This window comes from Paenibacillus sp. LPE1-1-1.1 (assembly GCF_040676435.1).
GTDB lineage: Bacteria > Bacillota > Bacilli > Paenibacillales > Paenibacillaceae > Pristimantibacillus.
Window position 1 is genome coordinate 401,773 of record NZ_JBEGHY010000001.1, and the last position, 57,671, is coordinate 459,443.

General features: G+C 48.1%; 55 protein-coding genes, 1 tRNA gene, 1 pseudogene and 1 other annotated feature (1 of these 58 running past the window's edge). Of the genes and pseudogenes, 22 read left to right on the forward strand and 35 right to left on the reverse strand.

The genetic code is table 11. The features are described from left to right. Positions 1–335, reverse strand: partial view of a protease gene (locus MRBLPE1_RS02025; RefSeq protein ID WP_364140880.1) — the 5' portion only. The gene continues 196 nt to the left of window position 1, outside the view; only the first 335 of its 531 coding nucleotides appear in the window; its start codon is at positions 333–335; its stop codon lies beyond the left edge, outside the window. Between the two features lie 132 nt (positions 336–467). Continuing rightward, positions 468–1,721 carry a tyrosine--tRNA ligase gene (tyrS, locus tag MRBLPE1_RS02030; protein ID WP_364144438.1) on the reverse strand — a complete coding sequence of 418 codons (1,254 nt, stop codon included), beginning with the start codon at positions 1,719–1,721 and terminating at the stop codon, positions 468–470. 57 nt (positions 1,722–1,778) lie between these two features. Continuing rightward, positions 1,779–2,081, reverse strand: a binding site (T-box leader). 120 nt (positions 2,082–2,201) lie between these two features. Here tyrS and MRBLPE1_RS02035 point away from each other — a divergent pair. Then, the gene (locus MRBLPE1_RS02035; RefSeq protein WP_364140883.1) at positions 2,202–5,261 is read left to right on the forward strand and encodes a transglycosylase domain-containing protein; all 3,060 of its coding nucleotides are present in this window, start codon (positions 2,202–2,204) and stop codon (positions 5,259–5,261) included. 70 nt (positions 5,262–5,331) lie between these two features. Here MRBLPE1_RS02035 and MRBLPE1_RS02040 read toward each other — a convergent pair. Together MRBLPE1_RS02040 and MRBLPE1_RS02045 are read right to left on the reverse strand one after the other, a co-directional pair. Continuing rightward, a pseudogene (locus tag MRBLPE1_RS02040) lies at positions 5,332–6,689 on the reverse strand (IS3 family transposase). A 101-nt stretch (positions 6,690–6,790) separates the two neighbouring features. Continuing rightward, positions 6,791–7,750, reverse strand: coding sequence for an aldo/keto reductase (locus MRBLPE1_RS02045; protein ID WP_364140886.1), 960 nt, complete (start codon positions 7,748–7,750; stop codon positions 6,791–6,793). Positions 7,751–7,973: 223 nt separating this feature from the next. Between MRBLPE1_RS02045 and MRBLPE1_RS02050 the strand changes: the two genes are divergently transcribed. Continuing rightward, positions 7,974–8,357, forward strand: coding sequence for a VOC family protein (locus MRBLPE1_RS02050; protein ID WP_364140888.1), 384 nt, complete (start codon positions 7,974–7,976; stop codon positions 8,355–8,357). A 99-nt stretch (positions 8,358–8,456) separates the two neighbouring features. Here MRBLPE1_RS02050 and acsA read toward each other — a convergent pair whose 3' ends face one another. Continuing rightward, a complete protein-coding gene (gene acsA, locus MRBLPE1_RS02055) occupies positions 8,457–10,181 on the reverse strand; it encodes an acetate--CoA ligase (protein ID WP_364140891.1) in 1,725 nt (574 codons plus the stop codon). 246 nt (positions 10,182–10,427) lie between these two features. On the opposite strand from acsA, the gene MRBLPE1_RS02060 reads away from it, so the two are divergent. Further along, the gene (locus MRBLPE1_RS02060; protein WP_364140894.1) at positions 10,428–11,063 is read left to right on the forward strand and encodes a GNAT family N-acetyltransferase; all 636 of its coding nucleotides are present in this window, start codon (positions 10,428–10,430) and stop codon (positions 11,061–11,063) included. A 50-nt stretch (positions 11,064–11,113) separates the two neighbouring features. Then, the gene (locus MRBLPE1_RS02065) at positions 11,114–12,292 is read left to right on the forward strand and encodes an acetoin utilization protein AcuC (RefSeq protein WP_364140896.1); all 1,179 of its coding nucleotides are present in this window, start codon (positions 11,114–11,116) and stop codon (positions 12,290–12,292) included. A gap of 88 nt (positions 12,293–12,380) precedes the next feature. Here the strand turns inward: MRBLPE1_RS02065 and MRBLPE1_RS02070 are convergent, their stop codons facing one another. From MRBLPE1_RS02070 to MRBLPE1_RS02085, 4 genes are all read right to left on the reverse strand, one after another. Further along, positions 12,381–13,079 (reverse strand): 5'-methylthioadenosine/adenosylhomocysteine nucleosidase, encoded by a 699-nt coding sequence (locus MRBLPE1_RS02070; RefSeq protein WP_364140899.1) that lies wholly within the window; start codon positions 13,077–13,079, stop codon positions 12,381–12,383. A 5-nt stretch (positions 13,080–13,084) separates the two neighbouring features. Then, entirely contained in the window at positions 13,085–14,089 is a 1,005-nt protein-coding gene (gene ccpA, locus MRBLPE1_RS02075) for a catabolite control protein A (RefSeq protein WP_364140901.1), read from the reverse strand. 139 nt (positions 14,090–14,228) lie between these two features. Continuing rightward, a complete protein-coding gene (locus MRBLPE1_RS02080; RefSeq protein WP_364140904.1) occupies positions 14,229–14,606 on the reverse strand; it encodes a hypothetical protein in 378 nt (125 codons plus the stop codon). A gap of 192 nt (positions 14,607–14,798) precedes the next feature. Beyond that, positions 14,799–15,236, reverse strand: coding sequence for a VanZ family protein (locus MRBLPE1_RS02085; RefSeq protein WP_364140907.1), 438 nt, complete (start codon positions 15,234–15,236; stop codon positions 14,799–14,801). Between the two features lie 51 nt (positions 15,237–15,287). Between MRBLPE1_RS02085 and MRBLPE1_RS02090 the strand changes: the two genes are divergently transcribed. Then, positions 15,288–15,818 (forward strand): type 1 glutamine amidotransferase domain-containing protein, encoded by a 531-nt coding sequence (locus tag MRBLPE1_RS02090; protein ID WP_364140909.1) that lies wholly within the window; start codon positions 15,288–15,290, stop codon positions 15,816–15,818. Here the strand turns inward: MRBLPE1_RS02090 and ptsP are convergent. The 6 genes from ptsP to MRBLPE1_RS02120 form a co-directional block, all read right to left on the reverse strand. After that, entirely contained in the window at positions 15,815–17,557 is a 1,743-nt protein-coding gene (gene ptsP / locus MRBLPE1_RS02095) for a phosphoenolpyruvate--protein phosphotransferase (protein ID WP_364140911.1), read from the reverse strand. The two genes, MRBLPE1_RS02090 and ptsP, sit on opposite strands and share 4 nt — an antisense overlap. Next, positions 17,554–19,440, reverse strand: a complete 1,887-nt coding sequence (locus MRBLPE1_RS02100; protein ID WP_364140913.1) for a glucose PTS transporter subunit IIA — start codon at positions 19,438–19,440, stop codon at positions 17,554–17,556. Before MRBLPE1_RS02100 ends, ptsP begins: the two co-directional genes overlap by 4 nt. Positions 19,441–19,640: 200 nt before the next feature. Beyond that, positions 19,641–20,291 (reverse strand): hypothetical protein, encoded by a 651-nt coding sequence (locus tag MRBLPE1_RS02105; protein WP_364140915.1) that lies wholly within the window; start codon positions 20,289–20,291, stop codon positions 19,641–19,643. Positions 20,292–20,414: 123 nt separating this feature from the next. Next, a complete protein-coding gene (locus MRBLPE1_RS02110; RefSeq protein ID WP_364140918.1) occupies positions 20,415–20,849 on the reverse strand; it encodes a CoA-binding protein in 435 nt (144 codons plus the stop codon). 55 nt (positions 20,850–20,904) lie between these two features. Then, positions 20,905–22,200, reverse strand: coding sequence for a 3-phosphoshikimate 1-carboxyvinyltransferase (aroA, locus tag MRBLPE1_RS02115; protein WP_364140921.1), 1,296 nt, complete (start codon positions 22,198–22,200; stop codon positions 20,905–20,907). 75 nt (positions 22,201–22,275) lie between these two features. Next, complete coding sequence (locus MRBLPE1_RS02120; protein ID WP_364140924.1) at positions 22,276–22,800, reverse strand: shikimate kinase; 525 nt, start codon at positions 22,798–22,800, stop codon at positions 22,276–22,278. A 144-nt stretch (positions 22,801–22,944) separates the two neighbouring features. Here MRBLPE1_RS02120 and MRBLPE1_RS02125 point away from each other — a divergent pair, with 144 nt between their 5' ends. Beyond that, the gene (locus MRBLPE1_RS02125; RefSeq protein ID WP_364140926.1) at positions 22,945–23,268 is read left to right on the forward strand and encodes a hypothetical protein; all 324 of its coding nucleotides are present in this window, start codon (positions 22,945–22,947) and stop codon (positions 23,266–23,268) included. 13 nt (positions 23,269–23,281) lie between these two features. Here MRBLPE1_RS02125 and gndA read toward each other — a convergent pair whose 3' ends face one another. The 6 genes from gndA to MRBLPE1_RS02155 all read right to left on the reverse strand — a co-directional run bounded on the left by gndA (position 23,282) and on the right by MRBLPE1_RS02155 (position 31,222). Beyond that, positions 23,282–24,694: an NADP-dependent phosphogluconate dehydrogenase gene (gndA, locus tag MRBLPE1_RS02130; protein WP_364140929.1), complete on the reverse strand. Its 1,413-nt coding sequence runs from the start codon at positions 24,692–24,694 to the stop codon at positions 23,282–23,284. A gap of 283 nt (positions 24,695–24,977) precedes the next feature. After that, a complete protein-coding gene (locus tag MRBLPE1_RS02135) occupies positions 24,978–25,574 on the reverse strand; it encodes a hypothetical protein (RefSeq protein WP_308994679.1) in 597 nt (198 codons plus the stop codon). A gap of 283 nt (positions 25,575–25,857) precedes the next feature. Next, positions 25,858–27,579 (reverse strand): proline--tRNA ligase, encoded by a 1,722-nt coding sequence (locus tag MRBLPE1_RS02140; RefSeq protein WP_364140932.1) that lies wholly within the window; start codon positions 27,577–27,579, stop codon positions 25,858–25,860. Between the two features lie 369 nt (positions 27,580–27,948). Further along, the gene (locus MRBLPE1_RS02145; protein WP_364140935.1) at positions 27,949–29,100 is read right to left on the reverse strand and encodes an ABC transporter permease; all 1,152 of its coding nucleotides are present in this window, start codon (positions 29,098–29,100) and stop codon (positions 27,949–27,951) included. Next, complete coding sequence (locus tag MRBLPE1_RS02150) at positions 29,093–30,265, reverse strand: ABC transporter permease (RefSeq protein WP_364140937.1); 1,173 nt, start codon at positions 30,263–30,265, stop codon at positions 29,093–29,095. The genes MRBLPE1_RS02145 and MRBLPE1_RS02150 overlap by 8 nt, the downstream gene beginning before the upstream one ends. A gap of 12 nt (positions 30,266–30,277) precedes the next feature. Further along, positions 30,278–31,222: an ABC transporter ATP-binding protein gene (locus tag MRBLPE1_RS02155; protein WP_364140940.1), complete on the reverse strand. Its 945-nt coding sequence runs from the start codon at positions 31,220–31,222 to the stop codon at positions 30,278–30,280. A 221-nt stretch (positions 31,223–31,443) separates the two neighbouring features. Here MRBLPE1_RS02155 and MRBLPE1_RS02160 point away from each other — a divergent pair, with 221 nt between their 5' ends. Genes MRBLPE1_RS02160 through MRBLPE1_RS02170 form a run of 3 tightly spaced genes read left to right on the forward strand, consistent with a single transcriptional unit; the run spans position 31,444 to position 33,928 of the window. Further along, positions 31,444–32,574 carry a sensor histidine kinase gene (locus MRBLPE1_RS02160; RefSeq protein ID WP_364140942.1) on the forward strand — a complete coding sequence of 377 codons (1,131 nt, stop codon included), beginning with the start codon at positions 31,444–31,446 and terminating at the stop codon, positions 32,572–32,574. Positions 32,575–32,612: 38 nt separating this feature from the next. Next, positions 32,613–33,251, forward strand: coding sequence for a response regulator transcription factor (locus MRBLPE1_RS02165; RefSeq protein WP_364140944.1), 639 nt, complete (start codon positions 32,613–32,615; stop codon positions 33,249–33,251). Between the two features lie 29 nt (positions 33,252–33,280). After that, positions 33,281–33,928 carry a DUF1054 domain-containing protein gene (locus MRBLPE1_RS02170; protein WP_364140947.1) on the forward strand — a complete coding sequence of 216 codons (648 nt, stop codon included), beginning with the start codon at positions 33,281–33,283 and terminating at the stop codon, positions 33,926–33,928. Positions 33,929–33,996: 68 nt separating this feature from the next. On the opposite strand, the gene MRBLPE1_RS02175 is transcribed toward MRBLPE1_RS02170, so the two are convergent. Beyond that, positions 33,997–37,026 carry an efflux RND transporter permease subunit gene (locus MRBLPE1_RS02175; protein WP_364140949.1) on the reverse strand — a complete coding sequence of 1,010 codons (3,030 nt, stop codon included), beginning with the start codon at positions 37,024–37,026 and terminating at the stop codon, positions 33,997–33,999. 243 nt (positions 37,027–37,269) lie between these two features. Between MRBLPE1_RS02175 and MRBLPE1_RS02180 the strand changes: the two genes are divergently transcribed. The 3 genes from MRBLPE1_RS02180 to MRBLPE1_RS02190 are packed head-to-tail and all read left to right on the forward strand — an operon-like array spanning position 37,270 to position 39,784. After that, positions 37,270–38,040 carry an ABC transporter ATP-binding protein gene (locus tag MRBLPE1_RS02180; protein ID WP_364140951.1) on the forward strand — a complete coding sequence of 257 codons (771 nt, stop codon included), beginning with the start codon at positions 37,270–37,272 and terminating at the stop codon, positions 38,038–38,040. Continuing rightward, complete coding sequence (locus MRBLPE1_RS02185) at positions 38,037–39,056, forward strand: ABC transporter permease (protein ID WP_364140953.1); 1,020 nt, start codon at positions 38,037–38,039, stop codon at positions 39,054–39,056. The genes MRBLPE1_RS02180 and MRBLPE1_RS02185 overlap by 4 nt, the downstream gene beginning before the upstream one ends. Before the next feature lie 56 nt (positions 39,057–39,112). Continuing rightward, on the forward strand, positions 39,113–39,784 hold the full coding sequence (locus MRBLPE1_RS02190; protein WP_364140955.1) for a TetR/AcrR family transcriptional regulator: 672 nt from the start codon (positions 39,113–39,115) through the stop codon (positions 39,782–39,784). Between the two features lie 48 nt (positions 39,785–39,832). Here the strand turns inward: MRBLPE1_RS02190 and MRBLPE1_RS02195 are convergent, their stop codons facing one another. Beyond that, on the reverse strand, positions 39,833–41,026 hold the full coding sequence (locus MRBLPE1_RS02195; protein WP_364140958.1) for an MFS transporter: 1,194 nt from the start codon (positions 41,024–41,026) through the stop codon (positions 39,833–39,835). Between the two features lie 175 nt (positions 41,027–41,201). On the opposite strand from MRBLPE1_RS02195, the gene MRBLPE1_RS02200 reads away from it, so the two are divergent. Continuing rightward, positions 41,202–42,671 (forward strand): aminotransferase class I/II-fold pyridoxal phosphate-dependent enzyme, encoded by a 1,470-nt coding sequence (locus tag MRBLPE1_RS02200; protein WP_364140961.1) that lies wholly within the window; start codon positions 41,202–41,204, stop codon positions 42,669–42,671. Positions 42,672–42,802: 131 nt separating this feature from the next. Then, positions 42,803–43,219: a DUF1885 family protein gene (locus MRBLPE1_RS02205; protein ID WP_364140962.1), complete on the forward strand. Its 417-nt coding sequence runs from the start codon at positions 42,803–42,805 to the stop codon at positions 43,217–43,219. A 96-nt stretch (positions 43,220–43,315) separates the two neighbouring features. Here MRBLPE1_RS02205 and MRBLPE1_RS02210 read toward each other — a convergent pair whose 3' ends face one another. From MRBLPE1_RS02210 to MRBLPE1_RS02220, 3 genes are all read right to left on the reverse strand, one after another. Further along, on the reverse strand, positions 43,316–43,624 hold the full coding sequence (locus tag MRBLPE1_RS02210; protein ID WP_138751746.1) for a DUF1292 domain-containing protein: 309 nt from the start codon (positions 43,622–43,624) through the stop codon (positions 43,316–43,318). A 117-nt stretch (positions 43,625–43,741) separates the two neighbouring features. Beyond that, positions 43,742–44,305, reverse strand: coding sequence for a stalk domain-containing protein (locus MRBLPE1_RS02215; protein WP_364140963.1), 564 nt, complete (start codon positions 44,303–44,305; stop codon positions 43,742–43,744). A gap of 165 nt (positions 44,306–44,470) precedes the next feature. Then, complete coding sequence (locus MRBLPE1_RS02220) at positions 44,471–44,674, reverse strand: hypothetical protein (RefSeq protein WP_364140965.1); 204 nt, start codon at positions 44,672–44,674, stop codon at positions 44,471–44,473. A gap of 124 nt (positions 44,675–44,798) precedes the next feature. Between MRBLPE1_RS02220 and MRBLPE1_RS02225 the strand changes: the two genes are divergently transcribed. Then, complete coding sequence (locus MRBLPE1_RS02225; RefSeq protein WP_364144441.1) at positions 44,799–45,533, forward strand: MBL fold metallo-hydrolase; 735 nt, start codon at positions 44,799–44,801, stop codon at positions 45,531–45,533. A 79-nt stretch (positions 45,534–45,612) separates the two neighbouring features. On the opposite strand, the gene MRBLPE1_RS02230 is transcribed toward MRBLPE1_RS02225, so the two are convergent. Next, on the reverse strand, positions 45,613–45,864 hold the full coding sequence (locus MRBLPE1_RS02230; protein WP_364140967.1) for a DUF3892 domain-containing protein: 252 nt from the start codon (positions 45,862–45,864) through the stop codon (positions 45,613–45,615). Positions 45,865–45,991: 127 nt separating this feature from the next. Then, complete coding sequence (locus MRBLPE1_RS02235) at positions 45,992–46,162, reverse strand: hypothetical protein (protein WP_364140968.1); 171 nt, start codon at positions 46,160–46,162, stop codon at positions 45,992–45,994. Between the two features lie 157 nt (positions 46,163–46,319). On the opposite strand from MRBLPE1_RS02235, the gene MRBLPE1_RS02240 reads away from it, so the two are divergent. The 7 genes from MRBLPE1_RS02240 to MRBLPE1_RS02270 all read left to right on the forward strand — a co-directional run bounded on the left by MRBLPE1_RS02240 (position 46,320) and on the right by MRBLPE1_RS02270 (position 50,341). Then, the gene (locus tag MRBLPE1_RS02240; RefSeq protein WP_364140970.1) at positions 46,320–46,514 is read left to right on the forward strand and encodes a DUF2524 domain-containing protein; all 195 of its coding nucleotides are present in this window, start codon (positions 46,320–46,322) and stop codon (positions 46,512–46,514) included. Positions 46,515–46,656: 142 nt separating this feature from the next. Next, on the forward strand, positions 46,657–46,830 hold the full coding sequence (locus MRBLPE1_RS02245) for a YjfB family protein (protein WP_364140972.1): 174 nt from the start codon (positions 46,657–46,659) through the stop codon (positions 46,828–46,830). Positions 46,831–47,069: 239 nt separating this feature from the next. Continuing rightward, positions 47,070–47,237 carry an aspartyl-phosphate phosphatase Spo0E family protein gene (locus MRBLPE1_RS02250; protein ID WP_364140975.1) on the forward strand — a complete coding sequence of 56 codons (168 nt, stop codon included), beginning with the start codon at positions 47,070–47,072 and terminating at the stop codon, positions 47,235–47,237. A gap of 111 nt (positions 47,238–47,348) precedes the next feature. Continuing rightward, positions 47,349–47,421 (forward strand) — tRNA-Val (locus MRBLPE1_RS02255). Between the two features lie 203 nt (positions 47,422–47,624). Continuing rightward, on the forward strand, positions 47,625–48,284 hold the full coding sequence (locus MRBLPE1_RS02260) for a DUF2238 domain-containing protein (protein WP_364140978.1): 660 nt from the start codon (positions 47,625–47,627) through the stop codon (positions 48,282–48,284). Between the two features lie 679 nt (positions 48,285–48,963). Further along, a complete protein-coding gene (locus MRBLPE1_RS02265) occupies positions 48,964–49,251 on the forward strand; it encodes a serine O-acetyltransferase (RefSeq protein ID WP_364140980.1) in 288 nt (95 codons plus the stop codon). 136 nt (positions 49,252–49,387) lie between these two features. Continuing rightward, positions 49,388–50,341 (forward strand): S-layer homology domain-containing protein, encoded by a 954-nt coding sequence (locus MRBLPE1_RS02270; RefSeq protein ID WP_364140983.1) that lies wholly within the window; start codon positions 49,388–49,390, stop codon positions 50,339–50,341. 73 nt (positions 50,342–50,414) lie between these two features. On the opposite strand, the gene MRBLPE1_RS02275 is transcribed toward MRBLPE1_RS02270, so the two are convergent. The 7 genes from MRBLPE1_RS02275 to iolE form a co-directional block, all read right to left on the reverse strand. Next, positions 50,415–51,110 carry a uracil-DNA glycosylase gene (locus MRBLPE1_RS02275; RefSeq protein ID WP_364140985.1) on the reverse strand — a complete coding sequence of 232 codons (696 nt, stop codon included), beginning with the start codon at positions 51,108–51,110 and terminating at the stop codon, positions 50,415–50,417. Between the two features lie 135 nt (positions 51,111–51,245). After that, the gene (locus MRBLPE1_RS02280; protein WP_364140987.1) at positions 51,246–52,262 is read right to left on the reverse strand and encodes a LacI family DNA-binding transcriptional regulator; all 1,017 of its coding nucleotides are present in this window, start codon (positions 52,260–52,262) and stop codon (positions 51,246–51,248) included. A gap of 64 nt (positions 52,263–52,326) precedes the next feature. Next, positions 52,327–53,136 carry a 5-deoxy-glucuronate isomerase gene (iolB, locus tag MRBLPE1_RS02285; RefSeq protein ID WP_364140990.1) on the reverse strand — a complete coding sequence of 270 codons (810 nt, stop codon included), beginning with the start codon at positions 53,134–53,136 and terminating at the stop codon, positions 52,327–52,329. Positions 53,137–53,139: 3 nt separating this feature from the next. Then, positions 53,140–54,186: an inositol 2-dehydrogenase gene (gene iolG / locus MRBLPE1_RS02290; RefSeq protein WP_364140991.1), complete on the reverse strand. Its 1,047-nt coding sequence runs from the start codon at positions 54,184–54,186 to the stop codon at positions 53,140–53,142. A gap of 66 nt (positions 54,187–54,252) precedes the next feature. Beyond that, positions 54,253–55,713, reverse strand: a complete 1,461-nt coding sequence (locus tag MRBLPE1_RS02295; protein WP_364140993.1) for a CoA-acylating methylmalonate-semialdehyde dehydrogenase — start codon at positions 55,711–55,713, stop codon at positions 54,253–54,255. Positions 55,714–55,732: 19 nt separating this feature from the next. Then, positions 55,733–56,731 carry a 5-dehydro-2-deoxygluconokinase gene (iolC, locus tag MRBLPE1_RS02300; RefSeq protein ID WP_364140995.1) on the reverse strand — a complete coding sequence of 333 codons (999 nt, stop codon included), beginning with the start codon at positions 56,729–56,731 and terminating at the stop codon, positions 55,733–55,735. 3 nt (positions 56,732–56,734) lie between these two features. Then, positions 56,735–57,655, reverse strand: coding sequence for a myo-inosose-2 dehydratase (gene iolE / locus MRBLPE1_RS02305; RefSeq protein WP_364140997.1), 921 nt, complete (start codon positions 57,653–57,655; stop codon positions 56,735–56,737). Positions 57,656–57,671 lie beyond the last annotated feature (16 nt).

The window sequence follows — 57,671 nt, forward strand, 5'->3', positions numbered from 1 at the left end:
ATACCGTCCAGCGAGAAGGCAATTGAATTTTCACTTTCCTCCATCGGTTTAATATAAAGAAAAAATACCGCTGTTCCAGCTAGGAGGGCAATGAATAGCGCTGCCGTCACAATTGCCGCTGATCCCCATGCGGTGTAGCGCTGCAGCATAACGCCAGCCCCTCCAAACACGGTTATCCCGCCTACAAGCGCAGTCGGCGACAGCCATGAGTGACCGTCTAATGATAAGAAATCAAACGCACCGTCTAACGCCTGCCCCAGCCAATCTCCAAAAATAACGCTTACGAGTGCATAAAGAATTCCGCCGATTAGACAAGACAAAAATAGCGTCTCCAACTTCCTCCTCCTCTCACTTCATCCAAAACCTGTTAATACTTCCGTTATTTATTACGTTTGAAACAAGCTATTTGTTTCTAAAAAAATAAAGCTTGTTGAATTTTATCGATTCAACAAGCTTTGTTAGAACAATTAAGCTAATTTAATTTTTACGAATTTTCGTTTGCCGACTTGAAGGACATCGCCATCCTTAGGGGTAACATTAGCATTGATATCTGTAATTTTCTCTTCATTTATACGAACGGCGCCTTGCTGTACGCTTCGTCTAGCCTCACTGCTGGTAGCTTGCAGCGCAAGCACGGTAAGCAGCTTCACGATATTAATGCCGCCATCAGACAGTTCTTCCTTAGAGAGATTCACCTCTTCGATTTCATCCGGAAGCGCACGCTGCTGGAACACCGTAATAAAATGGTTTTCCGCTGACTTGGCTGCCTCTTCGCCATGGTACATTCGGACGAATGTCGCTGCGAGCTGCATTTTCGCATCACGCGGATGTACGGTACCTTCCTCCAGCCCAGTCTTCAAGGCTTCGAGCTCCCCATTGTTCATATCCGTTGCAAGCTCGTAGTATTTAAACATCAATTCATCGGGTATGGACATCGATTTACCATAGATCTGATTCGGCTCTTCGTCGATGCCGATGTAATTACCCAAGCTTTTGCTCATCTTGTTCACGCCGTCCAAGCCTTCGATCAACGGAGTCGTAATGGCAACCTGTGCAGGCTTGCTGTATTCCTTCTGCAGCGTTCTGCCCATCAGCAGATTAAATTTCTGATCCGTGCCGCCTAGCTCGATATCCGAATCAAGAGCTACGGAATCATAGCCTTGCATAAGCGGGTAGAAAAACTCATGGATACTGATTGGCAGGCCGGTCGTAAAGCGTTTCGTGAAATCATCGCGCTCCATCATGCGCGCTACCGTTACTTTTGCCGCCAAGTTCACTACTTCTGCAAAATTAAGAGGCGCAAGCCACTCTGAATTGTAGTATAGCTTTGTTTTCTGCGGATCTAATATTTTGTAAATTTGTTTCTGGTAGGTTTCAGCATTTCGCTTTACATCTTCTTCGGTCAGCTGTTTGCGCGTTTCCGATTTTCCCGTAGGGTCGCCGATCCTTCCCGTGAAATCACCGATTAAAAGCTGAACCTGATGGCCTAGCTCCTGGAATTGACGCAGCTTGTGAAGAACCACGGTATGGCCGATATGAATGTCCGGCGCAGACGGGTCCAAGCCAAGCTTTACTTTCAACGGCGTCCCTGTTGCGACGGCATTCGCTATTTTGTTCTTCAATTCATCCTCCGGAACGATTTCGACAACGCCGCGCCGAATGACAGCCAGTTGGCGCTCAACCTCATTTTGCTGTTCCAGCGTTAAACTTTCCCACTTCACCATAAAACTTTTCCTCCCTCGTATGCGTCTATATAGACATAAAAAATCCTTCTTGCCCCAAGGGACGAGAAGGATTAGCTCGCGGTACCACCCTCGTTAGAGTACGTCTTCTTTATAGAAAAACGAAAGAAGTACTCTCACTTCGTTGTTGATAACGGAGACGGTCTCCGAAGTGAACTACTACGGCTGGCTCAGCCACCCAGAGGCCTTTGGCCCTGTATGCACTGAAGCTTCATCAGCTACGGTTCCTTCACTTAGCTCCAGGCGGTAATTCAACATACGGCGCATACCGGTTCACACCACCCACCGGCTCTCTGCAATGACGATTCGCAGTCTACTCATGCCCTTCAAAGCATTGATTGGATAAACATTATTGAATTTATACCATAGCATTCTTAGGATGTCAATGCGGTTAAAGAATGCGCTACTTTGACGATTTATGTTATAATGGGTGTGCAATTTGGAGGAGGAGTCAAAAAAATGCAAGAAGAACGTCAACAAACGCCGGCCAAAAGAAGCAAATGGCGTACATTCGGAATCGTAACTTTTATAACAGTAAAATGGATGGTATATTTCGGAATTTTCATTGGCTTGCTGGCAGGCGGCGCCGTTACCGGCTATGTCGCTGCCCTCGTGAAAAATGAAGAAGTAAGACCAAGAACCGTTATTGAAGAGAAAGTCGGCGAAAATGCCATTACCGGATTCGTTTACTTCAATGATGATTCACTTGTCGGACAGCTAAGAACGTCTGAGGACCGAATGATTATTACATATGATGATTTGCCGCCACAGGTAATCAATGCGGTACTTGGCATTGAGGACAATAACTTTTTCGAGCATAACGGCGTAGACATCAACGGTCTTGGACGTGCAGTGAAGCAGAAGCTTTTGAATGAGGAAACGCAAACCGGAGGAAGCACGCTCACGCAGCAGCTAGCACGCCGCGTATTCCTAAGCCTAGACAAAACCGACAGCCGTAAAATTAAAGAAATATTTTTGTCGCTGCGCATGGAAAGATATTTAACCAAAGAAGAAATACTAGCCGCATACTTGAATAAGGTTCCTTTCGGAAACGGTTCAAGCGGTTACAATTTATTCGGGATTAAAGCAGCTGCCAAAGGGATTTTTGGCATTACGGATCTAAACCAGCTGAATATTGCGCAGTCCGCGTATCTAGCAGGACTTCCGCAAAGGCCGTCTGCCTATACCGCTTTTACGGGTAAAGGGCAATTCAATCAAGCCGGCTTTGACTTAGCGCTGGGCCGTCAAAAAACGGTGTTAATGCGAATGATGCAAACTGGCCGCATCACACAACAGGAATACGACGAGGCTCTCAAATTCGATATCCGAAAAACACTTTCCGAGCCCTCCGAGAAAGCCTATACGACTTTTCCTTATTTGATGCTTGAGGCAGAGCGGCAAGCAGCTGAAATTATGCTGATGGAGCAGGACGCCACATTAACCAAAGCCGATTTGCGCAAAAAGGAAAATGCTCCTCTGATCGAGGAAGCTCGTGATCACCTGCTTCGGGGCGGTTATCATGTTTATACGACGATTGACAAGGATATTTACCAGCTCATGCGCGAGGTCGGCACCAATGATGAAAACTTCACCCCTTACAGTGAGGAAAAAGGTCTCGAGCAAATCGCAGCAGTCATGCTGGATCACAAAACAGGCGCTATCGTAGGAATGCTCGAAGGCCGCGACTTCTATGAAGAGCAGTTGAACTATGCTACGCAAATGACAAGGCAGCCCGGCTCGACAATGAAAACGTTAGCCGCTTACCTGCCTGCAATCGAGATGGGCATAATACAGCCCGCGAGCATTATCGACGATGCTCCTATCGTACTGAAAGACGGTCAAAAAGGCTTTCATATTCCGATGAACGTAAATCGTAAATTCGCAGGTCTCGTTACAGCCCGTGATGCGTTAAACCGTTCATTGAACTTGCCAGCCCTGAAAATTTTCAACGATGATGTCAAAATCGAAAATGCGTGGGCATTCGTTAAGAAGCTCGGCATTACTACGCTCCAGCCGGAAGACTCTTATGCACAAACCGGCGTTATCGGCGGACTTAGCATCGGTGTATCCGTAGAAGAATTAACGAATGCTTACGGCTCGATTCCGAACAAAGGCGTCTTCAATGATGCATACATGATTTCTCGGATTACAGATGCCAACGGAAAAATCGTATACGAGCATAAGCAAGAGCCAAAACGGGTTTTCTCGGAGCAAAGCGCATTTTTGATGACGGATATGCTTTCGACAGTTATTTCGAGCAAGAGCGGATCTGCAAGCAAACTGAGATCACAGTTCAAGAAATATGGCGAAATTCCGATTGCCGGTAAAACCGGTTCAACTCAAAGCTATGGCGACGTATGGTTCATGGGCTTCTCGCCTGATATCACATTAGGCGTATGGGCAGGCTATGAAGAACAGGTTAACTCCCTTTCCGAGAACGGAAAAGCGCGTGCCCGTTCCATCTGGGCGTTAATTATGAACGAAATGGCTGAAAAGAAACCCGAGGTATTCGCAACAGATAAGTTCGAGCGGCCGTCCGGCATCGTGAAAGCGACGGTTTCCAGCGCAAGCGGCCTGCTTCCAAGCCAATTGACGAAGGAAGCTGGCATGCTTGTAACGGATTGGTTCAACAAAAAGGATATACCTAAGAAAACCGATGATGCGCTTGTCAAAATGGCGTACATCACGTTTAACGGCGTTAACTATTTGCCTAACCCTGCTACGCCGAGCGACATGGTGAAAGAACAAATCGTAATTAAACGAAAAAAACCGCTAGATGTTTTAATGGATGAGATTAGAGCTGCGCAATCGAAGCTGCCAGCGAAGAGCCGTCGCTCGATGAGTGCCTATTTGCCTGCAGATGCAGAAAACAATGCACCTTCCAAGCCTGACCCGCGTGTAGATGACGGAGCTGCTCCGCCGCCGCCTGCAAGCGTTAAGCTTCAATCATCAGATGGCGTGCTCATCCTTACGTTTAGTGACAGCTCAGCCAAAGATGTCATTGGTTACCGTGTTTATAAATCCGTAAATCAAGGACCCTACAAAAAACAAGGCGAATCCATCACGGTAGGTTCTGAAAAACGGATGAAGCTGTATGCATCGAGCTCGCAAAACTCGACTTACTATGTAACGGCGGTTGATGTTGCCGGCAAAGAATCAGCGCCTAGCCCACTGGTTCAATACGGTAACTCTCCTATTAATACTGCGCCTCCTGAGAGTGGCGGAAACAGCGGCGGAAATGAAGAAGCCGCTTCGGCTCCCTCTGCGCCAACTGGCCTGCAAGCTTCAAAAACGGAGCTTAGCGTACGCCTAACCTGGGCATCGAACAGTGTGTCAGACCAGGTTACGCAATATCATGTATATTTCAGCTCAAATAACGACGGGAAATATGCCAAGATCGCCTCGACTTCGGAAACTAACTATGAGTATGTTGCTCCACTCGTAACGGGGGCCTTCTATGTCACTTCGGAAAACGCAAACGGCGAGTCCGCTCCGTCCGATGCGCAAACGGTAAATTGATTCTTTCTGCAGCATTAAAAAAGAAGCAGCCTCCAAAATGAAGTGACCCCTTAAAGTTAGACAAATATTTTTATGCAACCTGTTGGGCATGAGCTCGGTACTGTACCGGGCTCATGCCTTTTAATTTTGACTTGATACGTTTGTGATTGTAGTAATCAATGTATCGTTCTAGTTCTTGCTTAAAGTACTCTACACTTTCAAACTTATTAAGATAAAGAAACTCCGACTTCATAATGCCAAAAAAGTTTTCCATTACCGAGTTATCGTAACAATTTCCTTTGCGCGACATGCTTTGGGTAATTCCTTGTTTCTTCAAAGCATGTTGATACTGCTTCATCTGATAGTGCCAGCCTTGATCCGAATGCAGGAGGAGTTCATCCTTGTCAGATAAGCGTTTAAAGGCCTTATTTAGCATCTCGGAGACTAAGGAATAGGTAGGACGAGTCCCTATTGTGTAGGTGATAATCTCGCCGTTAAACAAGTCCAGAACAGGTGATACATACAGCTTTTCACCAAACAACTTAAATTCCGTAATATCGGTAACTCACTTCTCATTTGGCCTATCTGCTTGAAAATTACGATCCAGCACGTTAGGCGCAATTTTACCTACTGTTCCTCTGTAGGAACGATATTTCTTCATACGTACCACAGATTTCAAATCTAATTCTTTCATGATACGTTGCACTTTTTTATGATTAACTCGGTGGTCCCGATTAACTAGTTCATCACGAATACGACGATATCCATAACATCCCTGATGTTCCTCATATATGGATTGAATAAGGAGTTTCAGTTCTTCGTCTGGGTCTGGCTTCCCAAACTGTTTCACCCAGTAATAAAAGGTGCTACGTGGGACTTCAGCGAGCTTTAGCAATTCAATCACCGGGAATTTGAGCATTAATTCATAGACTACTTGCGCTTTGTCTTGTTTGGTGATTTTTCCTTGTTTTGAACTAAGGCATTCAACTTTTTTAAATAGGCGTTTTCCATACGCAAACGTTCTAATTCAGCTTGTAGAGCTTCAACTGAGCCCTCGGCAGGTTCTTGTCTTTTGGTTCTCTTTTTATCCGTCATGAATGGTGGACGTCCCTTTGGCTTTGGTTTTAGGGTGTCGATTCCGTCTGCATTAAATTGGGCTGCGCCATCTACGAATAACCCCTGGAGTAGAGATATTGAAGATGACAGCTGCTTCATTTGGAGACGTCCCATTCTCTTTCATAAAGTTGAGTACGTCTAGTTTATATGGAATGCTGTAAGCTGTATAGGATTTTCGAAAGCTTTCTCGCCGTGGTGTTCGTATTGCTTTATCCACATTCGTAAGACCTCATGATTGATGCCTAGTGCTTTCGCAATGCTTTTCACTCCTTCATTCCCTAACAAATAACGATGAATAGCCTCTATTTTCAAATTCATATTAAACTTAGACAAAAAAACTGCACCTCCAGATTGTTAGATGGTGTCTAACAATTGGGGTGCAGTTCAAAAGAGGCTGCTTCTTTTTTTGGTGCTTTCCGTTTCAATCCTTAAACTCAAATGACATAGGATGAATCCGTTTCAAACAATCGGCTAATTTGCTCATAATCTTCCCGAGATAAGCTCCATTTTGCAGCAGCGGCATTATCCTCTACCTGTTTAATCGTTTTAGCTCCGGTTATCACACTCGTAATTTCTTTGCGATACAGTAACCAATTGATCGCAACCTGATTTAACGGTTTTCCGATTGCCCTTGCCATACCGGTAAAGGTCTCGATAATAACGAGGTTTTTGACAAACTGCTTCTCGGAGAACAAAGGGTTTAGCTGTGCGCGCACGTCTGTTTTGGGAAGCCTCGTTAAATAATTGAATTTCCCGGTCAGCAAACCTTGTGCCAACGGGCTGTAAGGAATAAATCCGATCTTAAGCTGTTTTGCATAAGCCAATGCCGCATGCTCGACATCCCGTTGAAATAAATTATACGGCAGCTGCAAAGACACGATAGGACTTACGGTTTGTGCGGCAACCAGCTGCTGTACATTGAAATTCGATACGCCAATATGTCTGATTTTCCCCTGAGCCACCAATTGATTTAATGTTTCAAACGTCTCTTCGACCGGTATTTTTCCGCTAGGGTCAGGCCAATGAATCTGGTACAAATCAATATAGTCCGTATTTAAGCGCCGAAGGCTCTCATCCACCTCGCGCATGATATTCGCCTTACTCACGTTTATGCTAAACTGTCCCTGCTCGTTCCATTCAAGACCTGTTTTCGTCGCCAGAATTACATGCTCCCGTACCGGTTTAAGCACTTTTCCGAGCAATGCCTCCGAATGTCCGAGACCATAGGCGGGAGCAGTGTCAAAAAAGTTAATTCCTAATTCGTATGCATGGCGGATAGCGGCTTCCGTTTCGTGATCGTCCACATCGCCCCAACCCGCCTTTCCTGCGGCCCATGAGCCGAATCCAATGACAGATGGATAAAGATCGCTATTCCCTAATTTCCTAGTCTCCACCAAACAACCTCCTTAACCTATTATTCCTACCTAAATACTCGGAACTAACATCATTATTATCCATGCCAAGGTTGAAAGTCAATCCATTTTTTTCAAAATGGATACGTTCGTCCTCGACTTCTCCTTAAAGCTGCTTGACAGTAATATTGCTTCTCCCTATGATAGAGATCATTATCCATCATAAATATATTTTAAAACCTAAAATAGGAAGGAATTTATACCCATGTCCAAAAAACGGATCGATCATGTAGGCGTAATGGTAAAAAATATGGAGGCATCGATTGCTTTTTACACGGAGAACCTCGGATTTGAGCTTAAAGGACGCATACCCCACTCCAATGGCATCATAGAGCTTGCCTTTTTAGGCTTTGGTCATGAAGGCGAAACAGAGCTCGAGCTCATTCAAGGCTATAATGACAGCCTGCCGTTTGAAGGTAAAGTGCATCACTTTGCACTATCCGTTGATGATGTTCATGCTGAATTTGACCGCTTAAAACAGCTGGACATTAAATTTATCGATGATGGAATTACGACTCTTCCAAACGGTTATCAATACTTTTTCGTGAGCGGCCCTGATGGGGAATGGATTGAGTTATTTCAGCGGTAAATGATAAACGAATCTTTAATAAGACGAAAAAAGGATGTCTCCCGTTTAGGAGACATCCTTTTTATATTGAGGCAAGCTTAACCATATGCCATATGCGATTTAATCTTCGATGGTGGACAAATCGCCAGTCGGTAAGTTCAGCTCCCATGCTTTCAGCACTCGACGCATAATTTTGCCGCTTCGTGTTTTTGGAAGCTTATCTTTAAATTCGATTTCTCTTGGCGCAGCATGTGCGGATAAACCGATCTTCACGAACTGTGAAATCTCCTGTTTCAATTCATCGGAAGGCTCATACCCTTCACGGAGCGCAATAAATGCCTTTATGATTTCTCCGCGCATAGGATCCGGTTTTCCGATAACACCTGCTTCCGCAACCGCTGGATGCTCCACAAGTTTGCTTTCGACCTCGAATGGGCCAACTCGCTCCCCTGCTGTGTTAATCACGTCATCGATCCGTCCTTGGAACCAGAAGTAACCATCCTCATCCATGTAGGCCGAGTCGCCGGAAATGTACCATCCTTTTAGATAGAAATATTCCTCGTACTTTGAGGGGTTATTCCATACCTTGCGCATCATGGACGGCCATGGGGTTTTAATCGCAAGATTACCCATGCGGTAAGGCGCTACTTCATTTCCGTTATCATCAATAATTGCCGCTTTCACGCCTGGCAGCGGCTTGCCCATAGAGCCTGGCTTGATATCCATGCTCGGATAGTTACAAATCAGCTGGCCCCCCGTCTCCGTCATCCACCAAGTATCATGGATGCGTTGTCCGTAAACCTTAAGTCCCCAACGCACGACCTCGGGATTCAGCGGCTCTCCTACGCTTAGGACATGTCTCAAGCTGGACAGATCAAAGTTTTGCGATATTTCATCGCCGGCACCCATGAGCATGCGGAAAGCTGTTGGAGCGCTATACCATACGGTCACGCCGTATTTTTGAATGACGCCATACCAATCACTCGGGCTAAATCGGCCACCGCGAATAACATTTGTCGCTCCGTTGAGCCAAGGGGCAAAAATGCCGTAGGACGTGCCCGTTACCCAGCCCGGATCCGCAGTACACCAATAGATATCATTTTCTTTCAAGTCGAGTACAACTTGACCCGTATACAAATGCTGTACCATCGCATTCTGAACATGGTAGACGCCTTTAGGCTTTCCGGTAGAACCAGACGTATAGTGTAAAATAAGCCCGTCCTCGCGATCCAGCCACTCGATCTCGGCTTCATCGGACGCTGCAGTCATCTCCTGCATGAAATCGATGATGCCTTCTTCCTGCGGCACATCCTTGCCGAACACAATCACATGCTTCAGGTTCGGAAGCTCATCCCTTTTTATTCTTTTTAAGAGCGCGGGTGTCGTAATGATAGCTGTTGCTTCACTGTCCTGCAATCTATCCTTAACCGCTGTTTCCATAAACGCCTCGAATAGCGGGCCGACTACCGCACCCACCTTCAACGCGCCTAACGCGCTGAAATAAAGCTCAGGCGTACGGGGCATAAAGATAAAGACACGCTCGCCTTTTGAAATTCCGAGCTTGCGCAATACATTCGCAAAACGATTCGATTGTTTGCTCAGCTCTTCGAAGGTATAGGATTCATCACGTTCGCTGTCACTATAAAACAAAGCGACCTTGCCGCCTTTTCCTTGCTCGACATGGCGATCAATGGCCTCATATGCCATATTTACTTTTCCAGTCGCATGCCAGCTGAACTGGCTTTCGATCTGGCTCCAATCAAACGAGGTGACTGCTTCCTCATAATTCGGTAAATTAGGATTCGGTGCCGTCGCTGGAATTCGTTCTTGATGTAAGTTGATCATACTATCACTCTCCCATCAAATCTGTTTGTCTTTATCAAAAGAATACGCTTTCAATTAAATGCCGCTACTTGAGGCAAACAAGATGGCATCCAAACGCGTTTCCCAAGATTTAAACCGCCAAACTCATTATAGCATATCCTTTTTCTATTCGACTACGCTTTTCATTTGCTTCAAACTTTGCTATAAAGAATAATAGAGATTGCTGTGCGAGCACGCTTTTCAAATGCAAGAAAAGGAGGGATAGCCTTGGAACATCGAAAGCGTTTGCAGCGGGAGAGTCTCGCTCTGGACGCGGAACGCGAGCTTATTTTAGAAGGGCCGGTACCTCCTGAGCAGCTAGCTTGCATGATCATGCATAAGTCATTGGACGCGTTCCGCAGACCGACCGAGCAGCATGATGCGCTTGTCGAAATCGCCGGGCTTGCCGAGGGTAGAATCATTTTAGCCCGCGAAGGGGACGTGATCGTCGGCTATGTCACCTTTCACTATGCCGATGAGCTTGAGCGATGGTCGGAAGGCGGCATGACGGATCTTATCGAGCTTGGCGCCATAGAAGTAGCAGACGATTACCGCGGCTGCGGATTGGGTAAAAGATTGATTCAGCTTGCGTTCGCCGAGGAACAATTAGAAAATATGATCGTTTTCACGACCGAATATTATTGGCATTGGGATCTTGAAGGCACGAACCTAAACGTGTGGGATTATCGCAAGATGATGGAAAAATTAATGCAGTCCGTCGGTATGGTGTGGTTTGCTACCGATGATCCCGAAATCTGCTCCCACCCCGCAAATTGCTTAATGGTCCGCATCGGCAAAGAAGTGCCGATAAGCTCCGTTGAACATTTTGACCGGGTACGGTTTCGGCAGCGTTTTATGTATTGAATCCAAGCTTACGAAGTAGGTTTGCTTCGCAAACCTTTAGGAGGATAAAGATGGCTTCTGATGCTGTTTTCATACATCATCCGGATTCTAGCGGATATAAATTTGACGAAGAGCATCCTTTTGATCCGCTTCGGCTTACGCTTACGATTGACCTGCTCGCAAAAGTGAACGCATTGGACGAGGAGCAGATCGAGGCCCCTCCCCTCTATTCCGACGATGAGCTCTTGTCTCTCGTACATAGAACGGATTATTTGGCTGCCGTTAAACAACTAAGCGAAAATGTCCAAATCAGTGATAGCAGCCTTCTTGCTCAGCAATTCGGGCTTCATACGGAGGACACACCTTTTTTCCCCGGCATGCACAAGGCGGCCATGTCGATCGTCAGAGGCTCGCTGGCAGCTGCTGATGCCGTTATGACGGGCCGGACGAAGCATGCCTACCATCTTGCCGGCGGATTGCACCACGCCTTTCCTGACCGCGCTTCAGGCTTTTGCGTATATAACGACGCGGCAGTCGCCATTAAGCATATTCGCCAGACCTATGGCGCCAAAGTTCTTTACATCGACACGGATGTTCATCATGGCGATGGTGTGCAATGGGTTTTTTATGACGACCCCGATGTTTGTACCTATTCCATACATGAGACCGGTAAATTTCTGTTTCCTGGCACAGGCTTTGTGCATGAAAAAGGTACCGACCATGGTTTTGGCGCATGCTTTAACGTACCGCTTGAGCCTTACACGGAGGATGATTCCTGGCTCGAAACATTTAATATGACCTTGCGTAAAGTAATATCCTACTGCAAACCGGATGTCATTATCAGTCAACACGGCTGCGATGCCCATGCCTATGATCCGCTCTCGCATATTCACTGCAGTATGCGCATCTATGCAGAAATCCCCGCCATTATACATGAATTAGCCCATACCTATACGGATGGCCGGTGGGTAGCCCTTGGCGGAGGCGGGTATGATATATTTCGCGTCGTTCCTAGAGCCTGGTCTCTCGTATGGTTAACCATGATTGACCATCCGATTACACATGAAATAGCTGCCGGCAAAGAAATAGCTCTTCCCGACAGTTGGCTGAAGCGCTGGGCATCTGTTAGCCCGTTAAAGCTGCCTTCAAAGTGGATGGATGATGCAGCCGATATCGAACCGATGCCGAGACGTTCGGAAATCGCAGATAAGAATAGGATCATTCAGAATATTGTTATACAGGAACTATAATTGTGGATCCCCATTACGTTTACTCAACGCAAAGAAAGAACCAGCCGCGATGCATGCATCGCGGCTGGTTCTTTCTGGTATGATTTGGTTAAATATTTTTTACGATATCTTCGATAATTTGGTAGGAATGTTTAGACGCAGTAACGGTAAACTCCGCGAAGTTCACATGTGCCGAACCGTCCGCTTTATCCGACATCGAACGAATAATAACAAACGGCGTTTCGTTCATATCGCACACCTGCGCAACAGAAGCGCCTTCCATCTCCGCGCAAGCGCCGTGAAGAGTTTCATGAAGCAGCTTTACCGTCTCGCGGCTAGCAATAAACTGGTCCCCTGAAAGTACCTTTCCCTTCAAGCTGCGACCAGAGAAGAGCCTTGAGCTAGCAGAAGCCGCAAGCTCGATTAGGCGGTCATCCGCTGCAAACTCTGATCTGGGATGGAAAGGTATCGTTCCGCGGGCAAAGCCCAGCGGGGAGCAGTCCATATCATGCTGGATGCAGCTCGTAGACACCACGATATCGCCAATGTTCAACTGAGGATCAATGGCCCCTGCTACACCCGTAAAGAGAACACAATCAGCACCGAGGTCAAGCAATATTTGTGTGCAGACAGCCGCATTCACTTTGCCGACTCCCGATTTGCAATAAATGACCTCTTTACCATGAAGGATCCCTTCATAATATGTAATTCCCGCTTTCTTCACTTGAGACGCTATGTTTACATGCTCATGCAGCAACTCGATCTCTTCCGCCATAGCGCCTATAATTCCTATTTTGTTAAAAGACATTTTTATTATATTCCTCCAACTGATTGACGCGTAACCATTTCATGCGGCAGCACCACTTTGGATTGATCTACATTTTCTTTTTTCATCAGCTTGGTGAGCAAACGCATGGAAACGGCGCCGATGTCATACATCGGTTGAGCGACAGCCGTCAGCTGAGGGCGAACCATCGATGCCATGCGGCTGTTATCCACGCTAATAATGGAAATATCATCAGGGACCTTTAGACCGGAATCCTGAATGCTATGAATGGCGCCAATCGCCATTTCATCGGTTGCGGAGAATACTGCCGTAGGACGCTCGTCCAATTCAATAAAATATTTCATCGCTTCTGCGCCGGATTCATACCGGTAATTGCCAATACGGACTAACGCGTCGTCATAAGCAATGCCAGCACCTTCAAGCGCGCGCTTGTAGCCTTGGAATCTTGCATAGCCGATAGATGGATCCTGCAGCGTTCCGCTAATCATTGCGATACGTTTATGCCCTTGCTCAATCAGCTTCTGAACCGCATCAAACGCTGCATCCTCATGATTGATATCGACAGACGGAATCTGTCCGCTCTCATCAGATGTCGCACAAAGTACGATCGGAACGTTCGCTGTCTTAAAAGCTTGCAAATGCTCTTCCGTTACCGCTCCACCCATAAATAGCAAGCCATCCACTTGCTTCTCCAAAAGGGTGTTGATAACACGGATTTCTTTGTCTTTTTTCTTATCCGCGTTACACAAAATAATATTATAATGATACATATTAGCAATATCTTCGATACCGCGTGCTACTTCCGCAAAAATAGCATTTGAAATATCAGGGATAACAACGCCGACCGTAGTCGTTTTCTTGCTCGCAAGACCTCTTGCTACAGCATTCGGACGATACCCGAGTCTTTCGATTGCTTCATATACTTTCTTGCGTGTTGCGGGCTTCACATTAGGATTGTTGTTTACAACCCGTGAAACCGTAGCCATCGACACTCCTGCTTCTCTTGCTACATCATAAATGGTTACCGTCACAGTGGTTCTCTCCATTAGCTCAGATTTAAATTAACGTACGACGCATATTAACGTAATCATACGACAAAATATTACTTTTCGCAATGTTGACGCATGATCGGCTCTGCTGCGCGGTATGTAAAAAAGCAATTCAGAGCACTTATGTAAGCAGTGTACGACGGCTGATTTGCTCAAGCCTTTTCTTTAAATCCGTAATCCAAGCCTCATCATTAAGCGTTTGGGCGAGCAAATACAAATCAAGCAGCTTATTAATTCTCTGCTCGATCAATCTCTCAAAAGCAGATTGGTCGGTTTGCAGCTTCTCCGCTTTCGCTTCTACCAGCAAGTTTGCCCATTCATTGCATTCATTGAACAGAAACGTTTGTTTATTGGGTTGGGCGCCAAGTTGGGCGATTAAACCAGTTAAATCCGGTTTTACATCCGGAAATACTTCACTTCGGTTACAGTTCGTACAGGAGAATATAGGGACGTTATCAATTTCTACCTTCCCTGAATAAATGACTGTGCGCAGTTTCATCTTCATGATGTCACCACAATGACACCTCTTATGCAAAGTGGTCCACTCCTTCTTAATAGCAGCTAGCTGTGCCAGCATAGCTTTCAGAGTTCTAATCTATAAATGATTCGACCATTTTCGCGCAAATTCCTGCTTACACAGTCTTGTAATTTTTACTACTAAAACGTTTTAAAAAAGATCTAAAGAGGTTAGCTATGGAGCAACTTTTCTCCATTTCGAACGCACCCATGGCATCGCTGCCAGAGCCGTCCAAATCGCCGCTCCGATCATGTCATTTCGGACATCCAATGGATCGGGCATCCTGCCCCCTACAAAGGACTGATGATATTCATCCGTAATGCCATATAATCCGCAAAGCAGTACGATACAGACCTTCATCCAAAAACGGTCTCCTTTTTTTCCGATTCCGTAATCAAGCGCGAGCGCAAGAATGAAATAAGAAACAAAATGCCCCCAATTGAAGCCTTCCATAAACGGAAAAAACTTTTGAAAAAAAGGAAGAAAGGTGTCGATCTCGTCGCTCGTTCTTGAAGACAAAGCAAATATAACGGCCATCCAGGCCACAGCCGGTATAAATCGCAGCAGCCGTAAAGCTAATAATGATTCGGTTATCGGTTTCGTTTGCTTCATTGTTGCTCCTTCGTTACAATAATAGAGATCTTAATAGATGGAGGGGAAAATATGTCCTTACAAAACAAAACCGTCATCTGCTTGCTAGACGACGAATTCGAAGATTTGGAGCTATGGTATCCTGTATATCGGGCACGCGAAGCCGGCGCCACCGTCCTGTATGCTGGTCCCGAAAAAGGCAAAACGCATATTGGCAAATACGGCGTACCCGCCGTCGCTGACCTTTCTTTCGATGAAGTGAACAGCAATGATATTATCGGCCTATTGGTTCCGGGCGGCTGGGCACCCGATAAATTGCGCCGTTATCCAAAAGTGCTTCAGCTCGTACAAGAGCTGAATGCGGCAGACAAACCAATCGGTCAAATCTGCCACGCAGGCTGGGTCCTCATTTCAGCAAAAATTTTGGAAGGACGCAAAGTCACATCAACGCCAGGCATTCGTGATGACATGGAAAACGCTGGAGCGACTTGGTTTGATGAAGCTGTCGTTGTTGACGGGAATCTGATCTCTGCACGCCGACCGCCCGACCTTCCTCCCTATGCAAAAGCTTTCGTAGATGCGCTAGTACAGCGAATGGGTTAACCATTCGCTGTTTTTTTGTCAATGCGATCCATAAATGCCGTTAACAGCGCAAGTGTCTCCGTACTTGTACGGCAGCTGTGTAATTGTTCAAATACCTCTCTGCTCTCGATTTGCGAGGTGCTCAGCAATCTTTGCTTAACCTGCAAAATAGAATGCGAGGACATGCTAAGCTCATCCACGTCTAAACTGAGCCAAATCGGAAGCGCCCTTAAATCACCGGCAAGCTCCCCGCAGACGGCGACTGAAATACCGGCCCGCTTGGCAGCTTCAACCGTCATGCGCAACATTCGAATCAAGGCTGGATGATACGGCTCATACAAATGGGAGATCTCTTCATTCATCCGATCAACCGCTAAGGTAAATTGCACCAGGTCATTGGTGCCGATGCTGAAGAAATCAACCTCTTCCGCAAGCAAATCGGCAATCATAACGGCTGCAGGCACCTCGATCATAATGCCGATCTTCATCCCTTTGTCATAAGGGATACCTGCTTCCTCAAGCTCCAGCTTAGCTTCGTTTAACACGGCGTTTGCCGCACGCACCTCGTCAACCGATGAGATGAGCGGGTACATGAGCTTGACTTTACCGAAATGGCTTGCCCGCAAAATGGCGCGAAGCTGCGTTTTAAACAAATCTTTGCGGTCTAACGAAATCCGAATGGCTCGATAGCCAAGGAAAGGATTATCTTCCTCCGGCAATTCAAAATAATCAAGTTGTTTGTCCCCGCCGACATCAAGCGTGCGAATAACGAGCGGCTCGCCTCCCAGCCTTTCTGCCACGCTTCGGTAAACATCGAATTGCTCCTCTTCTTTTGGAAACCGGTTGCGGTCCATATACAGAAATTCAGTACGGAACAAGCCCACGCCGTGCGCACCGGAGGACAAGGCAATTTCAAGCTCTTTAAAAGAGCTGATATTGGCGGCCAGCTCAAGTCTTTTTCCATCCGGCGTGACCGGACGATGGCCGGCAATGCCGTGAAGCCGTTTTTTGGCTTCTGCTTGGCGGTCATGCAGCGCCGTATAGGCATCGATGACTTCTTGCTCAGGATTAATATATACGGATCCGTCATTGCCATCGATAATCAGCGTCTGACCGGTTTGTATCGGCTCCTCGAGTTTGGTCTCCACGCCGACAACGAGCGGTACGCCAAGCGCCCTTGCCATTATGGCGGAGTGCGAGGTCGTGCTGCCAGCCAGCGTAACAATGCCCAGCACATGCTGCGGATTAATGTGCGCGAGCTGAGAAGGGGAAAGCTCTTTTGCGATCAAAATAAAAGGCTGCGTGTCCATAGGCAATGTTATTTCCGGAGCGCCTAGCAAATGCTTTAGCAGCCGGTTTCCGACATCCTTGATGTCCAGCGCGCGCTCCTTCATATATTCATCGTCAAGCAAGTCGAACATGGTGACAAAATGGTCAATGGCTTCCTTCACGGCAACCTCAGCCGCTTTGTACTGGCGCTGGATAATGCCTTGAATTTCATTCATAAAGACAGGATCGTCCAAAATGGCTATATGAGCGTCGAATATGTGCGTTTCCTCCGTGCCGACTACATCTCGCAGCTCGTCCTTAATCTGTTCGATTTCCGACTTAGAGGTACGAATGCCTTCGTATACACGTTCGAACTCCCGGGCAAAATCCGCTACGTCAATCTTTTGCTCCGGCAGCTCCCATTCCCAGTTCGGAAGCACAAACGATCTCCCAATCGCTATGCCTGCTGACGCCCCTATTCCTTGAATCATTGTGTTTCCCCTCCACCGTTTCTCTCTTTAAGTACAACAGACAACACCGAGGACTGCCCCTTTTTCACCGCTTTGAACGGTGCAAACCTCCAGGAATGAACAAGATCTGAATTTGTGATCACCATTGGGGTAGCAAGCGACTTGCTTTCCTTCCTCACCCGCTGCAGATCAAACTTGATAAGCATCATGCCCGGCGTAACTTCGTCGCCTTCTTTAACCAGCGCGTTAAAATAAGCTTTGCCTGCCAGACGCGACGTATCGATACCGATATGAAGAAGTACTTCCAGTCCCTCTGGCGTAAGCAAACCAATGGCATGCATCGTCGGATAAATATGAATGACTTTCCCTTTTACCGGTGAAACAAGCTCCCCTTTCTCGGGGATGAACGCAACGCCTTGTCCAACGAGCTTTCCGGCAAAAATCGGATCGGGCACCTCGTCAAGCGGAATCATGCGGCCCTGCATCGGCGAATGGAACAGAACCTGTGCTTGATCGCGATGAATCGTCTTAATCATTTCTTCCCGAATAAGCTCAGAGTACGTTCCGAACACGACTTGTACCTGTCCTCCGCCTAGCTTAATTACGCCTGCAGCGCCAAGATTGCGCAGCGCATTTACATCGAGCAGCTTGTCGTTTGATACTTTAAGCCGCAGTCTTGTTATGCAGGATTCCATTTTGACGATATTTTGTTTGCCCCCGATCGCCTGCAAAATAAGAGGCGCGCGATATGGAATATCCCCTGCCCATTCATCGAGTTGAGAGCCTTCCTCGCGGCCGGGGGTAGGGATTCGAAACCTTCGGATTGCCCAGCGGAACAAGAAGTAATAAATAAATCCGACTACGATGCCAATCGGTATTATAAGCCAGCCTCTTGTCGCCAAATGCTCATTGATAACAAAATCGATAGCACCCGCCGAGAATGAAAATCCGTGTCTTATCCCCAGTTCATAGGTAACCCACATGATAATACCTGATAATATGGCGTGAACGACATATAAATACGGGGCAACGAATAAAAAAGCGAATTCAACCGGCTCGGTAACGCCCGTTAGAAACGATGCCAACGCCGCGTATAGAAAGGTTTTCCGGATTTTAGGCTTTAAATCTTCACGAGCTTCGTGAATGATAGCAAGCGCAATGGCGGGCAATGCGAACATCATCGTCGGATATAAGCCTGCCATAAAAACGCCCGCAGTTGGATCTCCCGCAAAGAAACGCGGCAGGTCGCCGTATACCATTTTCCCGGTTGCGGTCTCATAGCCCCCAATCTGGAACCAGAATACATGGCTAACAAGATGATGAAGGCCGAACACGACCAAAATCCGATGGACAAAACCATATAGGAATACCCCGAAGCCGCCGCCGGAAGCAACGATTTCTCCCAGTTCAACAAGCAGTTTCTGCAGGTACGGCGCGACATTGATCATGCCTATGGAGAACAGCAGGCATATGACGCTTACGAACAGCGGAACAAATCTCGGTCCGCCAAAAAACTGTATGTATTCCGGTAAACGAAGACTTTTAAAGCGCTCATGGCTAACGCCAGCAATAATACCGATCAAGGTGCCTATGAGCACAGTCGGTTCGATAGGGACCTCGGCAGAACCAGTTATGCCGCTGTAGATAAACATGCCTACAAGGGCAGCCATGCCGGCTGCAAGCGCGTTTCCCGTTAACCCAAGCGATATGCCAAGCGCAAAGATATATGGTAAAAACGTAAAAATCGTTTCGCTGGCCGTTACTAAATAACCTTCCATGCCTGGCAGTCCGATGTACGCCCACGGCAGCTTGCTTAAGCTTAAAAAAATAGCCGCGCCGGGCAATACAATCATCGGCAGCATAAATGCTCTGCCGAGCTGCTGCAGGCTTCCCATAAAAACCATCTTGCACCTCCTAAAGTTTTGCGCAGCAAAACTGACTTCGTAAGCATTAGCTTTGTTTTGCGCAGCAAAACTAACTTCGTAATCCCAATCGCAAACATCTATATCGATGTTAAGCGTTTGCTCCATTTTTGTCAAAGTAAAACGGCGAGCCCGCTAAGGCCCGCCGATGTTGATGATTCTTTTCAATTAATTTTACTTAGTTAGCGATTTCCGCCAAAATAAGTTGAGTTTTGAGCGTTTGTAGCTGTATATCCGCCAACGTGAGAAATAACCGGACCAGATTGTTGGTAGCTGTTTGTCACGTCTAGCACAGGTGTTTGCGATGTTGTGTACGAATGAGTCGGTGTCATACCGTAACCGCTTTGTGCATTAGATTGCGGGTAGCCGCCAAAACTTGAGTTAGTGAATTGGGAATTGTAGTTTTGAGCTCCAAAATTCATGCCGGAATTTTGGTTATAGGATTGCTGGTGCGATTGCTGGCTGTCTGGACCAGCTTGGTACCCTAGATGTGCGATAACCGGACCTACGCTGCCGAAAGCCGTTGCAGGCGATTGAGCGTAGCTTTGTACCGGTTGATGCGAGATGAATGAATTATTCGTTCCTACCGGATGAGTCATATTCGAATAACTCATTGGCGCATAGTGCTGCACGCCTTGGTTATACGAATTAGACGCTTGGTAACCGCCTGGCACATTCGAAACGATGGAATTCGTTTGTCTGCCGAAAGTCGGTTGGCTGAGCTGCCCTTGGTAATGAGATTGCACATGGCCTGTCGGCTCAAAATGCGTGCCTTGGTTTAGGTAGCTCTGTTGGCCTTGGTAATTACCCGGTTGTTGCGAAAATTGATTCACGTCGTGTCCTCCTTGGATTACAATCATAAAGTCTTCAAGCAAATGCCGTTTGCCCCGAAAGGCAATCGAAACTCGCTAATGAAGCCTTCTTATTGTGTAGGAGAGCCCGCTTTTTTATAACAGTTATGTTTTGGATTTTCCGCCAGGAAGTAGGATAGAATCCTCAACCTTAATGCAACGGTCCATAATGACCTCGAGACCGCCTGCAACAGCAATTGCTGCCGCTTCCTCGTTCGAAATACCGAGCTGCAGCCACAGGGTTTTGGCGCCAATCGCAACCGCCTCCTCCGCAACCGGAGGGGTATGCTCGCTTCTGCGGAAAACATTGACAATATCAACGGGTACAGGAATATCTTTAAGCGTAGCATAGCTTTTCTGACCCAATATGATATCGGCATTAGGGTTGACGGGAATAATTGTATAGCCCTTCGCCTGCATGGCTTCGGATACCATGTAAGACACACGGTCCGGCTTGTCGGATAAACCAACAACGGCGACCGTCATGCTTTTTTCCAAAATACCTTTGATTTTCTCGCGCGTAGGATTCTCAAAAACCATCGTAACACCTCAGTTCTACAGGATATGAACAATAGTTTAAGCGTCTTTCGTCCGTTTATCCTTCAATCCATTCTACATTTGCGCCAAGCGCTTTTAAATGATCGAAATAAATCGGATACGACTTCGCAACATGATGGGCATCGCGAATGCGAAGCGGCTGTTTCGCCCGCAGGCCCACAACCGTCAACGCCATAATAACGCGGTGATCATAATGGGCATTGATCTCGACGCCGCCTTCCACGCCTTCCGGCCGGCCGTGTACGATAATCTCAGCTTGACGTTCTTCTACGTTTGCTCCTGCTTTTCGAAGCTCGTTTAAGTAATCGGTAATGCGGTCGCATTCTTTGTAACGCAAATTTTCTACATTATAAAACCGGGAAGTTCCTTCGGCAAATACAGCCGCAGCTACCATCGCTAGAACCGCGTCCGTCGCGTGGTCACCGTCGAACTCAACCGCTTTTAGCTTACCGTTGCCTTTTACATGAACGATTCCGTTCTCATGCGTGAGAGGAACCTCCATCATCTTCAGCACGTCAACTACCGCGCGCTCGCCTTGCTTGCTCTTCTCTTCCAAACGATGTACGATGACATCCGACTCCGTCACGGCAGCTGCTGCTAAAATGGCCGCGGAGCCCGGGTAGTCTCCTTGTACGGAATATGTTTTTGCCTCGTAGCTTTGACCGCCTGGAACGCGGAAGCGCATATAATCCTCATCCGCATGGATAATAATGCCTGCTTGCTCCAGCACCTCAAGAGTCTGGCCGACGACAACCTTTGATTTTAAATCATGCAATACTTCAATCTCGCTATCATCCTCCAATAGAGGCGTCAAAAATAACAGAGCGCTTAAAAATTGCGAGCTGATGTTGCCTGATACTTGAATTTTCCCGCCTTTTGGCGCACCGCCTTGAATGCGGATCGGAAGTTTCCCTTCATTGTGTTCAATGGAAACGCCCATCGCGGATAACGAATCGATCAAATCGCTATGCGGCCGTTTGCCGAGTGAATCCGGATAACGGTTGATGAAGGTAACGTCTGGGCATAAAGCAGCTATGGCCATCAAAAAACGCAATACGGCGCCGGCATTCCCTACATCCAGCTGCTCAACAGGTTTGGGACGACGGCCAAAGCCCGTTATCGTGATTTTCTCCTCGTCTTCCTCCACAATAGCGCCCAAATCTCGGATGCAGCGGCGCATCGCATCGCTATCCTCGCTATGGGCAGGAAAATAAATCGTGCTTGTGCCTTCAGCAAGCGCGGCTACCAACAGGTAGCGAGTCGTGTAGTTTTTCGAAGAAAGCGCTTGAAGCTCACCTTCAAGTCTTGGCGTTGGTGTCACTAAAACGTCCATAGTTCGTATGATCTCCCTTTACAATATGATATACATCCCAAGGGCAGCGAGCCTCCTGAAATGATGTTTCATTTACTATTGCTCCTTGGCCCATTGCGCCAGAATAGTCGCAACAACCTCTTCGGCGGACATATTCGTCGTATCAATCGTAAGATGCGCAAAATCGTAAGCATGCTTACGCTGCTCCAACAGCAAATTCACTCGCTCTTCCGCGTCACCCTGCAGCAGGGGACGGGCATTGTCCGACTTCACCCGTGCAATAATTTGCTCTGGGTTCGCTTTAAGCGCGACGACATAACCTTTGCTCAGCATCAGCTCCCGGTTTACCTCGCGAAGTACAGCGCCTCCGCCCGTAGCAACAACGCAGGAATCACCGCTTGCCAAAATCAAATCCAGCACTTTGGTTTCGATTTCACGAAATCCAGCTTCACCGTCAGTCGCGAAAATATCAGAAATCCGCTTATTTTCCAGCCTCTCGATTTCCTCGTCCCCGTCGACCCGCTTCCAGCCCAGCTTCTCCGCGAGCAGCTTGCTGACGGTTGATTTGCCGGTTCCCATAAAGCCGATCAACACTAATTTATTCCATAGCTGCCTTTCCATCTAACGGTTTCACCCTTTTCATTCTTCCTGAACCATTTTTTCTAAAACATCATATCATTTTTTTATTATTCTAGGGTATAAAAAAGTTACATATGTCGTATGGATGATAATGATGTTTAATCAACGATAGGAGTGACGTTAGCGATGACCAGAGATCTTCATTTGCAAGGTCCCCACCCCACTCAAAAGCGTATCAATCGGATTCTCGATCCTGATCATCCCCTTTGCCGTGAGGATGTCATTTGGGTGCTCGAGTTTATTAAAAAAAAGGTGGCTGACGAAGATCCAGCCTTAATGGATCTTTCGCAGCCACGCTTAATGCAGAACTTTCATTTTTTTGCCGAAGCGGCCATGTCGCTCATTCACCGGAGACATTACTCCGATCAAGAGGCTGATCGTCTGCGGAGCTGGCTGCGCCTGGCAACCTACGGATTAATTACGGACAATCCCCTCGAGACGAGTCAATAAATGGCTTTTGGAATTAAGATTGCATCCAGTTGAAGTGGAAGCTGCCTTCTTTGTCCAAACGCTTGAACGTATGTGCACCGAAGTAATCACGCTGCGCTTGAAGCAGGTTCGCCGGCAGACGCTCCGTACGGTAGCTGTCGAAATACGCGATAGCGCTTGAGAACGCAGGGACCGGAACGCCGTTTGTTACGGCAGTCGCAATCACTTCACGCCATGCGCCTTGGTATGTTTCAACGATGTTTTGGAAATAAGAATCGAGCAACAGGTTGCGCAGATTCGGATCACGGTCGTAAGCGTCTTTGATGTTTTGCAGGAAGCGTGCACGGATAATGCAGCCGCCGCGGAAAATCATCGCGATTTCGCCGTATTTAAGATCCCAGTTGTATTCTTCGGAAGCTGCGCGCATTTGGGCAAAGCCTTGCGCGTACGAGCAGATTTTACTTGCAAACAATGCTTTGCGCACTGACTCGATAAAAGCTGCTCTGTCGCCTGTGAACGGTGCTTTTGCAGGACCGTTAAGGACCTTGCTTGCCGCAACGCGCTCTTCCTTCATAGCGGACAAGAAGCGAGTGAATACGGATTCCGTAATGATGGAAAGAGGTACGCCAAGATCAAGCGAGCTTTGGCTGGTCCATTTTCCTGTGCCCTTTTGACCAGCGGAATCCAAGATAACGTCTACCATTGGTTTGCCTGTCTCAGGATCGTATTTGGAGAAGATATCTCTTGTAATTTCGATAAGATAGCTGTCTAGCTCGCCTTTGTTCCACTCGGCGAAGATCTCGTGAAGCTCTTCGGCACTAACGTCAAGAACGTTCTTGAGCAGGTCATAAGCTTCGCAAATCAGCTGCATGTCGCCATACTCGATTCCGTTATGTACCATCTTCACATAGTGGCCTGCGCCGTCTGGTCCGATATAAGTGCAGCATGCGTCATCTCCGACTTTTGCGGAAATTGCGGTAAGGATCGGTTCAACCAGCTCGTATGCGGATTTTTGTCCGCCCGGCATAATGGAAGGTCCTTTCAAAGCGCCCTCTTCGCCGCCGGAAACGCCCGTACCGATGAAACGGAAGCCTTTAGCTTCAAGATCCTTGCTGCGGCGAACGGTATCAGGGAAATATGCGTTTCCGCCGTCAATGATAATGTCGCCTTCCGCCAAATGGGGAACGAGGGAATCGATTGTTGCGTCCGTACCCGCTCCTGCTTGTACCATGATCAAAATTTTGCGCGGAACTTCAAGCGACTGAACAAACTCTTCGATTGTATAGGTAGGGAAAAGATTTTTTCCTGCCGCTTCTTGAACGAGATCATCTGTCTTCTCGCGGGAACGGTTGAACACCGATACCGTGAAACCTCTGCTCTCAATGTTAAGGGCAAGGTTTTTACCCATCACGGCCAATCCAATTACGCCAATTTGCTGTTTTGACATCTGGTTCTTCCATCCTTTATCGTCTATTTTGGGTCACAATAGTTTTATTTTACTCTTTTTATTCCAAGAAGAAAACTGCCTAACCCGAAAAATGTCGGAATATCGGCATCAAAATTATTGACCGATTTAAAAAGAATATCTTATATATGCTTAATAACCCCATATTTTTCATGAAAATAGACAAAAGGTTTCCTCCTTGCATACAACCTAAAAACGATCAATCGCTGGTTGATTCGCAGCAATTGATCGTTTTATGTTTGCATATCGGGGTAGCCAACTATCATCAGAGTTCCAGTTGCAACATTTCCGAGCGAAGTGCCATCAATCGCTCTTTGGACTCAGAAACCGCTTCCTCGTCCGTGCCCTGCAATGCGTCAAACAGCATCGACAACTCGTAATCAAGCTCATAGCGCAGCACGATGGCTCTTTCTTCTGCACGCTTGGATTGAAAAGCTCTGATCATTTCTTCTATTGTAACGAAAGGCTTCTTCTGATAAATAATCCGATGTTCCATACCGGACACCTCCACGAGTCGTATAATCTCACCGAACATAATACTCTCAATGACGATTTGACGATCTTTAATGCGCTTTACAACCGCATGTCCACGTGTGTCATTAATCAGCTTTTCAATCAACTCTGACAGCTTCTCGTCTTTAATGATGTAATCTCCGACAATTTTGTAACGGTTCTTCATACGCTGGAATTGAAGCTTCACGAGCTTGCGGCCGGTTCGGATCGATACAAGGAACTGTCCCTCCGTCTCGCTCCAGTACAAGGAATAACCCTCCTGAATAAGATCGCGGATGAGATTTTGGATTTGCCGGCGGTCAAATCGCAGCTCCAAATTGCAATATTCGACTTCATGGCTTTTGTTCACGGCAATCCCTCCCTTACCTCAGATTAGTTGACGAAATGTTCTGATAATTTGTTCTTACTTTTATCTTATACTCCATCTTATGTTATGGCAACTTGGATTATTGACTAATTTTACGCTGAAAGGCGACTTTCATAAAAAAAGGGCGCGCCCGCCTCCAGATCGAGACGGTTCGCACCCTATTTCCCTGAATATTCCATAGGCAGCGGCGGAATTTCAAAAAAATTTTGCCTAGATGCGATCCGCTCCGCATGTTCATGCTGTAAGCAGCACCTATAAGCAAAAATCAATATTCCGATCCGAGCGCGAATGAAATCGCTTCTTCCAAGCCCAGCTTTTGGATTTCTCCTGCCTTTCTTACCTTCAGCTCTACCGCTCCTTCGGCTGCGTGTTTGCCGACGACGATGCGAAGCGGTATCCCGATCAAATCCGAATCCTTGAATTTAACGCCGGGCCGTTCGTCGCGATCATCCATGAGCGTATCCACTCCAGCTTCGTTAAGCCTGGCGGTAATATGAGCGGCCAAATCCATTTGCACGGGATCTTTCACCGATACGGGCACCACATGTACCTGGTACGGCGCGATTGACCTTGGCCATATGATTCCGTTGCCGTCGCAGTGCTGCTCCAATACGGCAGACAGTAGCCTGGATACCCCAATTCCGTAACAGCCCATAATATAAGGCTGCGCTGTGCCTGAGGCATTCAAATATTTGGCCTGCAATGACTCGCTGTATTTGGTGCCAAGCTTAAATACATGACCGACTTCTATACCGCGGTAGAACGTCAAGCTTCCCTCCGCGCAGCGCGGGCAGCAATCTCCTGCTGCTGCATTGCGGTAATCGCCGGCTTGCGCCTGCGCCAAATGCACATTCGGTCTCACATTGCCAAGGTGAACATCCTTTTCATTGGCTCCTGCGATTCCGCTCTCCATTGCAAGAACCGCAAAATCAGCTAGAATCGGAATCTTAAGGCCAATCGGACCTGCAAAGCCGATAGGCGCGCCAGTCACCAGCTCTGTTGTCGCTTGATCCGCCAGCTCGAGATGGGCGGCAGCCAGCTTATTTTTCACTTTTATTTCATTCACCTCATGATCTCCCCGGATGATGACGGCTACAGGTTCGCCATCGGCTAGGTAAATCATTGTTTTGATGAAAGAATCCGCTCCAAGCCCAAATGCTTCGCACAGCTGATCGATTTTTCTTAGATCCGGCGTATAATGGCGCTCAAGCTCAACCGCGTGCTCCACCTGAGCTGATGTTTTCCCGGAGTCCGCCTTCGCCTTCGTTCCATACTCCGCTTTTTCCAGGTTTGCGGCGTAGCTGCACGCATCGCAAACCGCTATCGTGTCTTCGCCAATGTCCGCCAGCGCCATAAATTCATGCGTTCCGCCCTCGCCGCCGATAGAACCCGCATCTGCTTCAACCGATCGGAAATTGAGCCCGCAGCGAGTAAATACACGGTGATAGGATTCATACATGCTGGTGTAGCTGCGGTGAAGCCCTTCCCAATCCGCGTCAAAAGAGTAAGCGTCCTTCATCAGAAACTCCCTGCCGCGCAGCAAGCCGAAACGCGGCCGTTTCTCATCGCGGAATTTCGTTTGGATTTGATAAAGCGTCAAGGGAAGCTGGCGGTAGGAACTCACCTCGCTGCGGACCAAAGCCGTGATTACTTCTTCATGTGTAGGACCAAGCGTAAACTCACGCTCATGCCGGTCCCGCAGCCGCATGAGTTCAGGTCCGTAAAGCTCATAGCGGCCGGATTGCTGCCACAGTTCGGCAGGCTGCATCGCCGGCATTAAGACCTCTTGAGCTCCGGCGAGATCCATTTCCTCACGGACAATTTGCTCTAACTTCCTTAATACGCGGCGGCCCAGCGGCAAATAGGTATAAATTCCGGCAGCTAGCTGCCGGATTAGTCCCGCGCGCAGCATCCATTGATGACTGACCGCTTCCGCGTCGGATGGCGCTTCCCGCAGGGTTGGCATTAAAAGCTGGCTTTGTCTCATTTCTTGGTAACCCTCCAATCGTAATTATCCCATTTTTTTGAAAACAAAAAGAACGCATTCGTAAGGGACGAATGCGTTCGTGGTACCACCCTAATATAGCCGCAGTAAACCTGAGCAGCTCTTATGCGATAACGGAATAGAAATTCCGGCAGCAGCACGATCCAAAAATTACTGCTGCAGCTCGCAAGGTAGGGATGAATCAATCGTTTATAGAAGCCTTGCAGCCTGCGGGCTTCCTCTCTGAAATAAACGTTTGCTGATTATCATAGCCTTGGTCAACGCTGTTAGAAAGTCATGAAGTTTTGACAAATTTACAATACTACGCTTTCGAAGTCAAGACTATTTTCGCGGGAAACAAACGGGCAGCGGTCAGCTCGTGCGATTCGGTCTAAGCACCACCGAGCCAAAGGCCAGCAATACGGCAGCGAACAAAAGCAGGATCAGCAGCTGCAGGCCGATATCGCTAAAGCTGCCACCGCCGCTCAAGCGGTCAATCGCCATAATCGCCCATTTTTGAGGGGTGAAATTGGCAAGCTTTTGCATAAAATCAGGCAGAATCGAAAGCGGGAAAAAGCAGCCGCTGATCATGCAGGAAGGCGTAATCACTAGATTGTTGATTTGGGAGAGCTGCGTGCTGTTACGTACCAGGCCGGCGATGGCTGAAGCTACGCCGACTGCCGCGAGCAGGAAAAATTCCAGAACAAGCAGCATGGAGCCAAAAGGAATGCCGGGCGAATAGCCGAAGACGAAATACATCAGGCTCAGCACAATCACAAGCTGCATGGTGCCTACCAGTATGCTGCCCATAAAATTGCCGAATGCGATATCCAAAGACCGAAGCGGCGCGGTAAACATTCTAGCCATCGTTCGCTGCTCCCGGTCCTCCATTACAAATCCGATGGATTGACTGACGAGTAGCATAAGAAACATCAGAATCAACCCGATCATCATCGGATTGGAAACGATATGGCCAAGCTTCATTTCGTCATTTTCTGCGGTGATGGCGGGTGCTGCTTGTGCTTCAAGCAGCGCTGTCAGCTTTGTTATATCAACACCCGATTCGCCTGCGTCTCCCCGGATAAGATTGACAGAAGCAAATAGCCGGTCTGCTTCCGTTGCCAGAATGGCGGCAAGCGAGGCATTCCACAGCTGCTGATCCATTCGGTAAAGAGATGCGTTAGCGTGAGTGCCCTTAAGCATTTTCTCCGTAAAATCGGAAGGAATAAAAATGGCAGCGTCCGCTTTCCCGTCGACGACGAGCGTCTTAAGCTCTTGCTCGGATTTGGACACGCTTTGAATATCGAAAAGCGTCTCCTTTACGATCGAGGAAGCTAAATAGGCGCCTAATATTCCCGTATCCGCATTATTAACCGCGATAACGGCTTTTTTTCCTTCTAAGCTTGAGAACAACCCGACCATCATGGATAAAATAAGCGCCGGAATCAGTACATTCATGATCAGCCCGCGACGTGTCCCCATCGTTCTGCGTATAAGCTGAGCTGCGATATGCAAGCTAGGCATGCTGCTTTACCACCTTTGGCAATCTAACGACTGCGATTATTGTAAGCGCGATTGCGATCAGTCCGAGTATACCGATTCCGTGCCAAACCTCCGAGTCGGCCGTACCGCTCATGATGGCCCGAAGACTTTCGTTGGCCCAGTGATTTATCGTTAATTTATTAGCTCCACCGACCATTCTCTCGATACCGGTCATCATGCCTCCGCTAAGAAACGTCATGCTGAATACGATGATAGTGAATAAGGTTTGCGTTGTTTTTCTAGTGCGGGCAATCGAAGCGATCGTGATGGCAAGCGCTGCGCCAGCCGCTGTCGTAAGCAAACAAATTAACGCAATAGCTCCAAACTGCCTGCCCCAATCCACGTCGTATACATAAGTCGTAAACGCTACAATGACAACCGCTTGCAGCGCTGCAAGCATAACAGCGCCTACGATGATACCAAACACGATCACGCGGAATGAATGCGGGATTGCATACAACCGGTGAAGCGTACCGGTTTCTTTTTGGTTCAGCAATGCGATAGCCGCCGACATGCCGCCATACAGCAGGAACATGATTAGGTAAGCTGCCGAATAATATTGGATAGCTGAAGTCTCGCCAAAAAACTCGCTGTCTCCCATTCCAAGGTTATGGATGATAATCGGTGATTCAACTGCAGCAGCAGAATTACCGTTTTGCGCGCCGGCTCCTGAGTCCTCCGCAGTCCCAAGCGTCTTCATGGCAGCAAGTTTCATGTTCACGTTTGACATATAACGATCTACAAACGCATCCGCTGCAATATTTTTCTCTTCGTATCGTCCGCTGAACGTGAGCCACTTAGCCGAATCGCCATCCATCACCTGCTTGGAGAAAATAGCTGGGATAAATACGCCGAAATCCGCTTGGCCTTCCCGCACCCAGTCCTTCACTTCGCTTTCCGATTTTGCCTGAAGAACCTTGATGTATGGCTGATTGGCTTCATCGTTCCAAAAAGCATCGATGCTCGCTCTAAGCTCACCCTGATCCTCGTTGAAGTAAGCGATCTTGGCAGGCTTAATCTCCGTATCGAATGCGCTGCCCAGCAGCAAGATTAACAAAAGCGGCAATCCAATCAATAAAATAAGAACGGAACGCATCCGACTGTATTTAATCAATTCATAATAAGCTGTCGTCCACCAAACTCTCATCGCAAGCACCTCCTATTCGTCACGTAAATTGCGTCCGGTCATTTGCAGAAAAAGCGATTCGAGATTCGGCTCTACCCGTGTCAGCTTGCGCAGATTAATGCTGTGCTTCTGAATAATAAACAATAAATCTTGGAGGATGGACGGCGATTCCTTTACCGAAACCTCCAGCGTCATCCCGTTATCCCGCTCATCCAGATGCTGCACGCCAGGATGCCCTGCCATTTCATCCCGCGCACGCACCGAAAGACGGTCGATTTCAAATATCAGCTTCTCGTCCTGCCCGACCTGGCGTTTTAATTCATCCTTTGTGCCGCATGCGATAAGCTTGCCTTGATCGAGGATTCCGATTTTCGTGCATATCGCCTCCACCTCTTCCATGTAGTGGCTCGTATAAATCACGGTTGAGCCTAGTTTGTTTAAGGCTCTTACTGACTCTAAAATGTGGTTTCTGGATTGCGGGTCGATTCCCACCGTCGGCTCATCCATGATAATCAACTTTGGCCGATGCATGATGGCGCATGCGATATTGAGCCGTCTTTTCATGCCGCCGGAGAAGGTTGACGGTTTCTCCTTCGCTTTCTCAAGCAATCCGACAAATTGCAGCGCCTCGTCCACGCGATCGCGGAGCAGCGAGCCTCGAAGACCATACAACTTCGCAAAAAAGGTTACATTTTCTTGTGCGGTCAACGTCTCGTATATGGCGAGCTCCTGCGGCACTAACCCGATCCGTTTTTTCACCTCAAGCGGCTGCTTCCGAATGGAGTAGCCATCGACCAGAATGTCGCCGCCGCTTGGAGCCAGCAGACCCGACAGCATATGGATGGTTGTGCTTTTGCCTGCGCCGTTCGGACCAAGCAAGCCGAAAATTTCACCCTCGCCGATATTAAAAGTAAGGTGGTTAACGGTTAACGCCGTATCGTATTTTTTGACAACCTCGCGAAATGCAACTAGATTCATAGATCACTCATCCTCCTGGTTTCTTTCTGATAAACCTATTGTACGCCAGGACGAATAAGGAAACAGGTCTATTAAGTCACCTTCTGAAGGTGACAAAAGTCACCTCTTGCCAAAGGCCGGACCGAGAGCGTGAAGGTTGGATGAATACCTTTTTTCATTTCGAACATCCCTCAAAGATTGTGCTATAATGAAGCAAATTCAGCTGCGGGAGCCATTTCGATATGAATATACTGCTCTATCGGATTCGAGCCTTGCTGGTAGCGGTACCTTCCGTTATCAGTGTCATTCACGTCAGTCCGAGCTTCTATGCCTTTTATACGGCCTGTGTCCTGCTAGCGCTTTTGCTGATAAAATCGAGCTCCCTGCTTCCTAAATTCCGCAATCTATTGCTGGCAGCCGAGTTCATAAGCTTCGCTTGGTTTTCCCATACGTATGGAGGAGTCCTATTTCTCTTGCTTTTCTCTACTCTAATCGCTTCATTCCGCGGCAGGCCTGACCGTATGTACAGCATCCTGTGGTCAGCAATCGGCCTAACAGCACTGATCGCCTGCTTGCAAAGCCGTGATCCTCAACTGCTCTTAACTGCCGCTCTGCTGTGGATTACGTCAGCTGCCATTCTCTACGCTTCCAAAGAATACGAGGAAAAGCATCATCAAATAGAAGACTTGTACGAAGCGTTAGCCGCCAGCCATGCGGAGCTCGATGCCGCAAAAAGCCGAATGCAGGAATACGCGATGCAGGTTGAATATCAGGCTCAGATTGAAGAGCGCAACCGCATCGCCAAAGATATTCACGATGATCTGGGCCACCGGCTTATACGCGTCAAAATGATGTCGGAAGCCGCGCTGCATCTATTTGATGCGGATACCGTTAGAGCACGCGGCACAGTCGAGCAAATTCGCGATCAGCTGCAGGACAGCATGGAGCTGATGCGCCGGACCGTCCGAAGGTTGGCAGCAGACGGAGAAAAAGATATCAGACGTTATGCGCTCGACCGTCTCGTGGAAGAGTCGGCAGCTGGCCTAGGCATAACGGTCAACTTCCAAGTAACGGGTAATCCGAGGCCGCTGTATCCGAGCATGGAGCTCATCCTGTTCAAAAACGCCCAGGAAGCGATCACGAATGCCGTTCGTCACGGAAAAGCGACCTCCGTCACGGTTGACCTTGATTTCCTTGCCTCAAGCGTTTCGCTTACGATAGCGAATAACGGCAGTTTGCCGGAGGAGCCGATCGAAGCAGGTCTTGGCATGCGGGGCATGAGAGAACGGATGGCATTAATCGGCGGACGAGTGGAATGGACGAAGACCGATCGTTTCTCCATCACGACGACGCTTCCGCTTCTGGGCGGTTAACGAGTATTTCGAGAGCTTAGAAATGGAGTTGTTTGCTAATGATCCAAGTATTGATCGTGGATGACGATCCTTTTATACGCGAGAGCATGAAGGTTATTTTGGAGCTGGATCATGATTTGCATGTCGCGGGGGTTTGCGGCAACGGACAAGAGGCAGCAGCGTTTGCGAGTCAGAATGCTGTCGATGTGGTGCTGATGGATATTCGGATGCCTGTCTGTGACGGCGTAGAGGGAACCAAGCTGCTTCGCGCGCTTAACTCTCCCCCTGCCGTTCTTATCTTAACGACCTTCGATGACGATGAATACATCGCGCAAGCCATTCGAAACGGGGCTAACGGCTATCTGCTCAAAAATGTTCCCCCGAGCCGCATTATCAGCGGTATTAAGACCGTCCATGAAGGCTCCGTCCTCATCCATCCGGACATCGCCCGCAAGCTGGCCGGGATGCTCGAGACGCCGCGTGTCGAATCCGGAAGAGCAACTGCCATCGCCGGCCTTACGCAAGCAGAGGTTCAAATCGTTAAATTAATTGCCGATGGGCAATCCAACAAGGAGATTGCTTCAACTTTATTTTTAAGCGAAGGAACCATCAAGAATTATATTTCCGAAATTTTAAATAAACTTGAGCTTCGTGACCGCACTCAAATCGCCATATTTTATTTGAAATTAGCGCAGTAATGATTTTTTAATCAAAGGAGCATAAGCATATGACAACACAGACCGACACGGCCAAGCTTGCCGGATTTACTCAAGCTGATTTCGATGTATTCGGAATCGAGGGACTCGAAGAACGGATGGCAGCCATTCAAAACCAGATTCAACCCAAGTTTCGCGCAATTGGTGAGCAGCTTAGCGTCGACGCTGCCGTGCATGCCGGTAACGAAATGCACCTGCATGTCGCTAGGCACGCTCGCCGCAAAGTCAATCCGCCGAAGGATACTTGGCTGGCGATTTGCAGTAACAAACGCGGCTACAAAGCACATCCCCATTTCCAGCTGGGCCTGTTCGATGACCATTTATTTCTGTGGCTGGCGCTTATTTACGAGGTTCCGAACAAAGCCAATATCGCCACGGCTTTCTTAAAACAAATCGACGATGTCATCGCGAATGTCCCAAAGGATTATGTCCTCTCTCTTGACCATATGAAAAAAGAATCGACGCCGGTCGGCACGATGACCAAAAAGGACTGGAAAAACGCGCTTGTCCGTTTCCGGGACGTGCAGAAGGCTGAGCTCCTTATCGGCCGCCATGTCCAAGCAAACGATCCCATTCTCCGTGACGGCGAAGCGCTGCTCGCACTTGCTTCTTCCACTTATGAGACATTAATGCCGCTTTACCGGATGTCGAACCTATAACCGTCTAGTCATAAAGAAAGGAGCTGTCTCCGCAAGGCCTATTGCCTTCCGGGACAGCTCCTTTTTGTTTACAGCTGCTGCGCTGCAGCGGCTTCCGCCTGCGCGGTTGCTGCGCTTGCGCGTCTTTGCTTGCGTGAAGTGCGGAAGAACAACAGCTCATACACGCAAGGTACAATAATCAATGTAAGCAGCGTTGCCGCAATCAGGCCTCCAATAACCACGATCGCGAGACTTTGCGATACGATGCTTCCTGATTCGTGCGAGCCGAATATGAGCGGAAGCATCGCCGACACGGTGGCTACCGCTGTCATTAAGATGGGACGCATCCGCGTCGTTGCCGCTTCGATCAGCGCTTCGCGAATGGACATCGTCAGTTCATTCTGCTTCACCCGGTCAATTAAGACGATCGCATTCGTAACCACGATACCGATCAGCATCAGCGCTCCGAACATCGCCGTGAAGTCTGGCGTAACGCCTGATACAAGCAACCCCGTAACCGCTCCGATTGCAGCAAGCGGCAAGGAAATCATAATCGCCAGCGGCGCGCGCAGCGTCTTAAACGTCAATACCATGATGAGATATACGATGCCGATAGAAATAAGCGCGGTTAAACCTAAATCCGCAAAATCGCTAGATTGATCCGCGGACGCTCCTCCAACGGTTAAGGATACCCCTTCAGGAAGCTTAAGCGCGTCAACTGCTTTATTGATTTCGCTGCCTACGACGGACAGCTCTTTCGGCTCCGCATTAGCCGTAACGCGAATATAGGTCTTTCCTTCTTTATGATAATACAAGGAAGGCTCATCGGAGCGAACCAGTTCTGCTACCTTAGAAATCGGCGCAGCGCCCGCCTCAGTCATGACTGTCAATTGTTCAAGCTCGGCGGTTGACCCCGGATTTACGACCGGCTGCAAAATAACCGGCGTCTCGCTTTCCCCCATTTGAATCGAACCGATCGGCAGTGGATTAAGCATGCTTTGCAGCTGCATAGCCACCTCTTGGCCTTTAGCGAGGGCAGGATCGACTTTGAAGGAGTAAACCGATTTTTTCTCCTCTTGGTTGCTTACTACCTTTTGTACGCCGTCAATCGGTTTAACCGCTGCGATCAACTGATCAGCCGTCTGAGTAAGCTGCTCCAGATTGTCGCCGGTTACGTCGATAAAGATTTGCGAGGAACCACCGCCCATCATTAAATCAGAAGCGTTTGCGGTCAAGACCGCGTCTTTATAATTATCCTTTTGCGATTTCACGTTTTCCATAAACAGCTCTGCGTCAACATTATCCTTCAAATCAATCATATAGGTGATCAGGGTTGGCGAGGATACCGATCCGTATTGCGCCGCATCGGCGCTGTTGCCGAGCATCATCATGACCCATTCAATGTCTTTATCCGCAGTCAAATAGGATTCAAACTTCTTCCCTTCTTCCAATACGAGCTCCGCAGGCGTTTCGCTTGGATATTGCAGCGTAACGTTAACATTCTCGGCGCTGGAAGAGTCGAGCGCACCTTTAGGCATCAGTACATACGCGCTGATCGATCCTGCGAACAACAGCACCGCAATGATGAGCGGAACGATTTTATGTGCAAGGTTCCATCTGATAAATGCAGCAAATTTTGGAGAACCGGCATGTTCCTTCTCTTTCGTTCCGCGTAAAAGCACGGCGCTTAAGAGCGGCACTACCGTCAAGGCAACAAGCAAGGAAGCGAGCAGCGAATAGGCGACTGTCAGCGCGAAGGGCAGCAGGAATGCCTGCAAGGATCCGCGTAAAAGACCCATCGGTAAAAATACCGCAACCGTAACCAGCGTTGACGATGTAATCGCGGAGGCCACTTCCTTCGTCGCATCCGTAATCAGCCTAATGGAGAACGTCTCTTTTTGCAGCCTTCTATAAATATTTTCAATAACGACGATACTGTCGTCCACGAGACGTCCAACGGCTACCGCAACACCGCCTAGCGTGATGATGTTTAGCGATACGCCGGAAAGCTGCAGCAAATACAAAGTGATGCCAAGCGAAAGCGGTATCGATACAATCGTTACGATCGTCGCTTTAAAATTCCGCATGAACAATAGAATTACAATCGTTGCGAACAAAGCGCCGAGCAGCACCTCGCGCATCATGCTGTTTACGGATGATACGACCGAATCGGATGTGCTCAAAATAATCGAAGCATCGATTCCTTTTAAGTCGGCATTCAACCGTTCAACCGTCTTCTCGATTCCTTTACCCACGGTAACGGCGTTTGCGTCAGCGGATTTAGAAATGGTGTACATAATGGCATCTTTGCCGTTCATGCGGCTAATGCTCTCTTGGTCCTTTGCAAGCTCGACGCTCGCGACATCGCCAAGCTGAACGCCGGCAGCGACCGGAAGCTTGCGGAGCGTTTCGAGATCCGTCACCTGATCATATACGTTAATATTGCCGGCCGCTCCGTCCACCGTGCGTTCTCCGATTGAAACGGATGCTCCTCTGCCTTGAAGCACGCCCATTAGCGCTTGCATCGGTATGCCTGCTGCCGCAAGCTTATCCGTATTCGGTATCACATGGACCGCCGGCGTTGATTTCCCGCTTATGCTGACCTGGCCGGCCCCCTCTGACTTTTGAAGCTCCGTCGTTACCTCTTTAAGCTTCGTTTCCTTTTCCTGCTCGCTCATTCCATCCTCGAAGGTCAATGTCACCCATGAAATCGGAATCATTGACGTGTTGAATTGGACAACGAACGGTTTCATTACATTCTCAGGAAGCTGGACCTGATCAACGATCCGTTCAATTTCCGCCTTCGCTTCCTTCATATTCGTTTTTGAATCAAAATTCAAATTGATTTGCGCATAACCGTCACCAGAAGTCGAGAACATATCCGTTTTCCCTTTGACGAAGGTTACGGCCTCTTCCAGAGGGTTTGTAACCGACTGCTCCATTGACTTGGCGTCATTGCCTGGCCCGATAGCCGTAATCATCACCTGCGGATTATCCGCCGCCGGCAAAAACTCCATCGGCAATCTAAAATAGCTGATTACCCCCATCGCTAAAGCCATAATGACGATCAGGATGATGGCCGCCTTATTCCGGAACGACCATTCTGTCAATTTACTCATTTGTTTCCGACTCCTTTTCCCTCTACGGTTTTCTAGTGTTTTGTCTTTTCTAATCATAGAAGGAAGCGGAGATGAGAAAAAACGTCCAGAGACTGGAATTGATTCTCGCCCTTAGTCGGAAATCGACTACGACCGGAGACCGAGTCCACACAAAAAATGAGTAAGTACTCACTTCTAAATGATCGCCTTATCCACTATAATGAAGTGAGTACTTACTCATTTTATAGAACAGGAGAGTGCAAAATGACGCTAATCAGCCCCGCTTCCGCTGACTCTGCACAATCATGCAGCGCAATAGAACTGCAAGGCATTACCCGCTCCTTTGGCGGACGTACCGTGCTAGAGGGAATTACGCTATCCATTCCGCAGGGCGAGTTGTTTGGCCTGCTAGGCCCCTCCGGCTCAGGCAAAACGACGCTAATCAAGCTCATGACAGGAATTGACCGGGCGGATGGCGGTTCCGTTCGAATGCTCGACGAGCCGATGCCGCAGCTGAAGATGCTGCAGGCCTTCGGTTACATGGCACAATCCGATGCGCTCTACGGCGAATTGACGGGGAAACAAAATTTAGCTTTTTTCGGCGCTATGTTCGGACTAAAGGATGAAGCGCTTCAAGAGCGGATACAGGCCGTTTCCGAGCTTGTGGCATTGACCAGCCATTTAAACAAACAAACCTCTGCATATTCCGGTGGAATGAAGCGGAGGCTCTCGCTTGCCATTGCCCTTCTGCATGAGCCCAAGCTGCTGGTGCTTGACGAGCCAACGGTAGGCATTGATCCGGTTTTGCGCAAGTCCATATGGAAGGAGCTCACCGAGCTGACCAACCAGGGCGTGACCATTATTTTGACAACGCATGTAATGGATGAAGCGGAGAAATGTCATCGTCTCGGACTCATCCGAGAGGGAAGGCTGATAGCAGTCGATACGCCGCAAGCGATCATGGAACAAGCCGACAGCAGTACATTAGAGGAAGCATTCATTGCTCTAGGCCAAAGCGCAGGTGAACCGCGATGAGAATACGAGCACTCGCTATCCGGATCATCAATCAATTTTTGCGCGACAAACGGACGCTTGCCTTATTGTTTCTTGCCCCCCTCCTCATTCTAAGCTTGATGAAGCTGGTCTTTGACGGGCAAGCCGTTTCTCCCGTAATCGGCACGGTTCATCTCCCTGCTGCCTTGACAGTAAAATTCGGGCAATTAGGAGCCGAAGTGATCAGCTTTGACACGGATGCCGCTGCTCAAGCCGCTATTCAAGCAGGCGATCTGGATGGCGTCCTTCAATTTGGCGGAGACGGTCCGCAATTGATGCTTGAGGGCAGCGATCCATCGATCAACCGGGCGATATTGCTGCTGGTGCAAAATGCCTTGCAAACAAACGGAGAAGGCATGGCTCCTGCTATTGCTTATTTGCACGGCGGACCGGATATGGCAGCTTTCGATTCCTTTGGACCCATACTCATTGGTTTTTTCTCGTTCTTCTTCGTCTTCCTGCTTGCCGGCGTTTCCTTTCTGAGGGAAAGAACCAGCGGAACCTTGGAGCGCTTGCTCGCCACGCCGATCCGCCGAAGCGAGATCGTGATTGGTTATTTAGCCGGATTCGGCATTTTCACCTTACTGCAGGCTTCCTTAATCGCCTGGTATTCCGTCGACGTATTGGGGCTATACATGGCTGGAAACATTGGCTATATGCTGATGATTAATTTATTGCTTTCATTAACGGCATTAACGCTTGGAACGCTGCTTTCCTCGTTTGCAAGCAGTGAATTTCAAATCATTCAATTCATTCCGATTGTCATCGTGCCGCAGGCGTTTTTCTCCGGCTTGTTTAATCTCGATGCCATGAATCCATGGCTGCAAAAGCTAAGCATGCTTATGCCGCTTTACTATGGTGCAGACGCGATGCAAGGCATTATGATCCGCGGCGAGGGCTGGAGAGATTTTCAAGCGGATGTATACGTGCTTGCAGGCTTCTCTCTCCTATTTGCTCTTTTAAACGTGCTGGCACTGAAAAAGCATCGTCGTATGTAGCTGCGATAAGCATTTGATATAATGAATGGAATGGGTTATGCGAAGGAGTGTCTGACATGCAAGAACCAGTGGAGCAATGGCTGCAGGAGCTGTTGAAGCTAGATGACGATGAAGCAAAAATGACCGAGAAGCAGCTAAAAATCGTGCAGGCTGCCTCTGAGATATTCGCGCAAAAAGGATTCGCCGCTTCGTCGACGAGTGAAATTGCTCAGCGGGCGGGCGTTGCCGAAGGAACGATTTTTCGCCATTACAAAACGAAGAAAGATTTGCTTTTCTCAATCGTAGCACCCGTGATGGCTAAGCTTGTCGCCCCGTTTGTCCTGCGTGACTTTTATAAGGTGCTTGACAGCAGCTTTGACAGCTTAGACCAGATGCTGCGGGCAATCATTGAGAACCGAATTGCATTTCTCGAAAAAAACATGCAGGTTTTCAAAATATTCATTCAGGAGATACCGTTTCATCCCGACCTGCAAGAGCAATTTCAGAAACAGATTCTCTCTAAGGTGATTGAGAAGTTCAGCATTAATATTCAAAAATTCCAGAAGCAAGGCGCCGTCATCGATTGGGCGCCAACCACGGTTATCCGTTTAACCGCTTCTGCCCTGATCGGTTATGTGCTCAGCAGATCATTTTCCGGCAATGTTTCCGGTAATGCTTGGCATGACGATACCGAAAGGGAAGCCACCATCGCATTTATAACAAAAGGTCTTGCGCCAGAACGGCAGTAAAAAAAGCCGGTTATCCATCTTAAGATGAGTAACCGGCTTTTTTACTGTTTATTTGGCAGATTGCAAGCTCACTTCATCGATGCTTGTCCTGTCGAGCTGACGGAACCGAAGCAGCAGGAGCAGCGCGGCTAAGCACAATATCCCGCCTAGTAAATATGGCAATCCCATCTCAATGGTGAAGAAGAAAGAACCGAGCAGCGGTCCAGCGATACGGCCCAGGCTGTCCATCGACGAGCTGAGTCCGGAAGCTACGCCCTGCCCAACCGTTGTCTTCTGCGTAATGAGCGAAGTCACGCAAGGCCTGATTAAAGAGTTGCCGACTCCAAAAACCGCAAGGGATAGCGTAGCCCACCAAAGCGAATGGGCGCCTAACAGCAAGAAAAAGCCGAGGGCTGAGATGACGAGTCCGATTGCGATGTATTTCGGCTCCTCGCCTTTCTTGATGCGGCGGCGTACGACGCCTCCTTGAACGAGTGCACCCACAAAGCCGCATACAAAAAATAAGATGCCGACCTGCAGCGGAGTCACGTCGAACCTTCGCATGCCGAAAAATTGCAAAGTCGCTTCCATCCCGGCAAGCGTGAAGGTGACGAAAAAAGCCAGCACGTACAAATACTTAAGCGGGCCGGTAAAAGCAGCCCATCTTGATACCTTTTTCTCCGATGAAGAACGCCGGTGCTCGGGAGCGAGCGATTCCTTCAGCTTCCATGCTGCCAGCGCAAAGGTGATCAGCGCAAGCGCCGAGGCCATGTAAAAAGGCGTTTCCAGCGAGATCACGCTCAGTAGTCCGCCTACGCCGGGACCGATCGTAAAGCCGAGTCCGATCGACATCCCGACAAGTCCCATCCCCTTTGTTCGCGACTCCGGCGGCGTAATATCCGCTACGTATGCCACAATAACGGAAGCAACCGCCCCAGAAAACAAACCGCCAAGAACCCGTGACAGGTACATAAGCGTCAAGTTGTCCGAAGAAAGACCAAACAGCAGGAAACTTACCGCAAAACCAAGAACGCCGATTAAGATAATCGGCCGTCTGCCTATCCGGTCGGATAAGCTGCCCCAAAACGGAGATAGAAAAAATGAGACTGCGGAATAAATAGCCAGCATCCGGCCTGTATGTATTTCCGCTTTATTCGGATCCGCGGCTTGAATAATTTCCGGCATAACCGGAATGATAATGCCGAACCCAATAAAAGTTGTCATTAATATTGCCATTACAATAAGCATACGTTTATCTTTCATGCTGCAACCCCTCCACCAACCTATGTTACCATATCCAATTATCAATCATGTATGAACAATTGAAGAACAAATCGACAAACCTTGCCCTTTTCTTGAAATGAAGCTTGCATTCCCCCCTGTATTTGCTATACTCAACTTTGTTTGTAACCTCTAATGAAAGGCAGGGATGAGAGCGATGGACCATACCAAAACCCCGCTATTCACCGCGCTTCGCCGTCATGCGGAGCAGGATCCCGTACAGTTCCATATTCCCGGACACAAAAAAGGATTGGGCAGCGATTCCGAATTTCGCGAATTTATCGGAGATAACGCGTTGTCGATCGATTTAATCAATATAGCACCGCTTGATGACCTGCATCAGCCGACAGGCGTTATTGAAGAAGCGCAGAAGCTGGCAGCTGACGCATTCGGTTCGGATTACACCTATTTCTCCGTACAAGGCACGAGCGGAGCGATCATGACCATGATTTTGACCGTGTGCGCGCCTGGCGACAAAATTATCGTACCCCGCAATGTTCACAAGTCGATTATGGCTGCCATTATTTTTGCCGGCGCAAGGCCCGTTTTCATTTCCCCTGCAAGGGACAACAATCTTGGGATCGATCACGGCATTACGACACGTTCCGTACGCAAGGCGCTTGAGCGGCATCCCGATGCAAAAGCTGTTCTCGTCATCAACCCGACCTATTTCGGGATATGTGCGAATTTGAAGGAGATCGTCGATCTCGTACATAGCTTTGACATCCCCGTGCTTGTAGACGAAGCGCATGGCGTGCTCATTCATTTCCATGAGAAGCTGCCTATGTCTGCCATGCAAGCAGGCGCGGATATGGCGGCAACCAGCGTCCATAAGCTCGGAGGCTCCATGACGCAAAGCTCGGTGCTGAACGTGCGCAAAGGCAGAGTTAACCCGCACCGCATACAAACGGTTATCAGTATGCTGACCACAACTTCTACTTCTTATATTTTGTTAGGGTCGCTTGATACGTCGAGGCGCAATCTTGCTTTGAACGGACATGCTATCGCCGAGCGCGCAATTGAGCTTGCCCAGTTCGCTCGCAAGCAAATCAATGAGATTCCGGGTCTTTATTGCTTTGGTGAAGAAATTCTCGGTGATGAGGCTACCTATGATTACGATCCGACAAAAGTGTCCATCCATGTCCGTCATCTCGGCATTACCGGCTATGAAACGGAAAACTGGCTTCGAGACAACTATAATGTTGAGATTGAAATGAGCGATATGTATAACATTCTTTGCCTAGTTACGCCAGGAGATACCTCCGATTCCGTATCAAAATTGTTAATTGCGCTGCGCGGACTCTCCGAGAGATTCCATGAAGGCGCCGAGGCACGTGAATTAGTCGTCAAAATACCGGATATTCCCCAGCTTTCCCTGACGCCGCGCGATGCATTCTACGGTGAGACGGAAGTGCTTCCGTTCAAAGAATCTGCCGGACGCATCATTGCCGAATTTATTTATGTCTACCCGCCGGGAATCCCTATACTTTTGCCGGGCGAGGTCATTACGCAGAAGAACATCGACTATATCGTCGATCATGTCCAAGTAGGCCTGCCGGTTAAAGGACCGGAGGATCGCAGCATTGAATTCGTAAAAGTAATCGTCGAAGAAACAGCGATTTCATAAAGAAGAAAAAGAACCGGCTTTAGAGCAGCAGCTTGCCTCTAAGGTCGGTTTTTTCTTGCCCTTTTTTGTGGAATGCCACTTATTGTAAAGCCATTTCGGGCATGCTATGATGTTGGCAGAGGTGAGATGCGATGAGTCAAAGCGCTTACATAAAGTTCGTGCAAGGATCATCCGTGGAGATGCTTACATTAGAAGGTATCAAGGACCAGCTTTTGCATTACCGGGAACAAACCGCCCTAACCGGCTCGCAGCTGGAATGGAATTATGCCGAAGCCGCTTTCCCCTATACCATCGAATCCAAACAGGATGAGCGCTGGTTTTATTTAAAAGGGATCAATCCGCTGTATAAGCATATCATTTTTGGCCCAAGCGAAGCGGAGAGCGCATCCGGAGCTGTTGTATCCTGCATACAGGTCGTCCTCCCTGTCGAAGCTACCCACGGCGACAAAGCGAAGGCGAACGAGCTGTGTAAATTTATTGCCGGCCGGTTGAAAGCGGAGCTGACCATGTTCAATGGCCGAACACTCTATTTTAATCCGCGAAAATAAGTTCATGCTTTGTAAATATGGGCAACAAAAAAACGATCCGCAAGCGAAACCCGCAGATCGTTTTCATTTGGCTGTTCGCAGGCAGGCGAATTAGAATTACTTCTCTTCGCTCTCCGTACGGGCAATTTCTTCGTAAATCGCAGTAACGCGATCCCATTCCGCATCGTCTTCGATACCGACTAGGAAGGACTCATCGTTTTCTTCTTCAATACGGAAAATGACGCCGTCCGCTTCCGGATCGTTGCGGTCCAGCAATACAGCATACACATTGTTTTCGGATTCAAACGTATAAACCATGACCATCTCACGTTCCTGGCCCTCGTCGTCAGTCACGATAAAGACATGCTCTTCATGCTCGTGGTCTTCGCCACAGCCGCAATCATCGCCATGCTGATGCTCGCTCATGTTATTACCCCATTTCAAATATGTTTACAGACTATCGTATAGTAACATGACATTCTATCAGCGGTCAAACGAAGACGCCCCCTAAGATATAAGGAGCGCCTTCTCTAAACCAAGCAATCAAAGCGAAGAAATTAATTTTTCCGATACGGCGGTCCACTCGTCGGAGCCCTTCAGCTTCAGAAAGAACCGAATCGGATATTTCCCGCTGAATTCGAATTTATAATCGATATCATCCGTTGCATACCAGAAATTGTCCTTGGACGTATTCACGCTTTCTGTTTGAATGACTTTTTCTCTCCCGTTCGGGTCGAAGATCGATACCTTTACAGCTACGATATCTGTTTTTAAATTGTCGATCTGAGCAAACACTTTAAACTTGGCTTGATAGCCTTTTGCCACATTTCCGAAAACCGCGTTATTTTGGAATAGGAACATGTGCACATTCGGCTTATACACAATCGCTCGTTTGGTTTGATTGTCCCACTCAACGATAGCTTGCATAGATGTAGCCAATTGACGAAGCGGCAAATAGGTTCTGCCTTCGGTCACTAATCCCCCGTCATCCTGCTCCGCCCCATTAATGAAAACGCGTACCCTCTGCGTTGCAGAATCTGCAAACAGCATCGTTCCGCCCCATAGAGACAGCAACAGCAGCAGAATTGCAACTTTTCTGAATTTCATAGTTGTGCCCTCCATCCGATAGCCTGGATGTATGGTTATACTCGGATATTCATGCAAAGTTGCGTTTTTGTGAAACTATTTTGCTCTTAGTGCTATCGGACCAGCACTGTCAAACGATGTTGAAACCTGCGCTTGCCTGGGAAATAGACGAGCGAAATCATATTATTATCCATACGTTCTCGTTAATACGCAAGGGACACCCTTCCCTACGGTTCCAGGCGTTCTCATTCTTGCCAAATAGCTCATCCCTCTCGCGCAAGGTGTTTTGCACACCGCACAGGTATCTGAGAGTACAAGCTTATAATTGTAATGCTTGCGGTCACTTGCCGGCTGTTTTTTCTTTGCTGTTTTACCTTTTCCTTTGCTCATCCCTAGTTCGCCTCCACTGTACGTATCGCTTTAGCATTGTATGTAGGGAAAGGCGAATGTGCATCCGTAATTGTCAGGAATCCTTAAAATTTGGTACATTAAATAGATGGAAAATCGAGGGGGTATTGTTTTGAACATAACAATGATTGGGACGGGCAGCGCTTTTGCCAAAAAATACGACAATAACAATGCGCTCATTGAAAAGAATGGTTTTCGACTGCTTGTAGATTGCGGGATTACCCTTCCTAAAGCACTGCATCAACAAGGGATCTCCTTTCAAGAGCTGGACGGGGTGTTAATCAGTCATATTCATGGGGACCATGTTGGCGGATTGGAAGAGTATGCTTTCCAGATGATGTTTAAATATAACCGTAAGCCTGTCCTCTATCTCGCGGAGACGCTTGTTGAACCGCTTTGGGAACAGACGCTTCGAGGCGGCCTGACGCAAGAACTGTTGGAAAAGCTGGATGATTTTTTTGATGTCCGCGCACTCGAGCCGAATATAGAAATCGAAATACACGAAGGGCTGAGTGTTAAGTTGCTGCAAACCAAGCATATTGCGAATAAGCCTAGCTATTCCTTTATATTTAACAAAACATTTTTCTACTCGGCCGATATGCGCTTCGATCCGGCGCTTCTAAGGCAGCTGGTCGATGAAGGCGTAACGACGATTTACCATGATTGCCAGCTTGAAGCTCCAGGCGTCGTGCACGCTTCCCTAGAAGAGCTTCTAAGCCTTCCAGAAGATATTCAAGAGAAAATATGGCTCATGCATTACGGCGACGCTATAGAGCAGTACAGAGGCCGGACAGGATCTATGCGAATCGTCGAGCAGCATAAGTCTTATCCTATTCAATAATCGCAACAAAAGGCGCCGCATGATTGGCATGCAGGCGCCTTTCTTCAAATAGTAAGTTTACCCCGTTAATTATTCGAACCTAAAAGATTGGCAGCTGATCCAAATTGTTTGTCGGATCCCCGTCAGCGTCGCCGCGAATGTAAAACTCGCCATCTCTGCCTTTAAAAGAATTAACTCCCGCAATATGCCCTGCTTGTACTTCTTGAAGTGCCGTAGCATAATCAAGGACCCGGCCGCTATTCGTTTTAAAAGCGGTTAGATCACCGTCTCCGTCTCTTTGTACTGCAACGATCTGCTCTCTCGTATCTTGACCGCTGTTTATTTCGCTCATGATTTTTAGCCCCTTTCGGTATAATTTGTGCGCCAAGCTTTATCATCCCCTTCCCTTCGCCCTTCCTATGCAAAAATAATCAAAAAAAACCGGCGAGCCGTATTACACGCACCCACCGGATTTAATATTATTTTCTTTTGAACGCTTCTGCCGGTAATTTCCGTCTCCATACAAATTGCTCGTCATGCGATAAGGAATCCTGAATAGCGAATTTGGCGACAGAACCGATAACGATACCAATAATCCCAAACATCCCTATTAGCCATATGGCCAAGTAGGCATACTGTGCAGCCAACACGAACCGCCTCCTGCGCGCTTTCTATAAAGGTATGCTGGAACGATTTCCTTTAGTATACGTTTCCAACATGCATACTCATTTGTAAAATGCTCATACTAATCGACGGACACTGGATAAACATGCAAAGATGAAACCATACGCAAAGGGAGGCAAAACCATGCTTGAAAATGTAGAGAGCAATTACAATTGTTCGAATGCTTCGACCGATTTACCTAACTTGCTCCAGGAACTTGAGCAACTCGAGCAAGCGGCGCACAGCGGTCAATCGGAGGAACAGGTGCAGCAATTAAACCGGATCCGCAACCAAATCCATTTCATTCGCAACAAATGCGATATCCCGCATGAGTCATAAAAACAAGCAAGCGTAAACGGCTTCCATCGTCCCCTGCCGCAAAGCAAAGATCTATGAGCACATTTACAATTTGTTAACATAAAAATTCTTAAGTATTAAAATACACCTCCTAACTGCCGATAACATAAGTAGGAGGTGTATGATGGATATTGCAGCAGCATCCTTGGCGATGAGCCAGAACCGGTTAACGCTTGCAGCCAGCATCCGTGTCATGTCATTGAGCAAAGACACCGCTGAGCAGCAAGCAAATGATCTCGTTCAAATGTTAAAAAATGCACAGCCCGATTTAGGCAATAATCTGGATATTCGCGTGTAAAATGAACCTCTCAGGCTTGAAATTCCTTAAGGGGTTCTTTTCTACTTCGGATTTCTTCGCAGCCGCTTCGAGCATAAAAATGTTTCATAATACTATATTCGGTGTAGATAGTTGCATACGAAGGCTACATTTTGTATCATTGTTCAAGAATCTAACAAAAAACTAATTACTTTTTGGAAAAAATTCTAACAACCTTCGTTTATTCTAAATATAACAAATGAACCGTTGGAGGGATTGTGATGGATAATAATTTTTATCAGCAAAAAATTGAAGAAGTAAGAGCGGAAATGGTTCGATTGTTCGAAGCTTGCAATAACTTTACTGATCAAGCCGTTGTCAAAATCAGCCAAGAGCTCGACCATCTCCTAAATGAATACTCTGGCAGTATGGCAAATAGCCGGGGTTAATGAGCGGCTTCACAAATGTAGAGTCCTCTTCTCAACCGCAGTTTTACCAATTGTTAAAAAAGTGTTGACTTGAGTTCTTCGTCCTGCTATATTATTAATTGTCGCTAACATGATCTGGTAGCTCAGCTGGGAGAGCACTATCTTGACAGGGTAGGGGTCACAGGTTCGAACCCTGTTCAGATCATTCAAATAAAACCCGCAAACCCTTTTGGGATTTGCGGGTTTTCTCTTATTTTATATATCGTATATCCTCTCTTGATCCCTCCGTCAGGAGGTTTTTTTCATTTTATGATACCTTCGATGCTCGATGCATTAATGATCGTATTCTGTATTTACTTTCCTTACATCGGGAACCCTATGGGCATCAACGGAAGGAGAATAATGCCCATGACTTCAACCCAACGAGAATGGACGAGTAATGCCATTCCTTTTGCTCGAAATAAACCTTTACACCTAATGATCATCATATTTATCCTATTTTTTGGTCTAATGGCTATTTCGCCCACTGATCGATTATTATGGTACGCTTATAATATAACGCCTACCATTATTATTCTTATCCTTGCCTTCACTTACAAGCGGTTTCGTTTTTCGAATCTGTCCTATCTTTTGATACTCGTTTTCTTTTGTCTTCATACTTATGCGGCACACTTTACCTATGAAGGCACACCGCTGGATGACTGGTTAAAAACCACTTTTCATACAAAAAGAAGCCATTACGACCAAGTTGTTCATTTCGCCTTTGGATTCTTCTTTGCTTTTCCCTTCCTGGAGATTTTAAAATCCAAAGTAAAGCTGTACGGGATCTGGTCCTATGTTCTCCCAGTAATCGTTGTTCTTGGTTTCAGCGCGTTTTTCGAGATCTTAGAAATGTTAGCCGCCTTAGTAGCCGGTCCTAGCGGCGAAGCCAAATTCGTAGGAATGCAAGGAGATATCTTCGATACGCAAAAAGATATGGCATTAGGTTTACTTGGCGGAATCGTATCGATGGGTATCCTTGCTTGGATCATCTGGAAAAGGGATCATTCGGCTGCTGCTCCAGATTAAGTCCTTGGGTTTAGTAACCATGCGTAAAAAAAGCCGCTGACATCCCCTGTCGGCGGCATTAAATGCAATGGAGCTTTCTTTTAGTTCGATTGGTATTCGATCCATTGCGTATTTTCTAAGTTGCTTATGTGCAGATAATAAACTTTCCCTGAAACCCAATGGCCCTTAAACATATGCAGCGCATCGTTATTCGGAGGAGTAATGATAAAAAAAACGAAAATAAACAAGGTAATCAAAGCACCAATCAAAATGCTAAAAAGATTCATTATGCTTTTCATCGTATCCATCCTCTTTATTTAATAGATAAATGCGGTTTTATCATTGTAACACATTCTTAATTAAGAACATAATAAGATTTTATAAGAAGATAACTATCACTCCACTATTGAAAAGGTCAGTAAATTGTTTTATAGTTCTTTATAAAGAACTACCGACCAATTTATATGGAGAGTGTTAACATTGAATTTTAAAGAGCTGAAACTGCACTGGTTATCCGATCTCTTCAGATACGAAGAATCCATGAGCGTACGCCATTTCGATGGTTATGCTTCAAAGATATAAATACAAATATGGAATTTCAATATCTCCAAGCACCAAAATAGGCAAAGGATTTTATATCGGGCATTATGGAGGCATTGTCGTTAGCAGCCTAGCCACGATTGGAGAAAATTGCAATATCATGCAAGGAGTAACGATCGGTGCGAGCAGCAGAGGCAAAAACATAGGCGTGCCTACTATTGGCGACTTTGTTTATATCGGCGCGGGAGCCATGATTATCGGTAATGTGAAAATCGGAAACCATGCCGCGATCGGAGCTAATTCTGTGGTAACAAAAGATGTTCCTGACCATGGCGTAGTCGTTGGCATGCCTGCCAAAGTCATTTCCTTGGAAGGTTCGAATGGATATATTGGAAATCCGTTTCCTCCTGTTACGCTTAGAAAACAAGTCGGATTGATTCCGAATTAACATTTTAAAATATACTGTTCAAAAGGGATACCCTTGATTTCAAGGGTTCTTTTTATTATCTTTATTGGGATTGCAACAATTTGCCACGCCTCAACGTCAAATAAGTGCTGCAGCAAATAATAAACGAGGTGACCACATGAAAAAACGATCCCTAATAATCGTAACGCTGGTTGCGATGATGCTTTTCAGTCTCGGACAAACCGTCTGGGCGTTCAAGGATGTTAAAAATGATCCAAATGAGAAAAAAATCGAGGAGCTTCAAAAGCTGGGCATATTAAGCGGCGATAAGCATGATAAGTACAATCCGAACGGCAAGCTTACTTATGCGCAAGGCGTTTCGTTGATCGTTAAAGGGTTAGACCTTAACATTGATCACATCCGCTTCATTAAAGCGCCGAAAGCAAGCGATTACTTTACGAATCTAAAGGATGATGCCTGGTACTCCGATGCCTTTATCATCGCGAATCTAAACGGCTTGGAAATCCCGAAAACGGTAAAAGCTAATGACATCATGACGCGTGAGCAATTTGCACATCATTTGTTCAAAGCGATGATGACCAAAGGCGATTATGCCTTTATCGAAATTTTTATGCTGCTCGAGGACGAGTCTGACGTGAACAAGGATTATATGGACAGCATTCAGAAGCTGATCATTAGTAAGATTGTTACCTTGGATAAATCAAACAAGTTTTATCCGAAGAAAGCCATTACACGCAGCGAGGCTGCCGGCTGGCTCTATGGGGCCATGCAATTCGTAAAGGAGACGACACCTATTCCTGATCTTCCTGAGCAACCGGTTCTGAATCCTACGATTTCCGTAACCGCAGTAAACGCTGAAATTAACAAAGTGACCGTCACCGCCCAAGTGCCGCATCCTGGCTACGGTATTCGGATTGCTTCTATCGGTTTTGAAGGCGACAAAGCTGTCATTTATCTCGAGACGATTCTACCTGATCCGGATAAAATGTATCCTCAGGTCATCACAGATGTCTCGGTATCCACTTATGTCGATGCCAAGCTAAAACCAGTGCTTCCTGAAGCTGCGGATTCGAGCCAAGCATCTGCGGGCTCTGCGATTATCGCCGAATAAGCGAAAACCTCTGTCTTACGATAAGGCTTCTCTACTAGTCTGAGCTGATGTTCAGACAATGGAGAAGCCTTTTTCATTTACTTTCAAGCTCAGAAAGCATAGGAATCGTCCAATCAATGGGCTCACACCCTATCTTCTCGAGAAAAGCGTTCGCCCGCGAGAAAGGCCTGCTCCCAAAAAAACCTCTACGCGCCGCAAATGGGCTCGGATGCGGCGAGGAAATAATATGATGCTTGTCCGTATCAATGGCGCCGGCTTTCGCCTCTGCATGCTTTCCCCAGAGCATGAATACAACGGGTCTCTCCCGCTCATTCAGTGCGGCTATAACCGCATCGGTAAATCGCTCCCAGCCGAGCCCTTGATGGGAATTGGGGTTGCCCTCCTCGACCGTTAGCACCGTATTTAACAGAAGCACGCCTTGCCTTGCCCAAGTCTCCAAGCTGCCATGGTCCGGAATTTGTGCGCCGAGGTCCGATTCTAACTCCTTGTAAATATTTTTCAGTGACGGCGGCACCTTCATGCCCGGCTGAACGGAGAAGCTAAGCCCATGCGCCTGCTTTGGGCCATGGTATGGGTCCTGCCCGAGGATAACCACTTTCGTTTGTTTATAGGATGTATAATGAAGTGCATTAAGAATGTTAGGTTGTTCCGGATACACCGTCTTGCTCTTGTACAAAACATCAAGCTTTGCCCGCAGTTCAAGCATATAGGGGGCTTGAAGCTCGCCATTTAACTTCTCAGACCAGTCATTGTCCAGCCGTACCGTCATATTTCCGCTTCCCTTCAAGTCTGTGTAATAAAAAAGCGCCTCCGCAAGGCCTGATCGCTCAGTTCCATGCAGAGGAGCTTCGAATAAGATAGGACATTATAGCGATCCTTAATTTTAACATGACATGCTTACTTTCTACAATGTCTCGCTCGTACTTGCCACGGCTGTGGAATCCCTTACGATCAGCTCTGTGCGAAGCGCAATCCGCTGCTTGGCAGTGTTCGAATCTGTGAACTGCTGAATAAGCAAATCGACAGCAGCCTCTCCTAATTGATCCATAGGCTGAGCAATCGAGGTTAACGGCGGATTCATAACCGACGCCAATAAGGTATTATCGAAGCTTACGATTGATAAATCTTGAGGCACGCGCATACCGCTCTCCTTCGCCGCCTGTAGAGCACCGACAGCTATCATATCATTGCAGCAGAACAGCGCCGTCGGCCGCTCGATCCGACAAAGAAGCTCCGCTGCCTTCGCTTTCCCGTCCTCCAGCCCTTTTTTGCAGGCCGCGATGCTATCGTCAGGAAGTGAAATTCCGGCTTCATTTAGCGATTGCCTAAAACCTCGAACCCTTTCACGGCTGCTGCTTATCTGCAGGCTCTCAGCCAACACCGCCATTTTCGTATGTCCGAGACTAAGCAGATGGCGGGCTGCGAGAGCCCCGCCGTTACAATCCTCCGCTACAACCGTATGCACGGGGAAAGAGGTGACCTCGCGCCCGATAACAACGATGGGGATAATCGAGCTAATATCTTGTATTATGGCGTTATTTTCGAGACCTGTACCAATGATGATGCCGTCTACTCGTTTTTGCTTTAAAACGGAAATATAACGTTCGATCCGCTCATCTTTGTTATCCGTGCTGCAAATGATGACGCTGTAGCCAAATTGATGTCCGCGATCCTCAACAGCCCGGGCAACTTCGGCAAAAAAAGGATTGGCGATATCCGGAATAAGCAAACCTAACGTAAAGGAATGCTTACTGGTAAGAGCCGATGCGATCGCGCTTGGCTGGTATTGCAGCCTCTGCATAATCGCAAAAATTTGATTGCGCCGCTCCGTGCTTATTTTCCCTTTCGCGTTAATAACCTTCGACACGGTTGCGATAGAAACGCCCGCTTCTCTAGCTACGTCGTATATGGTCGCTTTCATCTCAATTCCTCGCTCGCCTGTTCGCTCATACTCTATTATGCTCAAAGAGTTGGAAGATTGGCAATCATTTCTTAATCAGCCATTCATGATCAGGATCATTATAAAACTTCCATGTGCGGACCGGTCCTGCCATAACATTCAAATAGTAGACCTCATAGCCGGCCGGCGCTGCAACCGGATGGTAGCCTCTCGGCACAAGCACCGCTTGCCCATTCCTTACGGCAAGCGTCTCGTCCAATGAACGATCGTCAGTATACACCCGCTGTATGGCAAACCCCTGCACAGGCTCAATATGAAAATAATACGTTTCTTCGAGCAAAGACTCCTCGGGAAGCGCGCTGCGGTCATGCTTATGCGGCGGATAGCTCGACCAATGCCCTTCAGGCGTAAACACCTCTACGACAAGGAGGCTCTCGGCCGGCTCCCTCTCAGGCAAAATATTATGAACCAGCCTCTGCATGCTGCCGCTCCCCCGTACCTCGACTCCGATTTGTTCAGGTACGATTAATCTTGCTTCGTATCCCGGCTTGCCTGGCGCTGAACAAACCGCGAGCTCGACCGAGGTTTGAGCAATAAATTCATACCGGTCCTCACTTGGCACATAGGCGGCATAAGGCGGTATTTTCTCGAAAACGCTGTATCGATTCCCAATATTGTTCCAATGCGCGCTTGATGTCTTTAGGTCACCTTTGCCGCTGAGCAGGACCAAACATATTTCGCGGTCAGCGGTTTGCCGAATGATTTTCTGGCCTGGCTGCAGCTTTATGACTTCGAAACCAACGTACTGCCAGCCAGCCGACTCCGGTGTTATGTTCAAAACGGAGCCGTCTGTCCCTACTGCTGCATGCTGGGGCACAATTAAGTTAGATGTCATTATTTATCCTCCTAAAATGGGATTAGGCGCAGCAAGCTCAAGTGTTTCCGACAGCTTAACGGGTCTGCCAAGGCGCAGAGATAAATTAGCTGCCAAGGCCATTAATTCCGCTTGAAGTCCGTCGTTGCCGTCAACCATTACATCACGGTCCTCCATGATGCTGGTAATGAACTGCTTTGTCTCATCAATGTAGGCATCATTATAGCGTTCCAGGAAAAAATGAAGCGGCTTATCGCGGCGTACGCCTTCTGCCGTATGAACCTCTGCCGTATTCGGATAATCATTCGTAACCGCAACGCTGCCGCCAGAGCCGAACACCTCGACCCGCTGATCATAGCCGTAGACGGCTTTACGACTGTTATCAATAACGGCGACGGCGCCATTTTTGAATCGGATCATGACAATTGCCGTATCGACATCGTCGCATCGCTCAAATACCGAATCAATAAGCACGCTGCCGTAGGCGTGGATCTCCTCTGCTTCGCAGCGCGAGACATAACGGGCCATATCAAAATCATGAATCATCATATCCATGAAAATGCCGCCCGATGATCGAATATAATCCTCGCTCGGCGGATTCGGATCGCGGGATGTTATTTTTACGATATGCGGCTCCCCGATTTGTCCGGCGTCAATCAGCTCTCTCACCCTGCGGAAATTGTGGTCAAAGCGCCGATTGAAGCCGATTTGCAGCTTTACGCCTGCTTCGCTAACGGCCTCCAGCGCTTCTTTCGTTTGAGCGACGCTCATGCTGATCGGCTTCTCGCAAAAAATATGCTTGCCTGCCGCTGCTGCCTTTTTGATCAACGGCACATGCGTGTCCGTAGGCGAGCAAATAAATACCGCGTGAATTTGCGGATCATTGATCCATGCCTCGCAATCCTCTGACACAACTCCGATTCCTCTCACGCTTGCCCATTCGCGCAATGCATCGTTTGCGTAGGGATCGCTTATTGCATACACATGGGCACTCGGCAGCCTCATTATATTGTCGGCATGAATTTTCCCGATTCTGCCCGCTCCGATAATCCCGATATTCACTTTTTCCATGGCATGATTCCTCCTATGCTTTTGCGGAGCGACTTCTGGTTCAACAGATAGCGTCAGCCATTTAGGCTACCAGCGCGCAGTGACCATTTTTTTTCTCGTATAAAACTCAACGCCGTCCGTACCATTCGCATGCAGATCGCCGTAAAAAGATTTTTTCCATCCGGAGAAAGGAAAAAAAGCCATCGGCGCCGGCACGCCCAAATTAATGCCCAGCATCCCCGCGTCAATCGTTTCGCGGAACTGGCGTACATGGCTTCCATCCTGCGTAAACAAGCAGGCGCCATTGGCGAATTCCGATTTGTTCGCCAGCTCGATCGCATCCTCCAACGTATCTACCCGAACGATAGAGAGCACGGGCGCAAATATTTCATCCTCCCATATTTTCATCTCGATGGTCACATGGTCAAATATCGTGGGTCCTACAAAATAACCTTTGTCACTTGCCGCGGAATCCGTTCTGCCGTCCCGAACGAGCAGCGCGCCCTCCTTTACGCCACGGTCAATATAGCCAAGCGTACGTTCCTTATGCGGTCCTCTGATGACGGGACCTAGGAATACGCCATTGTCCATGCCATTGCCGATAACGATCCCGTCGGCTGCCTCCGTAATCTTGCTGACCAGTTTGTCGCCGGCTTCACCAACGGCGACCACGACCGCGCAGGCCATGCAGCGCTCTCCCGCCGATCCAAACGCCGCGCCTATGATTTGCTGCACCGCGGCATCCATGTCCGCATCCGGCATGACGATCGAATGGTTTTTGGCCCCGGCCAGCGCCTGCACCCGTTTGCCGTGCGCCGTGCCTGTTTTATAAACATACTCAGCCACTGGCTGGGAGCCTACGAACGATACGGCAGCGATATCCTTATGCTCCAAAATGCCGTTAACGACATCATGTGCGCCATGCACGACGTTTAATACGCCGTTCGGCAGTCCCGCTTCGGCGAACAGCTCTGCAAGCCGATTGGCAAGAAGCGGCGTTCGTTCCGATGGTTTTAGCACAAAAGCATTCCCGCATGCGATGGCTAACGGAAACATCCAGCAGGGCACCATCATCGGAAAATTAAACGGCGTGATCCCTCCTACGACCCCAATCGGATAGCGGTACATCGCCGATTCCAGATTGGATGCGATATCCGGAAGCACCTTTCCCATCATCAGCGTCGGTGCGCCTGCGGCAAATTCTACGCATTCAATGCCGCGCTGCACCTCGCCGTAAGCCTCCGTGTAGCTTTTTCCGTTTTCCCGCGTAATGATCCGGGCAAGCTCTTCCCAATGCTCGATAAGAAGCTGCTGGTATTTGAACAGAATGCGTGCTCTTTTCGGGACTGGCGTCCGGCTCCATGCCTGGAAAGCAGCCTTAGCGGCCTTCACCGCTTGATCGACCTCCGTCTTCGTCGAAATGGGCACATAGGCTAAAACTTCTTCCGTAGCCGGGTTGAAAACGGGCTCGCTCACCGCACCCGCAGCTTCGATCCACTGTCCGCCGATAAAATTTTTAATCGTTTCCGCTTGTTCTGCTTTTGTCATTTCCATGCCTCCGATTACGTCAAATTTGGCTGCTGCTTGCTTCAATAAATCGATTGACCTGATCAGCGGTCGGCATCGCATCCGAGCAGCTGTGGCTTGATACAACGATTGCCGCTGCGGCGCTGCCATACGTCATGCACCTGCCGATGGGCCAGCCCTGCAGCAAGCCGTACAAGAAACCTGCCGCGTAGGAGTCGCCTGCCCCAAATGTTTTGATCACCTTGGCTTGGAAACTCTGGGCCCGGTGTGAAGAGCCGTCCTTGGCGTAGGCAATGGATCCTTCTTTGCCATGTTTGATAATGACGATTTGCGCTTTGTAATCAAACCATTTGGCAGCCGTTTGGCTGTCGTTATGCGCGAGATGGCTTTCGAAGCGCTCCATCATATCGAACTCTTCGCGCGTACCGATAATAATGTCGCATTTTTCGGCCGCCAGGTTATAATAAGCCGCGGTTTCCTCGTCGGAAGTCCAAGTATAAGGACGGTAGTCCAAATCAAATGCCACGGCGACACCATGCCTTCTTGCATACTCCAGTGCTTGGAACACAGCCTCACGCGAAGGACTTTGCGCGAGCGCCGTCCCGGATATAAGCAGCAGCTTGGCAGCCGCAACCAGTTCCTCTTGGACTTCGTTTGCTTCCAGCTTCAAATCGGCCGTATTGTCCCTGTACATTAAAATACTGCATTCCGTCGGACTTTTGATTTCCGTAAAGGCAAGTCCCGTGACTGCGCCGGTTCGATCCGTCACGACATTGCGGGTGTCGATTCCGTTATCCGTCAAGTAGCGGACGATGAAACGCCCCATCTGATCGTCCGCAACCTTGCCGACGAAACCGGCTTTTAGGCCGAGCCTCGCCATGCCGATACAAATATTCGCCGGCGAGCCTCCAACATATTTGGTAAAGGTGCTTGTTTCCTCCATTGGCCGGTTAATTTCATTCGCATTCAAGTCGATGCACAGCCTGCCAACCGCAACAAAATCAATGGGCTTGCTCTCGTTAAAGACAATCGTTCCCATGTGCTACCCCTCCCCTGATCCGATAAGACTGTACATCCTGTCGATATGCTTCAACGCGTTGTTCGCGTATTCATAAGGAGGATGGACCGCAGGATCCTGCTCACCCTCCAGCATCGCCCAGCCGTCATAACCTCTGGCATCCAGCTCCGCGATGATCGGCAGGAAATTGATGCAGCCGTCGCCGGGAACCGTAAATACTCCCTTGCGAATGCAGGTCACAAAGTCGGCCTGCTCGCGGATAGCAGCATCTAAAACGGCTTGGCGCACATCCTTCAAATGGATATAGGCGATACGGCTGTAATGCTTGCGGAGTACATGAATCGGTTCTGCTCCGCCGTAGTAGGCATGACCGGTGTCAAACAAAAGATAAACCAAGGAAGGATCCGTAAGAGCCATGAGCTTGTCGATTTCCTCCGGACTCTCCACCACCGTTCCGCCGTGATGATGGTACGTCAGCTTCAGACCGTACTCTTGGGCGATTTTCCCGGCCGCGTTAAGCCCATCTGCCAAAGCCTGCCAGCCCTCTTCGTCCAGCGGGATTACTTTCTTTTCATTCGGCGTCCGCCGAGGATCAAAGTGGAGCGAGCCTCCGACCTCTGCCGTGCTGATGACCTTACTGCCCATTTCCTGCAGGAAAGCGGCATGCTTACGATATTCGGCCAGTTCCTGCTCATGATAGGCACGATCCGAAAACAATACGGATTTCCACTGCGATACCAGCTGTATGCCCCGCGAAGCCAGCTCCTTTTTCAGCGTCTCCTTGTCCTGGGGATACTTGCGTCCCATTTCCGTTCCTTTCAAGCCGAGCCTGCAAATATCGTCCAAAATCGTTTCATATGGGGTATCACTTCCATGCTCCCGAACATCCTCGCCTACCCAGTTAATCGGATGCGCGCCAAGTTTAAACTTCAAGCCCTCCAGCATAAACCAGCCTCCTGTC

Bases quoted from the DNA above. Each gene is read 5' to 3' on its own strand.
- MRBLPE1_RS02035 (WP_364140883.1), top strand. From the start codon at position 2,202: ATGCAAGAAGAACGTCAACAAACGCCGGCCAAAAGAAGCAAATGGCGT.
- MRBLPE1_RS02050 (WP_364140888.1), top strand. From the start codon at position 7,974: ATGTCCAAAAAACGGATCGATCATGTAGGCGTAATGGTAAAAAATATG.
- acsA (WP_364140891.1), bottom strand. From the start codon at position 10,181: ATGATCAACTTACATCAAGAACGAATTCCAGCGACGGCACCGAATCCT.
- MRBLPE1_RS02065 (WP_364140896.1), top strand. From the start codon at position 11,114: ATGGCTTCTGATGCTGTTTTCATACATCATCCGGATTCTAGCGGATAT.
- MRBLPE1_RS02070 (WP_364140899.1), bottom strand. From the start codon at position 13,079: ATGTCTTTTAACAAAATAGGAATTATAGGCGCTATGGCGGAAGAGATC.
- MRBLPE1_RS02080 (WP_364140904.1), bottom strand. From the start codon at position 14,606: ATGAAACTGCGCACAGTCATTTATTCAGGGAAGGTAGAAATTGATAAC.
- MRBLPE1_RS02085 (WP_364140907.1), bottom strand. From the start codon at position 15,236: ATGAAGCAAACGAAACCGATAACCGAATCATTATTAGCTTTACGGCTG.
- MRBLPE1_RS02090 (WP_364140909.1), top strand. From the start codon at position 15,288: ATGTCCTTACAAAACAAAACCGTCATCTGCTTGCTAGACGACGAATTC.
- ptsP (WP_364140911.1), bottom strand. From the start codon at position 17,557: ATGATTCAAGGAATAGGGGCGTCAGCAGGCATAGCGATTGGGAGATCG.
- MRBLPE1_RS02100 (WP_364140913.1), bottom strand. From the start codon at position 19,440: ATGGTTTTTATGGGAAGCCTGCAGCAGCTCGGCAGAGCATTTATGCTG.
- MRBLPE1_RS02110 (WP_364140918.1), bottom strand. From the start codon at position 20,849: ATGGTTTTTGAGAATCCTACGCGCGAGAAAATCAAAGGTATTTTGGAA.
- aroA (WP_364140921.1), bottom strand. From the start codon at position 22,200: ATGGACGTTTTAGTGACACCAACGCCAAGACTTGAAGGTGAGCTTCAA.
- MRBLPE1_RS02120 (WP_364140924.1), bottom strand. From the start codon at position 22,800: ATGGAAAGGCAGCTATGGAATAAATTAGTGTTGATCGGCTTTATGGGA.
- MRBLPE1_RS02125 (WP_364140926.1), top strand. From the start codon at position 22,945: ATGACCAGAGATCTTCATTTGCAAGGTCCCCACCCCACTCAAAAGCGT.
- gndA (WP_364140929.1), bottom strand. From the start codon at position 24,694: ATGTCAAAACAGCAAATTGGCGTAATTGGATTGGCCGTGATGGGTAAA.
- MRBLPE1_RS02140 (WP_364140932.1), bottom strand. From the start codon at position 27,579: ATGAGACAAAGCCAGCTTTTAATGCCAACCCTGCGGGAAGCGCCATCC.
- MRBLPE1_RS02145 (WP_364140935.1), bottom strand. From the start codon at position 29,100: ATGCCTAGCTTGCATATCGCAGCTCAGCTTATACGCAGAACGATGGGG.
- MRBLPE1_RS02150 (WP_364140937.1), bottom strand. From the start codon at position 30,265: ATGAGAGTTTGGTGGACGACAGCTTATTATGAATTGATTAAATACAGT.
- MRBLPE1_RS02155 (WP_364140940.1), bottom strand. From the start codon at position 31,222: ATGAATCTAGTTGCATTTCGCGAGGTTGTCAAAAAATACGATACGGCG.
- MRBLPE1_RS02160 (WP_364140942.1), top strand. From the start codon at position 31,444: ATGAATATACTGCTCTATCGGATTCGAGCCTTGCTGGTAGCGGTACCT.
- MRBLPE1_RS02165 (WP_364140944.1), top strand. From the start codon at position 32,613: ATGATCCAAGTATTGATCGTGGATGACGATCCTTTTATACGCGAGAGC.
- MRBLPE1_RS02170 (WP_364140947.1), top strand. From the start codon at position 33,281: ATGACAACACAGACCGACACGGCCAAGCTTGCCGGATTTACTCAAGCT.
- MRBLPE1_RS02175 (WP_364140949.1), bottom strand. From the start codon at position 37,026: ATGAGTAAATTGACAGAATGGTCGTTCCGGAATAAGGCGGCCATCATC.
- MRBLPE1_RS02180 (WP_364140951.1), top strand. From the start codon at position 37,270: ATGACGCTAATCAGCCCCGCTTCCGCTGACTCTGCACAATCATGCAGC.
- MRBLPE1_RS02185 (WP_364140953.1), top strand. From the start codon at position 38,037: ATGAGAATACGAGCACTCGCTATCCGGATCATCAATCAATTTTTGCGC.
- MRBLPE1_RS02190 (WP_364140955.1), top strand. From the start codon at position 39,113: ATGCAAGAACCAGTGGAGCAATGGCTGCAGGAGCTGTTGAAGCTAGAT.
- MRBLPE1_RS02195 (WP_364140958.1), bottom strand. From the start codon at position 41,026: ATGAAAGATAAACGTATGCTTATTGTAATGGCAATATTAATGACAACT.
- MRBLPE1_RS02200 (WP_364140961.1), top strand. From the start codon at position 41,202: ATGGACCATACCAAAACCCCGCTATTCACCGCGCTTCGCCGTCATGCG.
- MRBLPE1_RS02205 (WP_364140962.1), top strand. From the start codon at position 42,803: ATGAGTCAAAGCGCTTACATAAAGTTCGTGCAAGGATCATCCGTGGAG.
- MRBLPE1_RS02210 (WP_138751746.1), bottom strand. From the start codon at position 43,624: ATGAGCGAGCATCAGCATGGCGATGATTGCGGCTGTGGCGAAGACCAC.
- MRBLPE1_RS02215 (WP_364140963.1), bottom strand. From the start codon at position 44,305: ATGAAATTCAGAAAAGTTGCAATTCTGCTGCTGTTGCTGTCTCTATGG.
- MRBLPE1_RS02220 (WP_364140965.1), bottom strand. From the start codon at position 44,674: ATGAGCAAAGGAAAAGGTAAAACAGCAAAGAAAAAACAGCCGGCAAGT.
- MRBLPE1_RS02230 (WP_364140967.1), bottom strand. From the start codon at position 45,864: ATGAGCGAAATAAACAGCGGTCAAGATACGAGAGAGCAGATCGTTGCA.
- MRBLPE1_RS02240 (WP_364140970.1), top strand. From the start codon at position 46,320: ATGCTTGAAAATGTAGAGAGCAATTACAATTGTTCGAATGCTTCGACC.
- MRBLPE1_RS02245 (WP_364140972.1), top strand. From the start codon at position 46,657: ATGGATATTGCAGCAGCATCCTTGGCGATGAGCCAGAACCGGTTAACG.
- MRBLPE1_RS02250 (WP_364140975.1), top strand. From the start codon at position 47,070: ATGGATAATAATTTTTATCAGCAAAAAATTGAAGAAGTAAGAGCGGAA.
- MRBLPE1_RS02260 (WP_364140978.1), top strand. From the start codon at position 47,625: ATGACTTCAACCCAACGAGAATGGACGAGTAATGCCATTCCTTTTGCT.
- MRBLPE1_RS02265 (WP_364140980.1), top strand. From the start codon at position 48,964: ATGCAAGGAGTAACGATCGGTGCGAGCAGCAGAGGCAAAAACATAGGC.
- MRBLPE1_RS02270 (WP_364140983.1), top strand. From the start codon at position 49,388: ATGAAAAAACGATCCCTAATAATCGTAACGCTGGTTGCGATGATGCTT.
- MRBLPE1_RS02275 (WP_364140985.1), bottom strand. From the start codon at position 51,110: ATGACGGTACGGCTGGACAATGACTGGTCTGAGAAGTTAAATGGCGAG.
- MRBLPE1_RS02280 (WP_364140987.1), bottom strand. From the start codon at position 52,262: ATGAAAGCGACCATATACGACGTAGCTAGAGAAGCGGGCGTTTCTATC.
- iolB (WP_364140990.1), bottom strand. From the start codon at position 53,136: ATGACATCTAACTTAATTGTGCCCCAGCATGCAGCAGTAGGGACAGAC.
- iolG (WP_364140991.1), bottom strand. From the start codon at position 54,186: ATGGAAAAAGTGAATATCGGGATTATCGGAGCGGGCAGAATCGGGAAA.
- MRBLPE1_RS02295 (WP_364140993.1), bottom strand. From the start codon at position 55,713: ATGACAAAAGCAGAACAAGCGGAAACGATTAAAAATTTTATCGGCGGA.
- iolC (WP_364140995.1), bottom strand. From the start codon at position 56,731: ATGGGAACGATTGTCTTTAACGAGAGCAAGCCCATTGATTTTGTTGCG.
- iolE (WP_364140997.1), bottom strand. From the start codon at position 57,655: ATGCTGGAGGGCTTGAAGTTTAAACTTGGCGCGCATCCGATTAACTGG.